The organism is Brevundimonas diminuta (assembly GCF_022654015.1).
In the GTDB taxonomy this organism is placed as follows: Bacteria; Pseudomonadota; Alphaproteobacteria; order Caulobacterales; family Caulobacteraceae; genus Brevundimonas; species Brevundimonas diminuta_C.
The window spans coordinates 2,628,500-2,682,500 of the sequence record NZ_CP073063.1 but is presented as its reverse complement, the minus strand read 5'-3'; the positions used below and the strand labels follow the sequence as shown (position 1 = coordinate 2,682,500).

Genomic DNA, 54,001 nt, shown 5'->3' with positions numbered 1-54,001 from the left:
TGGGGCTGGAGCAGGTCCCAAGGGTATGGCTGTTCGCCATTTAAAGTGGTACGTGAGCTGGGTTCAGAACGTCGTGAGACAGTTTGGTCCCTATCTGCCGTGGGTGTTCGAAGCTTGAGAGGATCTGTCCCTAGTACGAGAGGACCGGGATGGACATACCTCTGGTGTACCTGTCATGGCGCCAGCTGTGCAGCAGGGTAGCTAAGTATGGAATAGATAACCGCTGAAAGCATCTAAGCGGGAAACTAACCTCAAAACAAGGCTTCGCTGAGGATCGTGGAAGACTACCACGTTGATAGGCCAGGTGTGGAAGTGGGGCGACCCATGAAGCTTACTGGTACTAATAATCCGATCGGTTTGATCGTTTCTCAGCAAAACTCATTCGATGATCGTTCAGACCAGAACGATCGCAGACAATGTCTTCTCATCCTTGTTCAAGCTAACTCGCTTCGCGCTGCTTGAGCTTGGATCTGCAATCCTTCTGTCCCCCTGGTTGACCTGGTGGCTATGTCGGAGGTTCCCCACCCGATCCCATTCCGAACTCGGTCGTTAAGCCCTCCAGAGCCAATGGTACTTCGTCTCAAGGCGCGGGAGAGTAGGTCGCCGCCGGGTCTACCAGGCGGACAGAATGATTGCGCAGCCCTAGCGGGCTCTTCTCGAACCGTTCTTCCTTCACGATACACTACCGTTTGCCGCGGGATGGAGCAGCCCGGTAGCTCGTCAGGCTCATAACCTGAAGGTCGTAGGTTCAAATCCTACTCCCGCACCCAACTTCGTAGTATTTTCGCTGTCTTGGTTCACCAGGGCGGCGATTTTGCCTTGTACGGTCAAGGCAGATTTTGCTCGCGCTTCCAGCGGCGTAACCACGACTGTTTCAATCAACTTGCGTACTAAGTCCCGGGCCTTGGCCGCAGCCTCGCTGTCGCTGCGAGCCAAGGCGCGCTCCAGCGAGTCCACGACGGTCCGGTAATGCTCGGCCACGCGAGGATGCAGGGCGACGACCGACGCCGCCGGCGCTTGGGCCAGATCTGATTCAATCTGGCTTCGCCGCGCTTCCAGCGCCTCCGACGATCCTTGATTGCAGCGCCTGTAAGGACGCCATCGGCGATCTGGTCGATCAAGCGTTCGGCGCGGCGCTTCACCTCTGCAAGCTCACTGTCGAGTTTTGATCGAGCCTGGGTGATCCTACGCGCGTCATTCTCTGCTGCGAGCCTCGCCTCTTCTACGGCGAGCGCCACGCGTTCCGGCGCTAGAAGTCGGTTCTTGATCGCGGCCAGAACGCGCGCTTCAATCTCGGCGATCTTGATCCCTCGGCCGTTCGTGCATGCCAGTTTTCCGCGGTCTCGCCGCCATGAGCACATAAAGCGTCGGTCGGCTCCGCTTCGGGTCATCTGGCCGCCACAGACCCCGCACGTCAGTTTTCCGCTCAGAAAGTGCCGGGGCCGCACGGCTATGTGCGGGGAAGGGCACCCGTGGTGATAGGGCGTTGTCCGCATAGCGATCGCGAACCTTTGCCCATAACTCCTCGGAGATGATCCGGAGGTGTGGCACCTCGGTTCGAAGGATTTCATGGGCATCCGCCGTTCGCGCCTGGCGCTTTCCCGTGCCCCTGTCCTTCACCCAGGTTTGACGACCAAAAACCAGGACGCCGCGATACAACTAGTTATGAATCACGCCATTGCCACGCTCGGCATTGCCTTTGATCGTCGATGCGTTCCAGCTTCCGCCTCGCGGGCTGGGAATGCCGCGCGTATTCAGGTCGCTAACGATTGCGCGAGGCGATTGGCCGGCGGCGTAGCGCCGAAAAATTTCGCTGACGACTTCTGCCTCATCAGGATCGATATCGCGAAAGCTTCGGATCGGTTCGCCGATGGCATCGACTTCTCGCCTGATCTTGTAGCCGTAGACGCGCCCGCCGGTATGCGACCGGACCGGACGACGCCTTGGAGGCCGCGCCTTGTCTTTCGACCTGTCTCGCGCAGTTGAAGGGCGTTCATGGTGCCCATCAGCCCGATCTGAAGCTCGGATATGTCGCCTTCGGAGATCGTGCGGATTTTGACGCCGTGGAACCGTAGGTCCTCTAAGAGTGCCGCGACATCGGCCCGGGACCGAGAAAGGCGATCTAACGCTTCACAACGCACGACTTCGAACTCGCCGTTCTTCGCGCCGCGCATCAGGCTATGCAATCCGGGCCGGTTTGCTGCGGACCCTCCAGAGATGGCTGCCTCCTCAAACGTCGCGACGATCTTGGTCGCGTCCTTCGCTGCAAAGGAACGGCATGTCGCAAACTGATCCGCGATCGAAGAGACGTTTTGAAGGTCGGTCGAGTAACGTGCATATAGAGATGCACGCATCAGCTTAGGCTCCGGGCGATGGAAGATCGCCACGGTGCATATCGAGCGTCATATGCGCAAGGATGCGAGCCAACTCGTCGAGAAGGGACTCGGCGACTGCAACGCGGCTGCTCGGCCATATCGCATCGCATACGCTGATCGCGCGAGCGGTGTTGAGTATGACCTCAGTGGATTTGACTGCACAATCCTGCGGGGGGTTTAAGGCCGTAGCCTCGTCGTAGGAGTGGCGATGGCATACTGTTGGAGTGGTTGGGGTAAACCTCTCCAAACAGGTAGTGGTGGTGGCTTCTGTTGAAGCCTCTATTGATTCATTCATTATCCTAAACTCTCGGTTAAATTAAACGATGGTTCAGGATCGGTCTTACGGCTCGATCAGATTTCTAAGCCGTCGGTTAAGGGAAGGTTAAGGCGGCGGTGCGGTCTGATTGAACAATTCAGACGGCCCACAGCCCAGGCCGGCTGCTAGAGCGTAGACCGCCTTGATGCCAACGTTGCGTTCGCCGCGCTCAATGCCGCCGATATAATTTCGGTGGAGCCCGGCTCTGTCCGCCAGCTCCTCTTGGCTGAGGCCGAGCGCAATGCGTCGCGTCCTGACGGCGCGGCCAAAACTCAGCAGTTCAGCGTCAACTTCCACACAACCGCACTTGCGGCTGCCGCCCGATCTTCACTACACACTATCAGTGTGATTTCTGCGAGAGGTGTGATGGCTGATTTTATCGATATTTCCGAGATGAGCTCCGAACTGCAGCTCATGATCGGAACAGGGTCGCATCTGGAGCCAGCAGAGCTCGACCCGTTGATCATGCTTGCATCGCTTAGGGTTATGCAGAACGCCGCCCGTGAAGGCTTGAACGGCGACGCGCTCACGATCCTTTCGCTATTGCTGATGGTGTGGGTTCGACAGCTACGGGACAATCCCGACAATGGGGGGTTGGTGAAGATGACCGCCGAGGATCTGGCCGACCTTTCAGGATGGCTGGTGGACAGGGTGCTAGCGTCCTTGCAGGCGCTAGGTCCGCATATCCTGATCGATGACCTCGCCCTGTTTGCTGAAGGGGATCTGGAGATTGGCTTGGCGCCTCTGCTCCATCATGGCGGCGCTGACTGCGGCGATATGCTGATCCGGTATTGGACGGCTCACTATATGATGAGAATGGGGCCCAAGCTTGAGGCTGCCGAGGAGACCGTCGCGGAGGGGGTGACGCGAGCGAGGGATCTTGTTGGCGCCGAGGAGCGCGTGGCGAGGCTCAAGGCTCGCTGGGACGCCTATCGTCGCTCGCCGTCGTTCTCCTAGCCAGTTGGGCAGCCAAATCTTCCATCTCGAGCGCCATCTAAAACACAGCCTAAAGACCGCTAGCCCGTGCTCTAAACGATGGAACCAGACCACAAAAAACGTCTAACCAGAGTGGGAGCCATTAGGAATATCATCCTGTGAAGGATGATGCACACCTTACGCACACCTGCGGTAGGATTAGGTTATTTTAAAACAACAAGAAAACTCGGGCGCAAAATGGGTTACGGGTAAACCAGAAATCTGCAGGGCTGATTTATCGCAAGAAAACAGAAGGGTTGTATGGGTTGCGCGTAACCCATTTAAAGACACGTATCTGTTCGCCAGCTTAGCTTCGCCTAATCATGGCGGCACGGGTCCTGATCATGAAGTGGCGATTTCGCGATAGCGATCCTGACAAGCCCTTAGGTCGCCCGTGGCGACTATCGGAAATCGCGCGTCTTCGGCTTGATCGTGTCGAGATGGAGATCGGGAATGTAGATGTCCCGGACCTTGATCGCGCGAGGGGGCGCGTCGCGCGCATCCGGCGACCCGCCGCGATGGAATTCGTCGCCGCGTCCGTGGGGCAGGGGAAAGGCCTCGCCGCGGTCGCCGACTGAGGCGAGCAGAGCCGATGCGTCGTGAAGTCTGGTCGCGACAATGTGGACGACGTCGCCCTCACGCTGAACCTTGCCGTCGACGACCAGCATGGAGGCCGACAGCACGATGCGGCGCTGCTGTTCGTAGAGGCTGGGCCAGATGACCAGATTGGCCACGCCGGTCTCGTCCTCAATGGTGATGAACATGACCCCCTTGGCGCTGCCGGGCTTCTGACGGACCAGCACGAGGCCCGCCACGCGTGTCAGCCGACCGTCGCGCATGGCGGTCCCATCGGCGCAGGTCATGACGTGGCGTGACTGCAGATCGCCGCGCAGGAAGCTCAGCGGATGATCACGCAGCGTCAAGCCGATGTGGCTGTAGTCCTCGACTACTTCCCGTCCAGGCGTCATCGGCTTGAGGCCCGGATCGGGCTCGAAGATTTCCGGCTTCTGGTCGTCGGCATCGGCGGCGGCGAACAGGGGAAGGGGGTCGTCTCGCAGCCCCTTGATGGCCCACAGCGCGTCGCGGCGGTCCAGATTCATATCCGGTCTGAAGGCGTCCGCCTCCGCCAGACGGACAAGGCTGGCGACCTGGGCGCCGGCGCGTCGCCAGAGGTCGTCGACGGAGCGGAAGGCGCCATCCGTCCGCGCCGCCAGGAGGCGGGCGGCGTCGCCGTTCACTAAGCCGCGCACCAGGCGAAGGCCAAGGCGGACGGCGAACCGGCCATCCTCGCCCGCCGGCTCAAGGGTGCAGTCCCAGCGGCTGGCGTTGACGCAGACGGGCCGGATCTCGACGCCGTGCTGCTGGGCGTCACGGACGATCTGCGCCGGGGCGTAGAAGCCCATGGGCTGGGCGTTCAGCAGCGCGGCGCAGAAGACATCAGGATGATGGCATTTAAGCCAGGAGGAGGCATAGGCGATCAGAGCGAAGGAGGCCGCATGGCTTTCCGGAAAGCCGTAGGAGCCGAAGCCCTCAAGCTGGCTGAAGGTCTTCTCGGCGAAGGCGGCGTCATAGCCGCGCTCGACCATGCCGCTGATCAGCTTGTCCTTGAAATGGCTGACCCCGCCGGTGAACTTGAAGGTCGCCATGGCGCGGCGGAGCTGGTCGGCCTCCGAAGCGGTGAAGCCGGCGCATTCGATCGCGACCCGCATGGCCTGTTCCTGGAACAGGGGCACGCCCAGGGTCTTGCCCAACACCTTTTCCAGTTCGGGCTTGGGATAGACGACGTCCTCCTTGCCCTCTCTGCGGCGCAGATAGGGGTGGACCATGTCGCCTTGGATCGGGCCGGGGCGGACGATGGCGACCTCGATGACCAGGTCGTAGAAGGTGCGAGGCTTGATGCGGGGGAGCATGGCCATCTGGGCCCGGCTCTCGATCTGGAAGACCCCGAGCGTGTCGGCCTTGCGGATCATCGCATAGGTCCGGGGGTCCTCGGCCGGAATGGTGGCGAGGTCGAGCGCAATCCCCTTGTGCTTGGCCAGGAGGTCGAAGCCGCGCTTCATGCAGCTGAGCATGCCGAGCGCCAGCACATCGACCTTCATGAACTTCAGGACGTCGATGTCGTCCTTGTCCCATTCAATGACCTGGCGATCCTTCATCGCCGCCGGCTCGATCGGGACCAGGTCGTCCAGACGGTCGTGCGTCAGGACGAAGCCGCCCGGGTGCTGGCTGAGGTGGCGCGGGGCGCCGATCAGCTGGCGTGACAGCTCCAGCGCCAGGCGAAGCCGCCGGTCCTCCAGATTGAGGTTGAGATCCGCGACATGCTTGTCCTCTACACCCTCGCTGGAATAGCTCCAGACCTGGGACGACAGGGTCTTGATCAGGTCCTCGCTGAGCCCCAGCGCCTTGCCGACGTCGCGCAGGGCGCCGCGCGAGCGATAGCGGGTGACGACCGAGCAGAGGGCCGCATGGTTGCGGCCGTAGGTCTCGAAGATCCACTGCATAACGACCTCGCGTCGCTCGTGCTCGAAATCGACATCGATGTCCGGCGGCTCACGGCGCTCCTGACTGACGAAGCGCTCGAACAGCAGATCATTGCGGCCCGGATCGATCGAGGTGATGCCCAGCACGTAGCAGACGGCGGAGTTGGCGGCCGAGCCGCGACCCTGGCACAGGATGTCCTGGCTGCGGGCGAAGCGCACGATCGAATGGACCGTCAGAAAATAGGGGGCGTAGTCGAGCTGGCCGATCAGATCGAGTTCGTGCCGAAGCGTCTTGCGCACCCTGTCCGGCAGCCCTTCCGGATAGCGCTCGGCGGCTCCGGCCCAAGTCAGCTGTTCCAGCGTCTGCTGCGGCGTCATGCCCGGCGTCGAGACCTCGTCGGGGTACTGATACGCCAGCTCATCCAGCGAGAACCGGCAGCGGTCGGCGATCTCGACCGAGCGGGCCAAGGCCTCCGGATAGGCCTTGAACAGGCGGTGCATCTCGTGGGGCGGCTTCAGATAGCGATCCGCATGGCGTTCGCGCCGGAAGCCCAGCTCGTCGATCGTGCAGCCGTGCCGGACGCATGTCACCACGTCCTGCAGCAGGCGTTGGTCCGGATGATGAAAGAGGACATCGTTGGTCACGACGGTCGGCACACCCGCCTGGGCGGCGAGGTTTGACAGGTCGTGCAGTCGCAGCGCATCGCCGGGGCGCCGCCGCAGCGTCAGGGCGAGATAGGCGCCCGCAGGAAAGGTCGCCTTCAGCCGTCGCAGATTGGCGGCGCAGGCCTCGTCCGCCTCGTCCGGTACCAGGATGGCGATCAGGCCCTCCGACCAGTCTTTCAGGTCCGACCAGTCGAGGTGGCATTTGGCCTTGCCGGCGCGGCGCTTGCCCAGGGAGAGCAGGCGCGTAAGTCGGGAATAGGCCGGCCGATCAGTCGGATAGACGAGCACCCCCGTCCCATCGATCAGATCAAGCCGGCAGCCGACGATCAGCCGTACGCCGCAGGCCTTGGCCGCATCATGGGCGCGCACGATCCCCGCTAGCGAGTTGCGATCGACGATGGCCAGGGCCCCAAGCCCGCACAGCCGCGCCTGTTCGAACAGCAGCTCGCAACTGCTGGCGCCGCGCAGGAAGGAGAAGTGCGAAGTGGCTTGAAGCTCGACGTAGGACATAAGGGTTAGCGGCTGTTTGATCTCCCCGACAGCACTTCGGCGAGCCGAATGGCAAGCGTCGCCTTGGACAAATGTTTTCTTTTTGTTCTCCTCTTGATATGCACGCTGCATGTCCGGCGTCGCCACCCGCAAGATCGTCCATGTGGACATGGACGCCTTCTTCGCCTCGGTCGAGCAGAGGGACGATCCCGCCCTGCGCGGTCGGCCCGTAGCGGTCGGTCATGCGGCGGCGCGCGGCGTGGTCGCCGCCGCCAGCTATGAGGCGCGGCGGTTCGGGGTGCGTTCGGCCATGCCCTCGACAACCGCCCAGCGGAAATGTCCGGACCTCGTTTTCGTCCCGCCGCGCTTCGAGGTCTATCGCGCGGTCTCGGCGCAGATCCATGCGATCTTTTCGGACTACACCGATCTGATCGAACCTCTGTCTCTAGACGAGGCTTATCTCGATGTGACGGCCGATCGGCGAGGCCTGGGGACCGCCTCGGCGACGGCGGAGGAGATCCGGCGGCGGATCCTCGAGGAGACCGGCCTGACGGCCTCGGCGGGCATTTCGTACAACAAGTTTCTGGCCAAGCTGGCGTCGGACCAGAATAAGCCGAACGGTCAGTTCGTCGTGGCGCCCGGGCGAGGCGAAGCCTTCGTCGAGGATTTGCCGGTCCGGCGCTTCTACGGCGTGGGACCGGTAACGGCCGCCAAGATGGAAGGGCTAGGAATCCGCACCGGCGCGGATCTGCGCCGTCAGTCCTTGGCCTTTCTCCAGCATCATTTCGGCAAGTCCGGGCCCTGGTACCACGCCATCGCCCGCGGGCGGGACGACCGTGCGGTCAATCCGGACCGTACGCGTAAATCGAGCGGGTCGGAAACCACTTTCGCCTCCGACCTGACTGATCCGGACGCGATCGAGGCCGGGGTGGCGGCCATGGCCGACGATGTCTGGGCCTGGTGCGAGAAGACCGGAAGCCGCGGACGGACGGTAACCGTCAAGGTCAAATGGGCGGACTTCCGGCAGTCGACGCGAAGCCGGTCTCTGTCCGAGCCCGTGGCTTCCTGCGAAGCCCTGCACGAGGTCAGTCGGCTGTTGGTTCGGTCCCTCTACCCGCCAAGCCGGGGCGTGCGCCTGGTAGGTGTGAGCCTGTCCAATCTGGAGACGACCGGCGCCGCGGCGAACCAACTGGTCCTGGCGTGACCGAACTATCGCAGATCGACCTGTTCGACGATGCACCCGCGCGCACGCCCGTGGTGGCGGGCTTTGACTATTGGGCCGGCGTCCTGTCGGCTCCTGAACAGGCCGCGCTTGTCGCCGCGCTCCAGACGCTGGCGTTCAAACCCTATGAACATCTGGGCTACCTGGGTCATCGCCGGATCGCCGCCTTCGACCGCGGGGGCGATGGCGCGGGGTGGCCGGCGTTTCTCTCGACCTTAATGGCGCGCTTGGCGGGCCGCCTCGATCGGGATGGCGCGGCCTTTGTCCAGGTCCTGGTCAATGAATATGCGCCGGGCGCCGGCATCGGCTGGCATCGCGACCGCCCCGTCTACGGCGAAATCCTGGGCCTGTCCCTCCTCGCGCCCTGCGTGATGCGGCTGCGCCGTCGTCAGGAGGCGGGCTTTCTGCGCCGAAATGCGGCGCTGGCGAGCGGCTCGGTCTATCGCCTGTCGGGAGAGGCGCGCGCCGCCTGGGAGCATTCGATCACGCCGATGACGGCCTTGCGCTATTCCATCACCTTCCGGACCCTGGCCGCCTGACGATTGCTGGGTCGACCGACGTCCCGCAGTCCGGATTGGTTGGGTCAGGCAAGCTCGATCCAGACCGGCGCGTGGTCGCTCGCGCCCTCGGCGCCGCGCACCGCGCGGTCGACCCCGGCGTCGGTCAGTCGTTCCGCCCCAAAGCCGTTGAGCAGCACATGGTCGATCCTCAGCCCGGCGTCGCGGGGCCAGGCCTCGCGGAAATAGGACCAGAATGTCCAGGGCGGCGGATCGTGCGGGAAGCGCTCGCGCAGGGCGTCGGTCCAGCCCTGGTCGAGCAGGCGCTTGAAGGCGGCGCGGCTCTCGGGCTGAAGCAGGGCGTCGGCCTTCCACGACCGGGTGTTGTAGATATCGGCGTCGGTCGGAACGACATTGTAGTCGCCGGCGAGCACGACCGGCGCTGCAGTGGCGTAGAGGGTCCCCGCATGGGCGATCAGCCGGTCGGCCCAGGCGAGCTTGTAGTCGAACTTGGGCCCGGGCCGGGGATTGCCGTTGGGCAGATAGAGGCAGCCGACCAGCACGCCATTGACCGCCGCCTCGATATAGCGGGCCTGGGGGTCTTCAGCGTCACCCGGCAGTCGGCGTCTTGTTACGACCGGCTCGCCGATCCGGCTCAGGATTGCGACGCCGTTCCAGCGCTGTTCGCCAACCCAGGCCGCATCGTAGCCGGCCGCCTTGATCTCGGTGTTCGGAAACTGGCTGTCGGTCGCCTTCAGCTCCTGCAGGCAGACCACGTCCGGCTGAGCCTGTTCAAGCCAGGCCAGGAGACTGGGCAGGCGACGATTAACGCCATTGATGTTGAAGGTGGCCAGACGCATCCCGTCACCGTGTCCGCAAGGCCGCCAAGGCGGCGCGTACTGGGGGCGCGAGGGCGTCGGCCATCTTCGCGACGCCAGCGGCGTTGGGATGGATCCGGTCCGGTAAAACATAGGCAGGGTGCAACGCCACACCCTCCATCAGGAACGGCATCAGGGGCACGTTCGCCGTTCGAGCGACCTCCGGATAGACGGCGTCGAACGCCCAGGCGTAGGCGCCGAAGAAGGGCGGCGCCCGCATGCCGCTCAGCAGAACGGCGACGCCGCGCCATCGAAGTTCGGCAATGATCGACAGAAGATTGTCCCTCACGTGGTCGGCAGGGACCAGCTGCATCATGTCGTTGGCGCCCAGGGCGACGACGCAAAGATCAGTCTGCGCCGGCACGTCCCGATCGAGCCGTCGCAAGCCGTCCGCTGTCGTGTCGCCGGACACGCCGGCGCCGATGACGCGAACCGGAGGCGTTTCGCATGCCAATCGCGCCGACAGTTGGCGTGGCAAGCTTTCGGCCGGCCTGAGGCCATAGCCGGCTGCGAGCGAGTCGCCGAGAAGCGTTACGACCTGCTCAGCGTCGATCACGAACTGCTCTCCCGTCGCGGGATGAAGGGGTGGGCAGGCCAAGACCGGATTCTAAGCAATCGGCGAGCAGCGGGTTCAGCGTCATGGCCTAACCCAAAGGCTTGCTGAACCCGTCCTGTTCCTGCCAGGCCTCCTGACACAATCCCCGACTTCGCCGTGGTGCGATCGGACGTCTGGCTGTCCGTCTTGTGCAGGGCGGTAGGTCTCGAACGACGGCCGCCGATCAGCCATGCGGCTTCAGCACGACCTTCGTCCATTCGTTCGGATTGTCATGGAAGTTCTTGTAAGCCTCCGGCGCCTGCTCAAGCGGGAGCCGGTGGCTGATCAGATCCGTCGTGTCGATCTTGCCCTCCATGACCAGCTCAAGGAGTTGCGGCAGATATTTCTGCACATGGGTCTGGCCGGTCTTGATCGTCAGACCCTTCTGCATGAGCGCGCCGATCGGCAGCTTGTCGCCGATCCCGCCATACACGCCGGGGATCGAAACGCGGCCGCCCTTGCGACACGCCATGATCGTCTCGCGCAGGACATGCTGGCGATCCGTGCCCAGCTTGGTCTCCTGCTTCACCGCATCGATTATGTTGTCCGGAGAGAAGCCATGCGCCTCCATGCCCACGGCGTCGATGCAGGCGTCCGGCCCGATGCCAGCGGTCATCTCCATCAGGGCTTCTCGAACCTTGACCTCGTGATAGTTGAGGACTTCCGCGCCGTTCGCCTTGGCGAGCTCCAGTCGGCGTGGATGATGGTCGATGGCGATGATGCGTCCGGCGCCCATCAATCTGGCGCTCTTGATCGCGAACAGGCCGACCGGCCCGCAGCCCCAGATCGCCACCGTGTCGCCGGCCTCGATCTCGGCGTTCTCGGCCGCCATCCAACCCGTGGGGAAGATGTCGGAAAGGAACAGGACCCGCTCATCCTCGATCCCATCGGGCACCACGATCGGTCCGACGTCGGAATAGGGGACGCGGACATATTCCGCCTGGCCGCCCGCATAGCCGCCGGTCAGGTGTGAATAGCCGAACAGGCCGGCGGCCGGATAACCGTAGGCCATTTCAGACGCGTCGGACTTGTCGGCGGGATTGGAGTTGTCGCAGGCCGAGAACTGCTGCTTGCCGCAATGGAAGCAGGAGCCGCAGGCGATCACGAAGGGGACGACGACCTTCTGGCCGACCTGAAGGCTCGTGTTGCCACGGCCGATCTCGACGACCTCGCCCATGAACTCATGGCCGAGGATGTCGCCATTGGACATGCCGGGAATGACGCTGTCGTAGAGATGCAGGTCTGACCCGCAGATGGCGGTCGCCGTAATCTTGATGATCGCATCGCGAGGATTAACAATCTGGGGATCGGGGACCGTGTCCACCTGAACATTGTGTTTGCCGTGCCAAGTCAGGGCGCGCATGGGAATTCCTTCCGGGATCAGAAATGACGGTCGGCGCGCGGCGCCGCGGCGGGAGCCTTGGACGTCGAGATTTCGCCCGTCTCCATCAGCTGTTTGAAACGTCGCAGCTCGCGCCGGGCCTGCACCCGGGGCTCGCGCTGCATCACCTTGGCGACCAGTTTGCCGACAGCGCCCGCCGGCGGGTCGTAGCTGATCACGACACGCACCTCGGTTCCGCGGCCGAAGGCGTTGTCGCGAAACTCGATCCAGCCCTCGTGATCGACATCGCTGTCTTCGGTCGACCGCCAGGCGATGTATTCGCCGGGACGATCTTCGGTGATCTCGCTGACAAGCTCGATCTCCGCACCGGCCGGGCCGGCGACGCTCCAGCTCGATCGGAGGTCGTCCAGAAGATCCACCGACCTCACATTCTCCATGAAACTGGGCAGGTTTCGGAAGTCGCGCCAGTAGTCATAAAGCCGTTGACGAGGCCGGTTGATCATAACGGCGCGGACGCTGGTGGAGTCGTAGGCGCCTTCCACATAGTCGTCGTCATGGAAGGCTGGTGACTGGACGTCGGCGTCTGTCGAAAGGGGGGCGGACATTGTGGATGCCTCCTTGATGTTGGACGGTAGGGATCAGGCGGCTTGAGATTGAGGCGCGCCCGCGTAGCGTTCGAATTCTTCGGCGTAACGCGAGGCCAGACGGAGCTGGTGATCGCCCTTGGCCTTCAGCGTCAGGAACCACTCGCTTTCTTCCTCGAACATATGAGTAAGAACGGCGCCTTCGATGTGGGCCCACTTGTCCAGCCAGGCGGGGTTTGAGGGCGCGATGTTTTCAAGCTCCGCCATCTGAGCCTTCGTGGTCGTCTGCTCGAGGTAGGCGTGGGCCGCGTGCATCTTTTCGCCAGCCTGACCGAGGGCGGGATAGAGGACCAGCTCCTCGGCCAGCGCATGGCCGTTGAGCACGACCGCGAGCGCATCGCGAGCGGCGATTCTTTCTGCGGCGGTCCTGGCATTCCGGCCGCAGGCGAAGGCGGCGCGAATGGCGTCGTGATGATCGAGCACCAGCGAAAGCCAATCCCCAGCCTGGGAGGCGGACCGGGCCTTTTCCGTCGCCGCCTTGCGCGTCTCGTCGTCAGGCTGCGGGGTGACGGCGGCGAGCGCCTTGCCGATGAGGGACATCAAACCTCCCGTGAAAGAAGGTTCAAGACCCGCTCGGAGTTGTCCGTTCCGACTGTCCAATACCGGGCACAACACATGTCCGGCTCGACAGTAGAACGATGCAAGGTTCGAAAACCGACCTTCGGAACAGCACTCGGAATGGCCCGGTTAGCTCGGCTTCAACCCCAAGGAGCCAACCATGTTCATGCACAACAAGCGCCTGATGTATACGGTCAGGGTATCCGAACCAAACCCGGGTCTCGCCACTCTAATGCTTGAGCAATTCGGAGGGCCGCAGGGCGAGCTCGCCGCCGCCATGCGCTACTTCACACAGGCTTTGGCGGATGAAGATCCGGGCCGCAAAGACATGCTGCTCGACATCGCCACGGAAGAGTTAAGCCACCTCGAGGTCATCGGCTCGATCGTGTCCATGCTGAACCGGGGCGTGAAAGGCCAGATGGCTGAAGCCGCGATGGAGGAGGCGGATTTGTACGCCTCGCTGAACAGCGGCGGTGAAAGTCATACGACGTCCATTCTCTATGGCGGCGCGCCGGCCCTCATCAACTCCGCCGGTGTCCCGTGGACCGCCGCCTACATCGACTCGATCGGCGATCCCGCCTGCGACCTACGCTCCAACATCGCCGCCGAGTCCCGAGCCAAAATCGTCTATGAACGCCTGATCAACTGCACGGACGATCCCGGCGTGAAGGACGCCTTGAACTTCCTGATGACGCGCGAAGTGGCGCATCAGAAGTCCTTCGAGAAGGCCCTCTACGCCATGGAGCCGAACTTCCCGGCGGGCAAGCTGGTCGGCCTGCCCGCCTTCGCTGACAAATACTACGACATGTCCCAGGGGGAGGGCGATGTCCGCGGTCCCTGGAATGAGGGGGAGCAATGGGAGTTTATCGACGACCGTGAACAGCAGGGCGCTGTGGACGGCGGCGACGGCTCCGCCAGCGTCACGCTGGGCGAACTCGACACCGCCGCTGTCCAGGCCTTTGCCGCCCGAACAGTCTCGGACCCCGACAGCAATCCTGTGACCGGCGCTGATCTCGGGGCGGGACCTGGTGCGGGGACCACGACAGAGCTGATCGAGGACGCAGGCGTCGGTTAACCCATGTAAGTGCGCGACGCCCGGAAAGTCGCAGGATGCACCTATGCTCGATCCTGCGACACCGTCCGGCGAGACCTCGCCATGTCTAGAGCCGCGCGAGGAAATTGTTTCGTTGTGGCGGGCGTTTAATACGCTTTCCTTCGACAGTCGCAGTCGCGCGCTGCGCCTTGGAGAGATTTCTCCCGTTGTGTCGGGCGCACCCTATCGTCCGGAAGGCGAGATCGCTGTCGTTCTCGAGGGCTGTCTTCTTCTCGATGACGGGAAGCGGGGGACCCATTGCGGCGTCGCTGCGGCGGGCGATCTGATCGACATCGCAGGGGGAAGCCAAGGGCTGTGGCTGACGGACGGGTCGTTGTACCGGGCGCCCGTGGCGGCCTTCTGCCGGGAAGCGGGCGAGGATGGCGTTCAGTTTCTGCTGGCTGGCGGCCTCAAGCGATTGAAGTCGATGGAGGCGCGGTTGAGGTGCGCCATGGCGCATGGGTCGATCTCCCGCGTCGCCAGCTTTCTTCTGGATATTCATCGCGCCACCGGTCGCTCCGAGATCGCTCTGTCGCAATCGAACATTGGAGATTTGCTGAGCCTACGGCGGTCCAGCATCAATCAGGCGTGTCAGAGCCTGCGCGCCGCCGGCGCCCTACGCACCGTACGGGGGCGGATTCTTCTGAAGGATGAGGCCATTCTCGCGAGCGTGGCCTGCTGTCACCATCGCCCGCGGTTTCCAGCGTTAGCCGAGGCGATCGCGGCCGAGGCAGCCTAGATCGGCCCACTACCGGTCTCGGAACCTTGCGCCGAACACATAGATGCCGGCATGGACGAGCTTTGCGATCAAGTCTGACGAGAGGGGCGATGGGGCTGCATCGACATCGGCGACCCACCGACCATCGCGCCACAGGGCGACAGCCTGCCCCATCGCTTTCGCGCGCTGGGAAGCCTGCGTCATGGCGTCAGCCATGTCGTTTGCAATCAAGGTTTCCGGCTCTCCGCCATCGCGGTAGCGCAGCTGATAGCGCAGAACGGGAGGATGGATGGTCATGCGACCCAGGCCTCCAACACCTCTCGACATTCGGCAGTTTCGACCTGCAAGCTGAAGCGGTCGCTGTAGAGCGCCAGAAGGTGATCGTGAGGCTGATCAGCCGAACTGCAGACCCCATCGCTGACCACCACAATGCGATAGCCGAGATCGATGGCTCCAAGCACGGTTGAGAGGACGCAGACGTCAGTTTCCGCCCCCGTCACGATAAGCGTATGGACACCCCGATCCCTAAGCGCCGCGTGGAGATGTGTGCCTGACCAGGCTGAATAGACCGTCTTGTCGATGATTTGCGCGGGCGGGACGAACCGCTGAAGCGGAAGCGCCAGATCCAACAGCGCCGGATCGAGCGCGTTCTTCGTCATGGTCGACCAACGCCGCCAGTAGTCGCGCCAGGCGCCCGATGCGTCGTCGGGCGTCGCGGCGGGGATGAATCGGGTGAACCACAGCTTTTCAGGCCTTGCAGCGCATAGCGTCTCGATGGCCGGAAGCGTTTTGGCTGCCCAGGGCGTATGCCACTCGGTCCCTTCCACGAACATGCGCTGCATGTCGATGCAAAGGTGCGCCGCTGTTTCCGGAATGCGCGTCTTCAGTCCGTGTGTCACGGCCTGAGCCCCGGCGTCTCTTCGCCCCGGTGGTGTTCGGTCTCGCCTTGCTCAACTTCGGTGCGGGAGAAGACCTCCTCCTGTCCCGCGTCGACTATTTCGTCCTCGGGGCCGCCCAGACCGCCCTGCGCCAAGCCGCGCGTATGATCAATCTCATTCCTGGGTGGCGTGTGTCGGGTCATGTCGCCTTCTCGCCGGATCAAAAGACAACCAATTCTGGTTCGTTCGCTGAGTTTCATAGGTGCGATTTTGGACAGGCTCCCAGCCCATCAACCGCCCGCTCGACGGGGCGTCGGACAGCCCTTTACATGGGTTAGTGCAGGCATGCCGAGTTTGGGGGAACGCGGGGCATGGATGAGGACCTGCCGCCCCCAATCGATTCGTTATCCGATGCGCCGGGCCGGTTGGGAGAATTCGCCTCCCTGTCGTCTCGCGAGCGCTCGGCGCTGGCCGGGCTTCTCGAGCCGGTCCAGCATTGGCCTCGCCACCACGTGTTGCGTCATGAGGCGGCTGAACCTTCGCATCTCTATCTGCTGACCCACGGCTGGGTGGCATCGTCCATCGCGCTCGCATCGGGCAAGCAGCAGATCGTGAAGGTCCATCTTCCGGGCGATCTCTTGGGAGCGCCGAGCCTGTGCCTGACGACAACGGTCGACTGCCTGACCGCCATGACGCCCATCGCTGTGCACGCGATATCGAGGTCGAGGCTGATAGCGACATTTGAGGCCTATCCGCGGATTGCGCTTTCGCTTTTTCTGAGCGCGCAGAAAGAGCGTGTCGCGTTGATGGAAAGTCTGGCGGTGGTTGGTCAGGCGCCCGCACACGTTCGCATCGCCGCCACGCTGACCAATCTGTTCGATCGATTGTCCGATCGCGGCGATGCGCCGGGCGGCATGTTCCATATGCCTTTGACCCAGCGCGATCTCGGCGACCTGATCGGGATCACGCCGGTGCATGTGAACAGAACCCTTCGCGAGATGGATCGCCTGAATCTGATCAAACGGTCCGACCAGACGATTTCCCTGGTCGATGTTGATCGGCTTCGCCGTATCGCTGGGTTGCCCGTCAGGCGCTATGTGTCCGGTCCCAACCGGATCGCGAGCGTTTGACGCCGCAGGCGCGGAGATGGAGGCGCAGCGGCCGCGTTCTAGTGAGCTTTGGATAGATTTAGGCCGTCCGCCGTCTCGCGATCGGCGCGCCGCTTGAGGACCTAGACAGCTTCAGATCGAGATAGGACGCGTCGAAGGCGACGCGCTCGGTCAGCGCCGTCCAGTCATCGATCGACACCCGACCATTCCGCCATCGCACCAAGCCTGTGTCGCGAAGGACTTTGAGCGAGCGGTTCACATGAACGCTCGACATGCCCAATATATCCGCCAGGTCCGATTGGGTCAGGGGGCATTCGAAGGTGTGGTCTTGGGCGAGGGCGACGGCTTCCAAACGAAGGTAGAGTTCACAAATCAGCTGACCCAGCCGCGTCACTCCGTCCCTGCGCCCCAGCGCCACCAGCCACTGTCGGTGGATGGCCGCATCAATCAGCGTTTCAAGCCAAAGCGCTCGCGCAAGACGAGGGGCGTGTTCGGTTACACGCTTCAAGTCGGCGTGCTGGAAAACCGCGACGGTGACGTCAGACAAGGCAACAAGGCTGTGATCCATCGTCTTGAGAAGAAAACCATGCAGATCGATGAAGTCCCCAGGTAGGTTTATCGCTGTGATCTGACGACCGCCGTCCGCCAAGGTCGAAACTCGGCCGACAAATCCCGAGAGCAGCAGCGTACTGAATGTTGGTCGACTGCCCTCTTCCACCAAGGCCTCGCCTGCTGCGGCGCGACGGCGTCCAGCCAGGAGTCCTGCAAGTCGTCCGCGATCGTCGTTCGAGAGGTCGCCGAGGCGGTGAAGTTTGACGTCGATGAGCGCTTCCACGGACGTCATCCTTGCGAACAGGGTCGCCGGGACGCTTCAGCCCTCGTCATAGGATCAAAGCGACGCAGCCGATGGCCGGCTCGCATGTGGGTCATCCGTCCTTGGCGCCGAATTCGACGAATGCGGCGCGTATCGCCTGTTCCTCGTCATCGGTTTCTGCAGACACGACGACTTTGACACGCCCGGCGACCGGCACGTCCGACCGAGAGCCGACGCTGGGGCTGCCGCCTTCGACGTCTCCGCCCGAAGGCCTGTCTCCAACCGTGTTCACCTCGCCTTCAGGGGCGACCTGAATTGCTTCTCGTTCCATGCCATGGGTTTGGACGAGCCGTTCGACCACGAGCTCGGCGTCTCTACGTGTTGCAAATGTGGAGGCGACAAGGTTGGTCATGGTTGGGTCCTTTCAGCTAGTCCACTGAACGCGCTGCGTAGTTTATCGCTCCAAGGCTGACCGCTCTCCGCAGCACTCGCGCGATTGCATCGGATCATCTCAACCAAATGCGCTTGGTTCTGCTGGCTCCAAAGGCCGAACGCCTCCCATCTGCCTGAGACCATTTTCGCACACAGGAACGAATAACCGCGGCGTAGCTTTGCTCTACAGGCGTTACGCCATGGACCGATCCGAGGGGGATCGGGTTGTCGATCACGGCGGTACGGATGCGCATCGGCGTCATCGCACATCTCAAATATCCGATCGCAGAACCCTTCGCCGGCGGGCTGGAGATGCATACGCATCTGCTCTGTCGCCAACTGCGGCTGAAGGGCCATGACGTCACTCTTTTTGCCGCGACCCTCTCCGACCCCGAGTTAGGCCTGGAGGCGATCTGCGACCAGACGGAAATCGCCAAGGTCGGAACTGCGGAGGCGGGCGACGTCGCCTTCTTCCGAGAGCATCACGCCTATCTGTCATTGATGAGCCGGCTTCGTCGCAGTTCGTTCGACGTCATCCACAACAACAGCCTGCACTATCTGCCGGTGTCGATGGCCGAGACCTTGCCCATGCCGATGGTCACCACCCTCCACACGCCGCCGTTTTGCTGGCTGGAAAGCGGTATCCGCGAAGCGAGCGCGCCGTCCGCACGGTTCGTCGGCGTGTCGGAGGCGATGCGTGAACAATGGAGTCGGGTGCGGCCGATCGATCAGGTGATTCTGAACGGAATCGATCTGGAGCGCTTTCCGTGGCGTGCGCGTCACGACGACCCTAGGCATTTGATCTGGTATGGGCGGATCGTGCCCGAAAAGGGTCTGCATCTGGCGCTGGACGCGGCGACATTGGCGAGTATCGCCCTGCGGTTCGCGGGCCCGATCCTCGATCAAGCCTATTTCGATGCCGAGATCGCTCCGAGATTGACGCGCGAAACCACCTATCTTGGTCATCTCGACCACGAAACGCTGTCGAAGGAGATCGGGCAGGCGGCCGCCTTCGTCTGCACGCCGCGCTGGGACGAACCCTATGGACTGGTGGTGGCCGAAGCGCTGGCTTGCGGAACGCCAGTCGCCGCCTTCGCGCGGGGCGCCATTCCCGAGATTCTGACACCCGACTGCGGCGCCCTGGCGCGCCCGGACGATGTGCCGGATCTGGCGCGCGCAATCGCCCGGGCGGTCGGCCTGTCTCGGTCGGCCAGCCGCGCCCGCGCCGAGGCGGCCTGCGATGTGCGCCGGATGATCACCGCCTATGAAGAACTCTATGGCGAGATGATCCAAGCGGCTGCGGCGGGACAGATGCAGGCCAATGACGCGCTGGAAGATCGGCTGATCGCATGACGGGCGAACCTGCCTTCTGCGTTTGCGTGCCCGTGCGGAATGAGGAACGGCGTCTTCCTGTGCTTCTGGCCGCCCTGGCCGCGCAGGATCTTCCAGGCAGGATTTCGGTCGCGCTCTGCATCAATAACTCCACGGACGGTTCGCTCCCCCAGGCGCAGGCAGCGGCCGATCGGTGGAAGGATCGACTGGACATCGTCGTCGATTTGCAGACCTTCCCAGACCATCGCGCGCATGCCGGCGCGGCGCGGCGTGCGGCCATGTCCATCGGTCTCGAGCATCTCGGAGATCGATCCAATGGCGTTTTGATCTCAACGGACGCCGACACGCGACCGCCGCCGAACTGGCTGTCCGCCAATCTTGCAGCCATCGCGTCGGGAGCGGATTTGGTGGGTGGACGGCTGGTGCTCGATGAGGCGGAATCGATCTCATCGGATGTCGCGGTTCTGCGTCGACTATGGGACGCGTACTGGCATGAAGTTCGCGCGATCGAGGACGAGATCGACCCTTCGCCGCATGATCCGGCACCTCGGCATGGCGATCACACAGGAGCCAGCCTCGCCATCACCGCGGTGGCCTATCTGTCAGCCGGCGGCGTGCCGGAACAGCCGGCTGGCGAGGATCTGGCGCTTGTGATCGCCGCTCAAGCGCAGGGGGCCAGGCTTGTTCATCCTTTGGCGGTTTGGACCCGAGTGTCGGCACGCACCACGGGCCGCGCCGTCGGGGGGATGGCGGAGGATATGATCCGCTTGTTCGATCAAGCGCGGAACGGCGGTCCAATCATGGCGCCGGACTTTTCGCATTGGCGACAGCGGGCGAGTTGGCGTCGGGATCAGCGTCACGACGCGGCGAGCGCAAGACGTCTGCCGGCTTTGGAAACCCGGCTGCCCGCCATGCCGCTCGACATGGATTTGCGAAGTTGGGCCGACGGCATTGCGAGAGCCGCGGCGTGAGGGCTCCGATTGGATACTATGTCCATCACCAGGGCGACGGCCACCGCCAGCGCGCACTGGAAATCGCCGCCGCCGCGCCCGAGCGCTTTGTCCTGCTCGGAACGGGACTGAAGGGGCGAACAGGAGACATCGCCTGCGTGGATCTGGAGGATGACAGGCCCGATAAGGGAGACCGCTTCTCCGGCCAGGATGAAGCGCCTGTCCGGCCTCAGGCGCTGCATTACGCCCCCTATCACCATGCGGGTGTCCAGGCGCGGACCGCTCGGTTCGCCCAATGGATCAGCAACGCCAAGCCGGCCCTGATGGTGATCGATGTGTCGGTCGAGATGGCGATGCTGGCCCGGCTGTGTGCGACGCCTGTCGTCTATGTCCGCCTCGCGGGCGATCGATCGGATCCGGCGCATCTGGAAGCCTTCCGGGGCGCGGAAGCCTTGCTTGCGCCGTTTCATGAGCGGCTCGATGGAATGGGGGCCAGAGAGGTGCGCGACAAGACGCATTACTTCGCCCCCCGGCGCTATTCGGGACCGAAGCGTGGATCAGGCGTCCTGGTCGTTCATGGGCGAGGCGGCGAATCGCTGGATGGCGCTACGTTGGCGTTAGCTGCAGAGGCAACGCCCGATCGCTTGTGGACCGGTGTTGGGCCGATCGAACCTCCACCGGTCATGCCGCCGAACCTAAAGCTGGCGGGCTGGATCGACACCATCGGCGACGAGATCGAAATGGCCGAGATCATCGTCGGAGGCGCGGGAGACGGCCTGCTGAATGCGGTGGTTTCGGCCGACAAGCCCTTCGTCTGTCTCCCCGAGCCTCGCGCCTATAATGAGCAGATCGCGAAGGCCGAACGGTTGGCGGATTTGGGCTCCGCCGTCGTTCTTGCGCAGTGGCCGCACGCTCACGAATGGCCGGGCATCCTTCAGTCAGCACTCGCACTGTCGCCCGCTGATCGGCAGCAGATCAGCGGGCAGGGACTCGGCGCCGCCGGACCCTGGCTTGTCGATCTCGCATCAGAGCTTGAGGCACGCCGATGACAGCTCTGGCAACGCCGACCGCGTCATCGCCTCTGGAACTTGAGGTCAGGTTGGCGGCGCTGGGTGCGCGCTACGACGCCGCGCCGCGATATCCCGCCGAGAGTATGACGCTGCTCGCCTCGGAGGGTTGGGGTCAACGGTTCGCTCCGGTCCAAAGCGGCGGAACGGCCTATGACGATCCACTCCACAAGGCCTTGGCCTTGATGAACGCTCTACGCAGCGTGGGACGGTCGGATCTGAGCGTCGGCCGACTGTTCGAAGGACATGTCAACGCGTTGGCGCTGTTCGGCTGGTACGCGGACCCGGCCCAGAAGGCTTGGTTGGGGAAGGTTCTGGCGCAGGGCGGCTGGTTCGGCGTCTGGGCGACGGAACCGCCGCCCGGCGTTCGTCTGGTCGGCGATCGGCTGCAGGGGGCCAAGATGTTCGCGACCGGCGCGGGCGGATTGGAGTATGCAATCATCACCGCCCAGCCGGAACAGGGCGAACGCCAGTTGATCGTCGTGCCGGCGAACGAACCCGACAGGGCCGATCTAAGCGGATGGCGCGTCCGCGGCATGCGCGCGACGACCAGCGGGCGCTATGAGGTGACCGGGTTGACGGTCGATAACGATCAGCGGCTGGGACGTCCCGGAGACTATGATCGTGAACCGCGTTTCACGGCCGGGGCGTGGCGGTTCACGGCGGTGCAGTTGGGCGGCGTCGAAGGCCTGGTCATGGCGATGCGTGACGCGCTGTCCGACGCCGCGCGCGCCGATCCCATCCACCGCGCGCGCTTTGCCGATGCGGTCGTTGCGACGCGGACGGCCTGGCTCTGGGTCCGCGAAGCCGCGATCCGCGCGGCGTCCGAAGCGCCGGACGCCGGGGATTTCGCCCGCGCCACGCGCGGCGTCGTCGAACGCAGCGCCCTCGATGTCATGGAACTGGCGGCGCGGTCGGTCGGGACGCGCAGCGCCTTCGACGGCGAGCGCATCGACAAGATCACCCGTGATCTCAGCCTCTATCTTCGGCAGGCCGGACCCGACTATGCGAAGGACCATGCGGCCAAGACTTGGCTGGATCGCGATCTTTGGGGCGAGGGCGACGCCCTATGGTGAGCGAGAAAACCGGCCGGCTGGCGACCCTGGCGCTGGAGCGTTCGCCCTGGCGATCCGCGCGGTGGCTGGTCATCGCCCCGCATGCCGATGACGAGACGCTGGGCGCCGGAGCCTTGATCCATCAGGCGGCCGAGGCCAAGCGGTTGGCGGGCGTCGTGATCCTCACCGACGGTGCGGGTTCGCACGACCATCCGGATGTGGCGTCCCGTGCGAGGCTTATCCGGTCCCGACGCCTGGAGGCGGGACGCGCCGTTCGACGGTTGGCGGGGGCCGCAGCGGTGCCGCCCGTGTTTCTGGATTGGCCCGATGCTCAGCCCGCTTCTCCTGGCAACACGATGTTTGAGACGACCGCGCGTCGTCTGGCCGCCCTTTGCTGTGAGCGGCGCGTCGATGCGATCGCCGTTACTGGACCAGACGATCCCCATTGCGATCATCAGGCGGCGGCCCAGCTGGCGCGCCGCGCGGCCCGTATAGCACGCCGGCCGGTCTCCGTGTTCGATTATGTCGTGTGGGGGACGGCTCCGTCCAAGGCGAAACTGCGGATCACGACGCGACCTCTTAGGGCCGGCCTCAGAGCGTACGCCTTATCGAGCCATCAAAGTCAGTTGACGCCGATATTCGGCCAAGGCTTCCGGCTTGAGAAGGAGAGGGGGCTGCGGGCGGCCTCGGACACCCTGTATCGGCGCGACGCCTATGGCTGAACGCTCGCTTCCCGCCGCCTATTTCGAAAGCATCTTCGCCGGGGACGCCGATCCATGGGATCTGGCCACCAGCCCCTATGAGGCCGCCAAGTTCGATCGCACCATCGCCGCCCTGTCGACGCGGCGAGCGGCTTTTGCGCTCGAGGTCGGTTGTGCGGGCGGCGTCCTGACCGAGCAGCTGAGCGCAGTCTGCGATCATCTGTTGGCGATCGACGTCAGCCCGACTGCCCTGGAGCGAGCGCGCCAGCGTCTGTCGGGGCGGCCGAACGTCCGGTTCGAGGCCGCGGCCTTCCCCCGGGACTGTCCGGCTCTGGACGGGCTGGATCTCGTCGTCCTGTCCGAAGTGGCTTATTACTGGAGCCACGCCGATCTTGACCTTGCGACGCAACGCATCGCCGATGGCCTGGTCGAGGGCGGACGCGTCCTTCTGGTGCACTGGACGGGCGAGACCGACTATCCCCAGACCGCCGACGACGCCGTGGAACGCCTCTGGCTTGGATTGTCGGCTGTCATGAAAGTGGATCTCGCCGAGCGGCATCCGAACTATCGGCTAGATTTGTGGAGCCGCCGATGACCACCCTGTCCGCGCTCACGCTGGTTCGTAACCGGCAAGCCCATCTGGACCGATTGGTCGAGGGATTGTCCCTCAGCGCCACGCCGCCCGACGAACTGGTCGTCATCGACATGAGCGATGCACCGGTGACGCTGCCGCCACTGAGCTTTCCCGTTCGCATCGAACGTCTGGCGGGCGACGCCTTGCCTCTGGCCGCCGCCCGAAACCTGGCGGCCGCCTTGGCCTCAGGCGATAACCTGCTGTTTCTCGACGTGGACTGCATCGTGTCGTCGTCAGTTTGCGGCCGTATGCAGGCCCTGCTCGCCGAGTTTGACGCCGTCGTCTGTCCAGAGGTGTTCTATCTACCCGCCGGAGCCGTCCCGCCGGGCCCTCTGTCGGAAACCGATCTGAGAGCGGCCGGCCGGCCCCATCCCGTGCGCCCCTTTCCGCAGGAAGGCGAAAGCCTGGAGCGCAATCCCGGCCTGTTTTGGTCTCTGGCTTTTGCGCTACGTCGCTCGACCTTCCATCGCATCGGCGGGTTCGACGAGACCTATGTCGGCTACGGCGCCGAAGACACGGACCTGGGTTTTCGCATCGCGCGAGAGGGCCTGCCGCTCCTCTTCGCCGGCGGCGCACCGGTCTTCCACCAGCACCATGAGGGCTATGATCCGCCCCTGCAGCACTTCCGCGCCCTGATCGCCAACGCCAACCGCTTCCACGCAGCCTGGTCGATCTGGCCGATGGACGGTTGGCTGCGAGCGATGGCGGATCTCGGACTAGTCGATTTGTCGTCGGAGGGATTGACGATCCACCGCGACCCTACGCCGACCGAAATCGCCGCCGCGCGAAAAGATCCTGCAAATCCCTTTTAGGACTACCGTCTTTTAAAGCGCAGGCTCGCCGTACTTATGAAACTCAACTAGCCGACGCAGTTCGGTGTCCGACTTCTCTAGAGGAAAAGCGATCTTGTTCATGCGGCGGCCACGCAGTGGAGCCGTTATTGCGAAGGTGGCTAGGTCGTTGAGCTCGTGGCTTTGACCGAAACGTGCGCTTCAACGCCATCAGTCTTGCCGCTCAGACCCGGTACCTCATCCAGCTGCCGAAGGCTGGTGAAACGACCTCTTTCCTCACGATAGCGAACGATCTCAAACCCATGGCCGCGCAACATCTGAATTCCGTCTAACGTGTCGGCGCTGGCTGTGTTGAGGTCGATCATCTCTCGTCTTCGTTAGCTGTGCCGGCCGGCCGGTGTCCGAGGGCGAAGTCGATGGCTTCGATATCCACCTTCAACTTCACCAGATCACGGATGCGCTCGTGGTCGCCGGATGTCGCGGCGGCCACTGCGGTCGACCACACTTCGGTCGTCAGCTGCTCGCGGATGGCCAAAAGCCGGGCGGCGACAGCATCATTGTCCTCGATCACCGACACTATTTCAGGTCTGCGATCGCTTCGCCGGCCTCTTCTTCCTCGAGGAGAGCGGCATTGTCGGCGTTTGCGGACAGGCGCACCTGATTGCCCTCGACCTCGGCGACAAGGCCGCCAGAAAGGTAATGATGGTGATCGCTGTGCGATCCGCTGTCGGCCTTGGTGAGCTTGATGCGATCGCCTTCAACCTTATCGACGGTGCCGAGATGGACGCCGTCAGCGCCGATCACTTCCATATGCTCTTTGATGTTCGAGAGGTCGGTCATGGTAGGTCTCCGTTTACCTACGCCATCAACGAGGCACGACGCGTGGCGTTCCAGAGACCAAAGTGGCGTAGCGGGTGATGCGGCTGCAGCACGTGCGGCTGCGCTGGGCGCTGAGCATTGACGAGAGGCTCACCGATAAGACCGGCGGCTAGCCCGCACCATTTCCTCGACCCAGTTCATGAGCAGAGTGGCGTAAAGCCGCTGATGGGCGGGATCGCGCATCGCATGGGTCGCTTCGGCGATGATCCTGTGGCTGAACGAGTTCGCGTCCTTGAAGGCGGCCTGATACGAGGCGATGACTTCTGGTGGAATGCGATCGTCCTTGCCCGACTGTACGATGAGGACGTCGCCCTCGAACGCGGCGCAGGCCGAGAGCGCTTTGTCTTCCTGCGGCGTTCGCAGCTGTTGTCGATAGGCGCGCACCGCGTCCTTATCGAGCTTGGCCTTGGGGACCTCCCAGTGCTCGTCCGGATAGAGGGCCGGAACACGCAGCGCCAACCAACGCACGTCTCGGATGCTCGTCAACAGAGCCGACAAATAGCCTCCATAGCTAGTGCCGATCACGCCGATCGCACTGGGATCGATCAGCTGCTGGGACGCCAAATAGTCATAGGCCGCGGTGACGTCATCCAACCCGTTCTGCCGGGTGACCTCGTCTCGATTTGCATCGCTTTCGGCATGGCCTCGAAGGTCGAAGGTGAAACAGATGCACCCCAGTCGAGCGAGATCTTCAGCCAGGCCCAGGTCCTCTTCCTGATCTCCGCCCCAGCCGTGGACAAACAGAAAACCCGGCACGGGGGCTTCCGGCGTCAGAAGCGTGCCGGTCAACTTTTGTCCGTCGACAGACAGTCGCACCCGCCCTTCCTCGACGTCGTCAGGTTCAATCACGCCGTCCTCGTCACATATTTCGTCATCGGCCCGACCTTGGGGTCCTCACCCCGGAAATAGACGACATCCTCCAGTCCGACATCGGCGAGGCCGTACACTTCGACTGTGGCGGTTTCGACGGAGGTCAGCGCCGGCGAGGCGGCAAACGCCTCGAGGGCGGCGATCTCCGCGCCCGTCGCCCCGCCGACCCGCCACGACTGCTCCAGCACGCCTACACGCCTTCGCCCTCGCGCATCCTTGCCGGCGAGGACATCGTAGTTCCGGCGGGTCAGGACCAAGTCGGGATAGGCGCGCTGAGCGGCGTCGTCGAACACGGCGGCGCAACGCACCGCTTCAACCGCCTCGGGGGTCAAGCCGAGGTGGGTCAGTCGATCGAGATCGCCCCTGACGCACCTCAGTCTTGAACCGCCGTATACCTCGCGTCCCCTATGGTCCGTCGTTTCCCGTTGATCGCCAACGTAGCTGATGCGCAGTCCGCCGACCGACAGGGTTCCAACGCTGTAGGTTTCGACGCCGAGCAGGTTTTCTTCAAGGACGACGCCGAAGGCGGCGATCTGCGCCTCGTCTTGATCGGCGATGACAGCGACGAGCGCCCCGGGCGTTTCGACGACCGTCTGGCCCAGACCTGCCTTGGCCAGGACATCCTTGACGCGGACAGGCCCGGTCTTGAGAAGGCGTCGACCAGCTTCGATTGCGTCGTCTACAGAGAAGGCGGTGTAGCCTTCCAGAGCCGCATCCCCCAGACGTTCGGCCATGGTGTTGGACCAGCCGGCCGGGCAGGTCGCGGACCGATCGATCAGGCCGTGGGTGATCGCCTTGGTGGCGATGAAACGGTGTGGCACGCGGCCGCCCAACAGATTGCTTGAGGTGAAGACCGTGCGCGAGATCATGTCTTCACCGACCAAGGTGTCGCGAGGCACCAGCAAGACGTCGGGTCCGACGTCTTCCGCATCTTCAACGACATCAACGACCGGGAGGCGCAGAAGGCGCGCTAGGCGAGAAACAAGCATCTCTCTGGAGGCCTGATCATGCAGATTGCCTGGATTGTGTCCGTCTGGATCGAAAAGCGCGATGCCGGCGAGCGCGGCCGCATTGGTGAATGAAGGCATCGGGGCGACGCCCGATGGATTGACGATGGTCATGGCGGTCAGCGCTCCCTGCCAAGGGTCAACCCAAAGAGCGATCAACGGTTCAGCACGCCAACTTTTCTTTTTGCGCGATCCGGCGCGTCGTCATTGGGACGGCAGGCCGATGCCGCGACGTGGCACTATACCCGCGCGGCCTCGCCACTGAAGAGGTGCGTTTTCGCACATAGGAACGGTGACCCAGAGGGCGTCGTTGCCCACCCATGAGCGATCTGACAGCCAATATCGTGGGTACAGCGGCTGCGGTCTGCTCGATCACGAGCTTTGCGCCCCAAGCCCTCAAGATTTGGAAAGAGCGCGATGCGTCTTCGATCAGTCTCAAGACCTATTCGCTCACTGTCACCTGTTTCATCCTCTGGGTGGTCTATGGGGTCATCACCCGAGCCTGGCCGGTGACTGTGTCGAACAGTTTTGCCCTGGTCATGGCGGCCTGCGTCCTGATCATGAAGTGGCGATTTCGCAATGGCGATCCTGAAAAGCATTAGGTCGCATCGACTGGCTACCGCGTATCCTTCGCCTTGCTCGTGCTTATTAGACGTGGCCTAGTCAAACCGGTGTTGCTGAGGAGAGCCATGCAGACGTGCTAGTTGTCCGGTCAACAAGCGGCAGCCATGGACGCTCGGTCAGCAATTCCGAGACAGCGCGGACCGCTCGAGATTGACATTGACCCCGGTCGAAAGGCGTCACCCGAAGAGCCCATGCAGCCACCAGCTGAGATCGCCGGTCTGAGACTGTTCGCCATCGCCGCGTCGAAAGACCCAGAAGCGGTGACCAGCCTCGTCCTCCAGCTGGAAATAGTCGCGCACCGCATAGCGTTCGCCGTCGCGCCGCCACCATTCACCAAAGATCCGCTCAGGGCCGTCAGCGCGCCTGACGCGATGACGAACGCCGCGCCAGCTGAAGGCGACCGGCGGCTGGTCGGGCAGGAGCGCCACGGCCTCGATGGCTTCGGGTTGTGCGAGCAGCCTTGAGGGGCGCGGCCAGCGACGGGTCCAGGTTTCCGGCACCGGCGGCGCGGTCGGCGAGAGTTTGCGGATCGAGCGTTCGGGCACGTCGCTCTGCGCCGGGGCCAGTCGATACAGGTTCTGCGGGCCGAGACGATTGGCGAGCAGGTCGACGAGATCGCCGATGTCCGGCGTCGAGGGGCCGCCCAGATCACCGGCGCTCGGCGACCAGTCCAGCGGCAGGACGACCGGCGCCGCCAGGACCATGGCCTCCACGCCGAGGCCAGGATCGACGGTTTCGATTTTGTCGCAGAGCAGGCGTGTGAGCCGCGCGACATCGCGGACGGGGCGCGCAAGGCCGACACGGATGGCTTCAGTCCGGTTGTCGATCCGTTCAAACCGCAGGTCGAGCCGGGACGCGCCAAGCCCTTGAGCCTCGAGCGCCTCGCTCAGGGCTTCGACCAGTTTGAGCGTGTAGCGGGCCAGGGTCTCGGGCGCGCCGATCGGCTCGGCGAAGACCCGTCGGACCTGGATCAACTCCGGGGCGTCGATCGGGTTGATCGGCTCATGGGCGCGGCCGTGGGCCTGATCCAGGCGACGGATCAGCTCCGGTCCGAAGCGCAGGGCCAATGGGGCGCGAGGCTTGGCTTCCAGCTCGCCAATGGTGTCGATCCCCAGACGCCCCAAGCCATCGACCATGTCGGCGGGCAGGCGCAAGGCTCGCAAGGGCAGGTGACGGACGGCAGGCCCCCCGCGTGCGACGATGATCGTCGGTTCGGCGAGGTTGCGGGCCAAGGCATGCGCGGCGCCCCAGGTGTCAGCGAGGGCGGCTCGGGCGTCCAGACCAACAGCGGCGGTCTGGGCGATCAGATCCTCGAGCAGGCCCTCATCGCCGCCATAGCGGTGACCGGCCCCGGTGACGTCGAGCACCAGGCCGTCCGGCGGGTCGGCGGCGACGATCGGCGCATAGCGGCGCAGCGCCCAGAGGGCGAGCTGGTCCAGGGCGGCCGCATCCCCGGCGGGGTCGAAGGGATGAACGACGAGATCGGCGACCAGGGCCCGAGCCTGGGTCGCGGCCATGCCGGGATGCAGACGATGGGCGCGGGCGGTGGGGTCGGCGGCCAGCACCACGCGTTTGCGGCCCTGGCGCCCGACCAGGACCACCGGCGTGTCAGGCGACGGCGCGTCGGGTCCAAGCCGGCGTCGCAGCCGGTCGGTCGGCCAGGTGGGGAGGTAGAGCGAGACGACCCGTCTCATCGCAGGCTTCCAGTTCGAAATCCGCGCAGGCTCCGGCGCGGCAGCGGATCAGTTCGACAAACCAGCGCGGGCGGCCGACGCCGGGCACGGGCAGGGGGGCGGAGGGCAGGGCGGTGACCCGCCAGCGGGTGGCGGCGGCGGTGGGCTGGCCGAAGTCCGCCGCCTCGGCCTGACGACGCCATCGTCGCACGGCTAGACCAAGAGAGCCGGTGTCCTCGGCGACCAGCTGCAGCCGCCGGGACGCCGTCATGGACAGGCGGGCCACTTCGCCGACGACCGCGCCGAAGCCGCCGTGACGCAGGCCGTCCTCGAAGGCGGCCAGCAATCCGGCCTCGTCGCCGGCCTCCACATAGATGACTCGGTTCGAAGACAGCCCCGCCTGCTCCAGCGCCGGCGCGAACAGGTCCGGGCGGGTCACACACCAGAGCACCGGCCCGTGGGTGCGCGCTGCCACACCGGCCGCAAACAAGGCGGCAACGGCCCCGTGAATGGCCCCGTCGCCGCCGCCAGCCACCTCATGCAGCGCGCCGAGCGCCAAGCCGCCGGCGGGCAGCCGGCGATCTAGCGCGGCCAGGCCAAACGGCAGCACGCCGCCAGGCGGACGTCGACCCGCCTCAATGTGTGCGATCTCCGCGCGGAGCGCCTGGAAGGATGGGGAGGCGGCGGACATGTTCTCCTGAAACCGAATGCGAGCTGGATGTTCCGCATTTGTTCTTATTCGAGCGTGTGAGAGTCAAGGCGGATCGCAGCGGCGTTGTGGATCGCCCTGTGGGCGGCGCCATCCCGGTTCGCTGTGCGTTGTCCCGACGATGACGCAGCCCCTCCGATATCCCACGACCCCCGACGGCCGGTATTTCGTGGTGCGAGGCCGGCTGTGGCGGTGCTCCAATCCTGCTCTGTCGGCGGAGGCGAGGGACGAGTTGGTACATGATCTGATGTCGGCGCGCCGGGCGGTGCGGACGGCCCTGGCGGCTGAGGATGCGGACGCTTTGGCCGCGGCGCGGCGCAGCGTCGACAGGGCCAAGGTGGGACTGGGCGAGCGGGGCCCGGTGTGGTGGACCGACGGTTCGCAGGATCTCAATCGACACATGGCGCGAAACACTCCTTATGCAGACTGGTTCGCCAGTCTGGGCGAGACGCGCGAATGACAACAGCACTCGACCGTTTCGTCGTGGCTCAAGATCCTGTGTTCGAGACGGCGATGGCCGAGCTGGCGGCGGGTCGCAAGACAAGCCACTGGATGTGGTTCGTCTTCCCCCAGGCCCGGTCGCTGGGACGGTCTTCGACAGCCGCCTTCTATGGGATCGGATCGCTCGCGGAGGCGCACGCCTATCTGCTGCATCCCGTTTTAGGGGCGCGTCTCATCCGCGCCGCCCAGAGCGCGACCACGGCGCCGGCAACCTCATTGCATCAGCTGTTCGGATCGCCCGACGATCTCAAATTCCGATCATCGATGACGCTATTCGCCGCCGTGGCGGCCGATCCGAGCGTGTTCGACGCGGCGCTCGCACGCTGGGGCCTTTCGCCTGATCCGTTGACCGCAGAACTTGTGGCGAGCGCGATGAAGGGACCGGACCGTCTTTAGACAAACTATCGGAGGCTTTACGCGGTTCAGGAGTCGATAACTGACAGAGCGCCGTCGGGCAGCGGTCGCTGAAGCGCCTTGGCCGTTTCCCACGGTGCTGTCATCCAGGCCTCGATCTCGTCGGACTGCGTCAGGATCACCGGCATGGCCTTGGGGTGAACCGCGCCGACCTCGGCGTTAGGCTCGGTCGTCAGAAAGGCGAAGACATCGATCGTCTCCATGCCGGTCTTGATCCTGCGGACGCTCATGTGGGCTTGGAGGTGGATGCCGGCGAAGAAGGCGAGTGGCTTGGGTTCGTCTCCCGCAAGCTTGAACCAGACGGGTTGGTATTTTCCGGCCGCGTCACGGCCCGGTTCGCTGAAGGCTGTGAAAGGCACCAGGCATCGAGATGCCGGCGACAGATGTGGGCGCCAATGGCCGGAACTGGTGTTGCGGACGTTGGTCGTGCCGCTGTCGGGTTCGAACTCGAGAATCTTCTGAAAATCGACCTCGCCGCCTTTTGCGCGCAGCTTGTCGGCGCGCTTCGTTGCATTGTCAAAGATCATCTTCTGGGATGACGGCATGCCCCAGCGCGCCGAAGCCAGAATGCGCTCTGCGCCCTCCCAGCGCACGATCGGCGCGGGATAGTCGGGATAGACGTCGCCTGGCGCGAGGTTTCCGACGGTCGACCGCATGGCATTAGCCGCGTCCAGTATGGCCTGGGGGCCGGAGCGCTGGCGGTACAGGTTGCACATCAGGCTTTGGCCTTTTTCAGAGCCGCAGCCAGGGATTTGCGCTCCGCCTCATAGGTCACCTCTGCCTCTTGGCGCGCCTGATTCAGCGTGGCCTGTTGTTCTTCGAAATCAGTCCTTACCGCCTGATGGCGTTCATCCAGATCGGCCAGCGCCGCCTGCAGCTTTTCAATTTTGGCGGCCTTCGCCTTGGATGGTCCCCGAGGTTTGGCGGGTTTCGCCTTGCCGATCTTGCCGACATCGATCGCAAGCCCGCGCTCGACGACCTCGCCAGGAGAGGCCAGGGCGGCCTCGTAATCCGGTCCGCCGGAAAGCTGGCTGGCCAGGCCCGTAGCGAAAAGATCCTGCTTGGAGCCCCAGGCTTCCAAAGCCTTGGGTCGCGAGCTTGTGGCGACGGTGAAGGCATGGAAGCCGTCGGACCAAGTGAAGACCTTCAGCTTGGCCGCCATGTCAGTCGATCAGTCCGCGACGCTGCATGTCCATGATGATGGGATCAGTCAGCGAAGCGATGACCTCCATGTCAAAGGCGTCCTCCGCTTCCGTCTCATCGGCAAATGAGCGTGGTTGGTTCTGGCGTAGGGTTGAAAGCCGCCAGGACGACTGGACTATCTGCTGCCGAGCCGAATGCTCGATGCGTTGAAGGCGAACGCCAGCGCGCGATCTGATGAGGGTCTTGCGTGTCGCCATCAGTCGGTCCTCCCAGCCGAAACCTGACACGCAGGCCGACGAATGTGGAGTCGCGAACGCGCAAAGACCGCGTTCGAGCGCCATCGCCAACAAGGTCAGGCGTGAGCGCTCCAGCTACGCCTGGCCTTGACTCGTTGGGGACTTTGAGAAAGGCCGGTTTGCGGCAAGGGCCTACCCGATCGCAGCGGGCCGAGGACTAGCACCCATCTGATCGATGCCGGCAGATCAGGAGGTCTGTCTCGCATCAGCAACTTGTCGCTGTTCCTCTTTGAGTGACGCAAATGCTGAAGCACTCTCAACTAGCCCGTCGAATTAGACCGCTTCGCTCGTGCTTAAGGAGTGCTAGACAGGGAGCATGTTGAAAGTTCGCGCGCTTCCGACGCCCTGTGCCGACCGGCCCACCAGTTCGGTCTGCTCAGGCTGTGGCGCGCGCGCGTTCAGCGTCTGCGACGCGTTGTCGGAGGTCGATCTTGGGCGATTGGATTCAATCGCAGAACGCGTGACGCTGGCGGGCGGCGACGTCCTGGCCAATGAGGCCGAACCGGTCGTGAACGTTTTCAACATCACATCGGGCGCGGTCCGGATTTACAAGCTGCTGAACGATGGTCGCCGCCAGATCACCGGTTTCCTGTTCGCCGGGGATTTCATTGGACTGACGGCGGGGACGACCTACGCCTTCTCTGCTGAGGCGATTGAGGACACGACCGTCTGTCGCTTCCGGGCCTCGGAATATCGCGCCCTGGCGCGAGAGCGGCCCAGTCTGGAAGCGGCCCTGCTGAGCCGGGCGATGTATGAGCTGACGGTGGCGCAGGATCAAATGCTGCTGCTTGGTCGCAAGACCGCGCGTGAACGCGTGGCCAGCTTTCTGGTGACCATGCTTTCGCGCGATCCCTTACGCCCCGCTGGCGACAACGCCGTGCGACTGCCGATGACCCGATCCGAGATCGCGGACTATCTCGGACTGACGATCGAGACCGTCAGTCGCGAGCTGACCAAGTTGAAGACCAGCGGCGTCATCCATGCCGTCTCTCTGCACGACTTGCGGATCGAGCGCCCTGACCGCCTGAAAGACATGGCGAACGGCGCATCCTAGGCGGCCAAATCATCCGGAAGGCAGGTCAGACGAAGATGTCCGTCGCTGCCCAGCCCTTCGACCCGGATGGAGCGGTCGCAGAGCGCCATCGGCGACGCCCGGTGGCTGACCAAGATCAGGCCTTGCCCCCGCGCGACCAGGCGGTTCTGAAGGCGGCCCAGGATTTCGGCCTCCGTCGCGGCGTCCAGGCCTTCCGTCGGTTCGTCAAGCACCAGCCAGGGTGCATCGCGCAGATAGGCGCGCGCCAGGCCGAGACGCCGTCGTTCTCCGCCGGATAGCCGCTCTCCGTTCGGTCCGACGGGGGCGTCCAGACCCAGCGGTTCGGCGCGGAGCCGTTCGCCCAGCGCGGCGTCGTCCAGCGCCGCCCAGAGGGCCGCATCGTCGGCAGGTCCTGCAAGCAACAGGTTCTGGCGCACGGATCCGTTCAGCAGACGGACATCCTGCGCCGCATAGGCGAACAGCCGGCGCCGATCCTGCGGTGCGATGTCGAGGGCGTCTATTCCGCCGAGCCGCATCTCGCCGGCCTGGGGCGTCCGCAGCCCGATCAGGCGTTCGATCAGCGTCGTCTTGCCCGCGCCGGAGGGACCGAAGACGCCGAGGCGGCAGGGCGGCGTCAGCTCGGAACCGACGCCTGAGAGGTCAGGCGTCATGCCGCTGGCCGATTGGCCGTCACGGGCGGGCGCCGTGGGCATGGCGGCGTCCAGGCGAGACAGGGCCTGGGCGGCGGCGCCGTTCTGGTGCAGGGCCACGACCAGCCCGCCGACGGATTCGACGCCCATCACCGCCGCCAGGGCTGCGAGCGCGATCAGCGGCAGGTCGGCGGAAGATGCGGCGGGAATGACGACGCCGACCGCGAGGGCGCTGGCCGCCGCCTGCCACACGGCCATCCAGCCGCCCGAGCGGGTCAGGGCGATCTGCGCGGTGTCGTGATCGGCGGCGACCTGCGCGACCTGCGCGCACGCCCAGTCATCCAGACCGTAGGCCTTGAGCTCCGGCGAGGCGGCCTCCAGCGCGGCGAAGCGATCCTTCAGCGCGCCGGCGCCAGTCTGCACCGCTCGGCCGGCAGGATCGGCGAGGCGGCGAGCGATCAGAACGCCGCCACCGACGGCTGCGACCATGGCGCCGAGCAGGGCCGCGCCGGCGAAAGGGGAGGCGAGGCTGGCCAGCAGAATGGCGGACACGGCGCCGGCGCCCAGGCTCCAGGGCGCCGAGCGGCGCACGAAGAGGGTCTGAACCGCATCCACGTCCTGAACCAAGCGGGCGGAGACCTCGCCGGACGAAAGGTTCAAGGCGCGCTCGGCCGGGCCTGTGGCGATGGCGTCGAACACCTGCGGGCGCAGGCGGGCGAGCGCCTTCAAGGCGGCCTCGTGGCCCGCGACGCGCTCGACATAGCGCCCGCCAGTGCGAAGGATGGCCAGCAGGCGGATAATGGCGCTGGGCATCATATAGTTGAAGCTCTGGGCGGCCGCCGCGCCCGCCAGGCCCGCAAAGGCCCCGCCCGTGATGAACCAGCCCGATAGCCCCAATAGGCAGACGGCCGCCACCGAGACGACAGCGCCCGCCGCCTCCGCGAGCCGCAGGCGGGCGCGCTGGGCCTGAGTTTGCGCGGCGATCAGGCCGGTGATGCGCGACGGGACGCTCATAGCGTCACCACGCGATCGGCCAGCGCGGCGACGGCTGGGGCGTGGGTGGCGATCAGGGTGGTGCGCCCTCGCGCGGCCTGACGGATGACGTCGAGCATGGCGCGTTCGGAGACCGGGTCCAGATTGGCGGTCGGTTCGTCCAGCACCAAAAGCGGCGCCCGCTTCAAGATGGCGCGGGCCAGGCCCAGTCGACGGCGCTCGCCGCCCGACAGTCCGCCGCCGCGCTCGTCGATGAGGCGATCCAGATCGCCGGACAGGCCCGCCGTGCGCGCCGCCAGGGCGATGCGACCGGGGCAGGCCGTGCGATCCGCGAGGGCGATGTTCTCGGCCAGGGTTCCAGGCGTCACGATCGGGTGTTGGCTGGCCCAGGCGACGCGTCCGGCGATGTCGCCGCATTGGCTGAGCCGCGCGCCGCCCACCTCGACCTCACCTCGCGTCAGGGGCGCGAGGCCGAGCAGGAGATGCAGAAGACTGGACTTGCCCGCGCCGCTGGCACCCGTCACCGCCACGATCTGACCCGCCGAAATGTCGAGGTCAAACCCATCGATGATCGGCGCCGAGCCTTCATAGGCGATGGCGACGTTGCGGAAATGGATGGCGGGCGCAAGGTCGCCGAGAGGGGCGTGCTGGGCCGGGCGCCGGTCTGGCGTGATCAGGGATGGCGCTGCGGCCTCAGCGGCCTGGCGATCATGATAGGCGGCCGCCAGACGGCGCAGCGGCGCATAGACTTCGGGCGCCAGGGCTAGAACGAAGAAGGCGCGCGACAGGTCCATGGTCTCGGGAACCGGGAAGGGCAGCAGCCGCAACAGGTTGAAGCCGCAATAGACGGCGATCAGCGCGACCGACAGGGCCGAGAAGAACTCCAGCACGCCCGACGACAGGAAAGCGATGCGCATGACGCGGGCGGTGCGGCGCTCCAGCTCGTCCGAGACCTGGGCGATCTGGACGGTGGTGCGGCCCACGGCGTCGAAGGCGAGAATGGCGGGCAGGGTGCGGATACGGTCGATGAACAGGCCGGACAGCCGCTCAAGCGCCTGAAACTGACGACGGCTTTCGCCCGCCGCAGCCGTGCCCGCCAGGGCCATGCCGACGATGAAGGGGAAGAGGGTGAACAGCAGGATGCCCGCCGACACCGGGCTGGCGATCGCGGCGGCGGCTATGACCAGCAGCGGCGAAACGCCTGCGGCGAGGCGCAAAGGTGCAAATCGCGAATAGTAGCCGTCCAGCGCGCCGACCCCTTCGACCAAGGCCGTCATCTGCACGCTGGATCGCCGTCCTCGCCCGAACAGGTCTGACAGCAGGCGGCCTCGGACGTCGGTCTTTACCGCCCGACCCAGCTTCGCGCCGACGATCACGGCGGCCTGGCCGATCAGGCCGCGCGCGATCAGACTGAACACAGCCAGGGCCAGCCACGACGCGGCGGCGGCCGGAGATACGGTCAGGCTTGAGATCGTCAAAGCCAGCCCCGCCGCGAAGCCGATCGCAGGCGCGACGTCTGCAATGGTCAGGACGCCGGTCAGCAGAGCCAGTCGCCTCCATGGACGACCGATCTGATTTAGCCAGGCGGCCGCAGAGACAGGGACGATTGGCACGGCGCTCATCAGCGGACTCCAGCGCTCGGCGCAGGCCGCGCGCCACTGAGCGAAACGTCGTTGGACGAAATGTCCAAGGACCAAGCGTCCAATAGGGCCGGGCGTTCGCCGCCGCTTTGATCGAGATCAAGGCGGGCGTCCCGCGCACCGCCTACGGCCGACGAAACGTCGGTCCAGCAGACCGATTCCTCGGAGCAACGCCATGATCGACCTCGCGGTCGTCGACCTGTCCCGGCTGCAGTTTGCGCTGACGGCCCTTTACCACTTCCTGTTCGTGCCCCTGACGCTGGGGCTGTCGTTCATGCTGGTCATCATGGAGTCGATCTATGTGATGACCCGCCGACCCATCTGGCGGACGATCACTCGGTTCTGGGGCGTCTGCTTCGGCATCAACTTCGTGCTGGGCGTCGCGACCGGCATCACCATGGAGTTCCAGTTCGGCATGAACTGGAGCTACTACAGCCACTATGTCGGCGACATCTTCGGCGCGCCGCTGGCCATCGAAGGGCTGATGGCCTTCTTCCTGGAGGCGACCTTCGTCGGACTGATGTTTTTCGGCTGGAACAAGCTGAAGCCGCACGCCCATCTGTTCGTCACCTTCATGGTCGCGCTGGGCACCAATCTGTCGGCTCTGTGGATCCTGATCGCCAACGGCTGGATGCAGAACCCGGTCGGCGCCGCCTTCAATCCCGACACCATGCGGATGGAGGTCACGGACTTCATGGCCGTGGTGTTCAACCCGGTGGCCCAGGCCAAGTTCGTCCACACCGTTTCGGCCGGCTATGTCTGCGCCTCGGTCTTCGTGCTGGGCGTCTCGGCCTTCTATCTGCTGCGCGGCAAGCACGTCGGCTTCGCCAAGCGATCGATGACGGTGGCGGCGGCCTTCGGCCTGGCCTCGTCCTTGTCGGTCGTCGTGCTGGGGGACCAGTCCGGCTACGCCCTGACCGATAACCAGAAAATGAAGCTGGCCGCGCTGGAGGCCATGTGGCGCACCGAACCCGCGCCGGCGGGTCTGACCCTGATCGGCATTCCGTCGATGAAGGATCGCGAGACCCATTACGGCGTCCACGTGCCGTGGATCATGGGGCTGATCGCCACCCGCACCATCGACAAGCCGGTCGAAGGCATCTTCGAACTGGTCGCCACGGCCGAGGACCGCATCGAATCCGGTGTCATCGCCTATGACGCGCTTGAGAAGGTCAAGGCGAACCCAGCCGATCCTGTCGCGCGGGGCGTGTTCGAGACCCATCGCCGCGACCTCGGTTATGGCCTGCTGCTGAAGCGCCACGTCGCCGATCCGCGCCTGGCCTCGCCCGAACTGATCAAGCAGACGGCGTGGGAGACGGTGCCGAACGTGCCGGCCCTGTTCTGGAGTTTCCGCATCATGGCGGGCGTCGGGATGTTCATGATCGCCATGTTCGGCACGGCCTTCGTGCTGTGCACTCTGCGCAAGCATCAGACGAAGTGGTTCCTGCGCCTGGCCGTCCTGGCTATTCCGCTGCCGTGGATCGCCATCGAGTTCGGGTGGATCCTGGCCGAGTTCGGTCGCCAGCCCTGGGCGGTGGAGGGCGTGCTGCCCACCTTCCTGGGCGCCTCGTCCCTGACCGTGCCGCAGCTGTGGGCCACGATCGTCGGCTTCACCCTGCTGTATGGCGCCTTGGCGGTGGTCGAGGTGCGACTGATGCTGTTCGCCATCAAGAAGGGGCCGTTCCACGAACAGGAGACGTTCGGCGAACCCAGCCCCGAAGCGCCGACCGAGCGCGTTCCCGCGCCCGCCGTGGCCTGACCCAAGACCTTAGGACATCCGACCATGGATCTTCCCCTCGACTTCGCCACGCTTCGCATGATCTGGTGGGGGCTGCTGGGCGTGCTTCTGATCGCCTTCGCCCTGACCGACGGTTTCGACCTGGGCGTCGGCGCCCTTCTGCCCTTCGTCGCCAAGACCGACGAGGAGCGCCGCATGGTGATCAACACCGTCGGCGCCACCTGGGAAGGCAACCAGGTGTGGTTCATCCTGGGCGGCGGCGCCATCTTCGCCGCCTGGCCGTTCGTCTACGCCGTCAGCTTCTCGGGCTTCTACCTGGCCATGTTCCTGGTGCTGTCCGCGCTGATTCTGCGGCCGGTGTCGTTCAAATATCGCTCGAAGCGGGCGTCGCCGCGTTGGAGGTCGTTCTGGGACTGGTGCCTGTTCATCGGCGGCTTCGTCCCGGCCCTGGTGTTCGGGGTGGCGGTGGGCAACGTCCTGTTGGGCGCGCCCTTCCATCTGGATGGCGACCTGCGGTCCTTCTACGACGGCACGCTGCTCGGCCTGTTCACCCCTTTCAGCCTGATCGCCGGCCTGTTGTCGGCAGCCATGCTGGTGCTGCACGGCGCGGCCTGGCTGTCGGTCAAGGCCGAGGCCGGCCCTGTTATGGAGCGGGCGCGATTGTTCGGCACGGTCGCCGCTGTTCTGGCCCTGATCCTGTTCGCGGTCGGCGGACTGTACGTCGCTTACGGCGGCCTAGGCTACCGGATCACCGGCGCCCTGGACGTCAACGGCTTCTCCAATCCGCTGCGCACGACGGTCCAGGCCGCGCCCGGCGCCTGGCTGGACAACTACGGCCGCTATCCGTGGATGCTGATCGCACCCGTCCTTGGCTTTGTGGGCGCGCTGGTCGGCCTGATCGGGATGTGGCGGCGGTCCGCGCCTCTGGCGTTCGGAGGATCGTCACTGTCGGCGGTGGGCATCATCTCCACCGTTGGCTTGTCGATGTTCCCGTTCATCCTGCCCAGTTCGGTCAATCCGCAGTCCAGCCTGACAGTTTGGAACGCGTCATCCAGCCATCTGACCCTATTCATCATGCTGATTTGCACGCTGATCTTCCTGCCTCTGGTGCTGCTCTACACCGCCTGGGTCTATCGCGTGCTTTGGGGCCGGACCTCGACCGCCGCCCTTAAGACCAATCCCGAGCTGTACTGACCCTTAGGAGCACAGAATCATGTGGTATTTTTCCTGGATCTTGGGGCTTGGCCTGGCCGTCGGGTTCGGCGTGCTGAACGGCCTGTGGCACGAGTTCCATCTCTTTGACGAAGGCGACGCCGGCCTGTCCACGCCCGACGCATCGAAAGAGGGCGATGTCCCCCTCTAGCCCCTCGCGCGCGGCCGTTCGCGACCTGATCGCGCGCTATGACGCCCATGCGCCGCGCTATACCTCCTATCCGACAGCGGCCCAGTTCACGCCCGCCGTCGGACCCGGCGAATGGGCCGACTGGCTGGAGCGCCTGCCCTCCGATCGGCCGGTCTCGCTGTATCTTCACCTGCCGTTCTGCAAGCGGCTGTGCTGGTACTGCGGCTGCAACACCCGGGCGGTGAACCGGGCGGGCGTCATTTCCAGCTATGTCGATCTGCTGTTGCGTGAGGCGGATTTGGTCCTGGCCCGGATCGGCCGGCCGGTCCGTGTCGGCTCGATCCATCTGGGCGGCGGCACCCCGAACATGCTGTCGCCGGACGATCTGGAGCGACTGTTCGCCGGTCTGTCCGCGAGGTTCGACCTGGGCGACTGTTTCGAGATCGCCGCCGAGTTGGACCCCGAAGTCCTGACGCAGGAGTGGGTCGAGGCGGCGGGCCACATCGGCCTGAGCCGCGCCAGTCTGGGGGTGCAAGACCTGTCGCCGCGCGTGCAGGCGGCGGTCAACCGGCCCGAACGTTTCGAGACCATCCGCTGGGCGGCCGAAGCCTTGCGGGCGCAGGGCGTGACCTCCCTCAACCTGGATCTGATGTACGGCCTGCCGCTTCAAGCCGTCGAGAACGTCATCACCACCCTCGGCCAGGTCACGACGCTGAGGCCGGAACGGATCGCCCTGTTCGGCTATGCCCACGTGCCGTGGATGAAGCCGCATCAGCGGTTGATCAACGACGCCGATCTGCCGGACGCGGAAGCGCGCTTCGCCCAGAGCCAGGCGGCGGGGCGCTATCTGGTCGGCAAGGGATGGCAGGCGATCGGACTGGATCATTTCGCCCTGCCGCATGACGGGCTGGCCGCAGCGGACCGGGCTGGACGGCTGTATCGCAACTTCCAGGGCTACACCACTGACGCCGCAAAGGTGCTGATCGGCCTGGGCGCCTCGTCGATCAGCCGCACGCCCAGGGGCTATGTTCAGAACCACGCGCAGGAACGCGACTGGCGCCGCGCTGTCGAGGCCGGCGACCTGCCGGTCGCCCGAGGTGTCACCCTGACCGAACGCGACATGTTCGTCAGCCAGATTATCGAGCGGCTGATGTGCGATTTCGTCGTCGATCTTGCACCCATCGTTCGACGTCGCGGTCGAGACCTGTCGGACGTCGCCGGCGCCTGGTCCCTGTTGGAGCGCTTCGTCGACGACGGTCTGGTGCGGATCGACGGGACGGTGGTGGCGGTGACCGACCTGGGCCGCCCCTTCGTCAGGGCGGTTTGCGCCGCCTTCGATCCCAATGCGGCGGCTCTTCAGCAAAGGCATGCGCGGGTGGTGTGAGTGGACAGATTGTCCACCCGCTGAACGATTTGCGCTGGATCAAGGCTGAGGCGTCCACCGGGGCGCACACCCCGCTCAGACGCCTGACAAAGGCCGCACGACGCGGCCATGGCGTCGGGGATCAGAAGATGAAGACCAAGACCCTGCTGCTCGCCGCTGCCGCCTTCACCGCCTGCGCGGCGCCGGCCTTCGCTCAGACCTCCGTCGCCTGGGAGACGCCCAAGAAGGGCGACTTCTTAGTGAGCGGGCGCGTCACCGACGTCTCCTCCCAGGCCGATGACGCCATCACCACGGCGGCGGGCGCGGACACCGGCCTGAAGGTGGATGTGGGCGACAGCGTCATGCCGACCCTGGGCTTCACCTACTTCCTGACCGATCACTTCGCGGTCGAGGCGATCCTGGGCACGACCCGGCACGAAATCCGCGCGCAGGGCGGCGCGACGGACGTGGCCGTGCATGAGACCTGGGTCCTGCCGCCGGTGGTGACCCTGCAGTACCGCCCGCTGAGCCAGGGCCGCATCAGCTCCTATGTCGGGGCGGGCGTGAACGCCATGCTGTTCTACAGCGGCAAGGGCAAGAACGGCTTCACCGTCGATCTGGACGACGGTTTCGGCTACGCGCTTCAAGCGGGCGCGGACGTCGGGATTCAGGGGCCCTGGAGCCTGAACCTTGACGTCAAGAAGATCTGGTTCGAAACCGACGCCAAGATCAACGACGGCGCCCTGAAGTCCAGCGTGAACCTCGATCCATGGGTCGTGTCTCTGGGCGTCAGCCGCAAGTTCTAGCCGAAGCCTCCACGGGTCAGCGACCTTTGTCCCATTGACTGGAGCGCCGATGCGGCGCTTTTTTTCCGAAAGAGCGCCAGGGAAAATCAATGGTCGCGCAAACGGGAAACGGCCACGGCAAGCTGATCAAACAGGCGCTGGACGCCGCCGGCGGTGAGGCGCGTTCGGCCCTGGCGGCGTCATGGCGACGATCGATGTCGCTTTATGGGCTCGATCCCGAGGATGAAGGCCGGCCGAACACCCTGACAGACCAGGAGTTGCGCGAAGCCCGTGACGCCCTAGAGCCGATGACAAGGGCGGCTCAGGACTCGCTTGACCGCCTGTTCCTGGCCGTCGGCGATACCGGATGCTGTGTTCTTCTCACCAACGCTGAAGGGGTGACCTTGGAACGGCGAGGCGCAGCGGCGGATGATGAGATCTTTCGCCGCTGGGGCTTGTGGCCCGGCGCGGTCTGGTCTGAGGCGGTTGAGGGTACAAACGGCATCGGCACGGCTTTGGCCGAGCGTCGGCCGCTGACCATCCATCGCGATCAGCATTTTCACACCCGTAACACGGCGCTGAGTTGCACCAGCCATCCCATCTACGGACCGACAGGGCGGCTGGCGGGCTTGTTGGATGTCTCGTCGTGCCGGGCCGATGCGACGCAGGGCGTATTGGGCTTGATCGCGGCGGCGGTGGCGGACGCTGCGAGAGCGATCGAGGCGCAAACCTTCCGGCACGCTTTTCCACACGCGCGCATCGTGCTGACCGACGATGCGGCCGGACGAAACACGGCGGCCCTGCTGGCGGTGGATCAGGACGATCTGGTGGTCGGAGCGACGCGCGCCGCACGCCTCGCGCTCGCGATCACCGACGACCGGATCGCGAACCAGCTGGCGGCGTCGGAGGTTCTGGGCGTTGGCGCAGTAGAAGCCGGTCTTCTGAACGCCGAACGCGGCGCGGTGCGTCGCGCGCTAGCCTTGAGCGGCGGCAATGTCTCGGCGGCCGCGCGCGCTCTCGGGGTCAGCCGCGCGACCCTGCACCGCAAGCTGCACAGGCTCGGCCTCTCTAACGCACCTTAGCAAGCCATCTGTCGCAGTTCTGCGACAGGTGTGCGCCGCAGCATGGCAGCGTCGTCTGGCGTCATGCTCTCTGCCGGACGACCTTCTGCTCCAACGACGTCGACAATCGACGCCAGAGGACAACGCAGGAGGCCTTCATGACCAAGCCCGAATTCATTCGCGCCGCGACCCCCAAATTCAAGGCGCGCTACGACAACTTCATCGGCGGACAGTGGGTCCCGCCCGTTAACGGCCGCTATTTCGAGAACACCTCGCCGGTGAATGGTCGGGTCCTGTGCGAGGTCGCACGATCGGACGCGGCCGACGTCGAACTGGCCCTGGACGCCGCCCACGCCGCCAAGGAAGCCTGGGGGCGAACTAGCGTCGCCGAACGCGCCGTCATCCTGAACAAGATCGCCGACCGGATCGAGGCCAATCTACAAGCCGTCGCAGAGGCGGAGACTTGGGACAACGGCAAGCCAGTGCGCGAGACCACGGCCGCCGACATCCCCCTGGCGATCGACCATTTCCGCTATTTCGCAGGCTGCATCCGGGCCCAGGAAGGCGGGATCTCGGAATTGGACCACGATACGGTCGCCTATCATTTCCATGAGCCGCTTGGCGTGGTGGGGCAGATCATCCCTTGGAACTTCCCGATTCTGATGGCGGCCTGGAAAATCGCCCCGGCCCTGGCGGCGGGCAACTGCATCGTGCTGAAGCCGGCGGAGCAGACCCCGGCGTCTATCCTCGTGGTGATCGAACTGATCCAGGATTTGCTGCCGGCCGGCGTACTGAACATCGTTTCGGGCACGGGTGGCGAGGTGGGCGAGCCGTTGGCCACCAATCCTCGCATCGCGAAGATCGCCTTCACCGGCTCGACCGCCGTCGGTCAGAAGATCATGGGCTATGCGACCCAGAACCTGATCCCGGTGACGCTGGAGCTCGGCGGGAAGTCGCCGAACATCTTCTTCAAGGACGTGATGGATCACGACGACGCCTATCTGGACAAGGCGCTGGAAGGCTTCGCCATGTTCGCGCTCAATCAGGGCGAGGTCTGCACGTGCCCCAGTCGGGCTCTGATCCATGAGGACATCTATGAGACCTTCATCGAGAAGGCGATCGCCCGGGTGGAGTCCATCGTCCAAGGCGACCCTCTGGACCCCGCGACCATGGTGGGGGCGCAGGCCTCGACCCAGCAGCTCGACAAGATTCTGGGCTATCTGAAGCTCGGCAAGGAGGAGGGCGCCGAGGTTCTGACCGGCGGCGATCAGGCCGCGCTCAAGGACGATTTGGCTGGCGGCTATTACATCAAGCCCACCGTGTTCAAAGGCGCCAACCACATGAGGATCTTCCAAGAGGAAATCTTCGGTCCGGTCTTGGCGGTCACGACCTTCAAGACCTTCGAAGAGGCCATGGCAATCGCCAATGACACGGACTACGGCCTGGGCGCCGGGGTCTGGTCACGCGACATGAACACTGCCTACCGCGCCGGTCGCGCCATCCAGGCAGGCCGCGTCTGGACCAACTGCTACCACCAATACCCGGCCCATGCGGCCTTCGGCGGCTACAAGAAGTCGGGCATCGGTCGGGAAAACCACCGCATGATGCTGGACCACTATCAGCAGACCAAAAACCTTCTTGTCAGCTACAGCCCCGACAAGTTGGGCTTCTTCTGAGCTGGGCGCAGGATGGCCGATCTAGGATTGGCCATCCTGCTTACGGTTCCTATCATTAGCCGCTCAGCTGGACGGGCCTGCAACTGATCAAGGTGGCGCTGCTGCGAGCAGCCTGCAGAGGGGACGGTTTTGAGCCGCTGGACGTCAGCTTTTGAGCTTTAAGGCGATGACCGCTCTTGGCGCGAGGCCGATATTTGGCGTCCTACCTGAGACGTTTGGGGAAACTGCCGTCAGACGCTCGACACATCGGAGCCGGATCAGAAAATGTCTGTCGCCATCGGCAGGCCTTCGCCCTAGCCTGACGACGCTGCAATCGAAGGCGGATCAGCCGCCGGGTCAGCAAGAGGAAACACATCATGCGTATGCTGTATATCGCCGCCGCGGCCGCCTTGGCCTTGTCGGCTTGCTCCGAGCGGACCGAGCAAAACGCCGCCGCTACGGCGGAAAACGCCGGCGACACGGTCGCCTCGGCGGCCAGTGACACAGCCGCGAATGCGGACGCCGCCGCCGACGCAACCACCGATGCAGCCAAGGAAGCGGCAGCTAACGCCGATGCCGCCGCCGATACCGCAGCGCGCAAGACCGATGCGGCCGCTGACGCTGCGGCCCGGACCCAGTAAGAGAAGCGCCGCGACGCTCCGGATGCCTGTCGGGGGCGTCGCGACATCTTCAATATGATGTAAGCAGTGCGACCGGCTCACCGGGCGATTTTGGTCGGGAGAAACGGACATGCTGGAAGTCGGAACCACCTGCTGGCGTGCCGAAGTCGCGCCCCGCGCCGCGCTGTTGGTGGACATGGAGCCCTATCTGGCGGCCGCAAAGGCGGCGATGAGCCAGGCGAGTCGGACCATCCACTTCCTGAACTGGGCCTTTGATCCCGACACCGTCCTTGATCACAAGCCAGCGGACGGCTCTGGTCCGCAAACAATCGGCCGCTTCCTCAAAGAGCTGTCGCAAGCCCAGCCAGATTTGGAAATCCGGATCCTGTGCTGGAAGTCGCCCCTAGCCGTTGCGGCCACGCAGCGCTTCTTTCCCTGGCGCAGCCGTCGCTTCTTCGCCGACACGCGCGTCGATTTCCGTCTGGACGGAACCTTGCCGCCAGGCGCTTCCCACCACCAGAAGGTCATCATCGTGGATGACGCCGTGGCCTTCTGCGGCAGTTGCGACATCGGTCCCGACCGATGGGATAGCCCCGAACATCTCCACCCCGACCCGCGTCGGGGGAAGACCGAGAAGGGAACGCCCTGCTACGATTGCCGCCATGAGGTCATGGCGATGGTCGATGGTCCTGCGGCGGCCACTCTGGGTGACCTTTTCCGCGAACGATGGGCGAGAGCGACGGGAGAGCTGCTTGCCGCCTGGGCTGAAACCGTTTGCGACGTCTGGCCGGACGCTGTGAAGCCCGATCTGGAAAACGTTGAGATTGGCGTGTCTCGAAGTCAGGCCCCGTGGAAAGATTTTCCGGAGTTGAGGCAGGGCGAGGCGGCCACATTGGCCGCGATCGCTGCGGCCAAGACGACCCTCTACATTGAGAACCAGTATTTCACCTCGCCCATCGTTGCAGAGGCTATCGCTCAGCGGCTTGATGAAGCCGACGGCCCGGAGGTGATCTTGGTGTCGACCCAGCATTCGCCGAGCTGGTTCGATCAAATGACCATGGACAAGACGCGCTCGGCCTTTCTCAAACGGCTAGAAGACGCCGATCGGCATGGGCGGTTCAGCGCCTACAGCCCTGTCACGCGCAATGGCCGGATCATCATCGTCCACGCCAAGCTTGCCGTCATCGACAACCGTTTCGTGCGTATCGGGTCCAGCAACGTCAACAACCGGTCGCAGGGCTTCGATAGTGAATGCGACCTGACCCTGGATGCGGGATCGGACCCCGAAGCGGCGGGAGGGGCCTGCGTCGGCGTATTTCGTAATCGGCTGATTGCGCACTGGCTGGGGTGCGAGGAGATGCGTGTTAGCCAGGCCGTCACGACATATGGCGGCGTCAGCGCGGCCATCGAACATCTGCGCGACGAAGGATTGGACCGTCTGCGTCCGCTCCGATCACGCCATCACGGCGCCTTCTCCCGGTTCGTCGCCGAACACCACCTGGGCGATCCAATCTCGGCTGCCGACAGCCTACGACCGTGGCGCCGACCGGCGCAGATGCGACACAAACTTGCGGCGGCGGCGCATCGGCTGGTCCGCGCAGACATTCCGGCCCCGGAAGTGCCGCTGGGCGGTCCCATCGAACCGGGCAACGGTCAGGACTAACCCTCCGCGCTGACGATTGCTTAGTCTTCAAGCCAATCGAGTAGAGGGCGAACCTGTCTCCGTTGTCACTTGGTTGAGCGTGGTGAAGCTTTCTATAAAGGTGGGCGTCCCAACCGAGAACTTCAGATGAATATGCCGCGTCGCCAACTGCTTGCCACGTCGTTAGCGACAGTGGCGCTTATGCCGGCAGGCCAATCCGTTGCAATGGATACGGGGGCTATCGAAGTGGTTGCTGACGGCTTTGCCCAGACACAGAACTTCAACGGCGTGATCGCGGTTGCGATCGCCGGTCGATCGATCATGTCAAAGGCCTACGGCGTGTCCGACGTTCGCAATCATTCCCCGGCCAGCACTGCCTCAACCTACGCCATTGGCTCCATCTCCAAATGGTTCACGGCTGCCATGGTTCTTCGGCTGGCGGAGATCGGATTGCTGCGCCTGGACACGCCTCTATCTACGCTTCTTCCAGATTTCCCTACGAGCAGCGGAGCGACCGTTACCTTGGCGCACCTGCTGTCCAACACGAGCGGGCTTCCTGATCTTTTGATGCCGGCCGCCAAAGCAAATTCCGATCTGCGAACGTCAAATGCTTCTGCGGGAGAAATGGTCACCCGCTTCGCGCCGACGGAAACGAAGTTCGTTCCTGGTTCGGACTTCGATTACGCCTTCATGAATTGGGTGATCGTTCGCGCAGTCATTGAAGCTCAAAACGGCGCACGTTTTGAGGATTTGGCGGAGAGTTTACTGCTCAAGCCAATGGGCTTGGCGAACACAGGGATCGCCAGCCGAGGATTCGAAGGCGTTCCCGGCTTAGTCCCTGCCTTCGATGGTCAGACCGTCGCCGCGCAGTTGGATATGAGCACATGTTATAGCTACGGAGCAGCCTCTGGAACCTTCTATTCAGATGCTGCTGACTTGCTGACATTCGCAGATCGGCTCCTGAGCGGGTCTCTTTTGACCCCGCAATCGAAGTCAGAGCTTTTGAAGGTCCGATACTTGCGGGAAGGCTACGCTCTGGGCGGGAGGGTGCGCGTAGGGTCTGCTGGACCTGTCGCTTGGGAGACCGGATCCGTGGGGGGATACAAATCCCTTCTCACCTACCGACCGTCGGATCGCCGATCGGTAGTGGTTCTGAACAATACCGATATGTCGCAAACTACGATTAACGACTTCGCCGCGAGCATTTTCGATCTGCCTTCGATCTAGATTGAGAAGGTCTCTGGAACCGACTCTTCAAACCAAGGGGACATCCGTATCTGTGCGGCCGCTTAGAGTCCGCGTCATATCGAAAGCGAAGCCTGCGACGAAGTACGCGGTTTGCGTGCGCGGTCGGGCGTATCTCCCATCCGGTTTGATCCTATCGAGGTTCGGCTTGCATCAAAGCGTCAAGCTCACCCCGCGCGTCCGATCATCATGTCGGCACCCACAATCACGCTTACTGTGAGGCTAGCCACGAGATAAGCTAAAGCATTAAAGCGCCATGACGCCCCAAGGCGTCGCGAAGCCCAGATCGTGCAAGCGACCAAGGCCGCGGCGGTGACGAAAGGCAAGGTCCAGAAGCCGATGCCGAGCCAATCGCTGACGCGCGCCTCGTCATTGGGCAGGATGAAACTCAATCCCTGCGCGACCACGCGCATGAAAGCCGCAGCATAGAGGATCGCAAACGCGGCCACACTTTGTCTGGTGCGCACCAGGTAGAGCGCGGTCAGGGCCTGTAGGATCGTGACAAGAGGACCGGCGATCGAGACCAAGGCGTGGTCGCCCGCCGATGTCGCGGCTGAGGGAACTGAGCCATTCAAGCCGTAGGACATCTGGTGCCCGAGTATCGTGCCTGCACCCCAGTGCGCGCCCTCGTGGATCACGAAGGTGCCCAGGATCACCAGCGCCAAGAGTCCCGCATAGCCAGCGGTGAACCTAGGCCGAACAGCCCGGTCGGAAGATGTGCCGCTTATCATCGCTTTGCCCTCCAAGCGATGGCTGGCGCCGTCATGACGCTACGCCCTCCGCGTTTAAGTCCGATATAAAGTTGCGGAACATCCATCTTTAAGTCAAGATTAAAGATCGGACATATGCAGGAGCTGCCGTGAGACCGTCGAACCTATCTCGATTTCGTCGTATGTGTGCTCGATTCCGCTGGCTGGCGGTGTTTATGACGCTGAGCGTCGGCTTGCTGGTGTCGTGGGCCGGGGTCATTGTGCCCTCCATCGCTTTGCTGTCTGGAAGGATGGATGCGAGCAGCCTTGTGACACCGATGGTGTGGACAATCTCACCTTTTTGCTACCTGTTCGGGGTCTGGTCGATCGGCCAGGCGATGGGTGATTTGGCCCGCGGCAGCATGTTTACCGCGACAGTAGCCAACGCCTTGAGGCGGGTCGGTCTGGCGCTTGGGCTTGGCGGCGTCTTCAGCGTATTCGTCGCGACCAACCTGCTGCGTTTCTTGGAGCAGATGCGCGGTGGATACCTGCATTTCGACGTTGCGGGTATGACGCTGGGCATGATCGGCGGAGCCCTTTTCCTTCTGGGCCGTGTTCTGGATCAGGCTGAGGCTGTCCAGGCCGAGCTGGACGAGATGATCTGATGCCGGTCCGGGTCACACTCGACAGGCTAATCAACGCTAAGGGCTTGAAGGCTCGTGACTTGGCTCAGCAGGTCGGATTGAGCGAGACACAGCTATCTCTCTTTCGATCAGGCAAGGTCAAAGGCATCCGGTTCCGCACGCTTTCCCGACTGTGCGCTGCATTGGACTGCAAACCAGGCGATTTGCTGGACTATCTGTATGAGCCATCTGACCAAACGATCGGTCCTGACGAGGAAAATTAGTCTCTCACTATCCGAGCCAGCCCGATATCGGCAGCGGTTGGGCAGCACGCACGAGCACTGAGATACGAAACTAGCAAGCCCATGTTTCCCTGACCAAGTTGCTGGAAGTCTGGTTTTCGACCAGCTCTCGATGTCCGCTTGTGGCGCATTGTGACTGTCGAAATGGCAGCGCGTGGCGACTTCCGGTCAAGGCGGAATATCGATCACCCCGAATATACTATTGTGGCCAGTGCGTGCTCCCGCACCCAAGATACCATAAAGCCCCACCGCTAAAAGCCGTGGGGCTTTCTGACGTCTGACGGTCAGATGCCGAGCAGCACGGCCAAACTGCCGTGGACTTGAACACCGAACCTGCCCAGGCATTCCAACAGATAGAAATCCATGCGGTCGATAAGCTTGCGGCTCTGCGCGCCGACCTCTTCGCCATCTTTCCCTTCAAGGCTTCGTGAAAACGTCCGGCCGTAGGCCGTAGGCGCTTGCGGCAAAGGTATGCCGCTGCGTGGTTCTACAGCATCTCAACCTCTTCTAAACTCCGCCCGGCTTTGATTGTCTTCGGCTTGCCCGCGTCATCGACGGCGACCATTACGAACTCGGCCGTGGTCGAACGCCGCCGTTCTCCGGTCAGGAGCGTTTCGGCCAAGAGCTGCACCTCGACCGAAAGCGAGCTCCGCCCGACCATCTTCACTCGTGAGACCAGTTCGACCATGTCACCGCCGTCGATCGGGGCCTTGAAGGCGATGCGGTTGGTCGCGGCCATGACCATGACTTCGCGCGCATGGCGGGTCGCCGTGACGAGGGCGGCCTTGCCCATGAGCTTGAGCGCGTCGCCCCCGAACAGGGTGCCATAGTGGTTGGTCGTGCCGGGAAAGACCATCTCTGCGGTTCTCAGCCAGCCGTCGTCCGCCTCGCCTGCCTCATCGAGAGGCGCCAAGGGATGGTCATCGCCCGCCGGCCTCAAGGCGACCATGTTGAAGGCACCGCGCGTGCACAAACGGCGCTCGCCGCTCAGCAGGCTTTCGGCGTGCAGTTCGACTTCGACGCCCAGTGAGGACTGCCCGATCCGAACGACGCGGCCGACCGCCTCGACCATCTCGCCGATCCGGGCCGGCGCGGCGAAATCGATCCGCTCGCATCCCGCCGTGACGACGGCCCGCCGCGCATGACGGCTGGCGGCCAGAAAGGCGACCTTGTCGAGATGGGCCAGACCGACCCCGCCGAACAGGGTGCCATGGTGGTTGGCGTCGCCGGGGACACCATGTCGGTCAGGCGAACCCTCACGACTTGGCCCTTTCCGCGCCGTAATAGAGGTCGCGGGACAGTTCCTCGCGCACGATCTCGGCCCCGGCGTTCAAGGCGCGCAGCTTGCCGTTGGCGACGTGGCGCGACAGGGGCGCCATACCGCAGTTGGTGGCCGGATAGAGTTTGTCGGCGTCCACGACCTGAAGCGCATTGCGCAGGGTATCGGCGACCTGTTCGGGCGTTTCGATCGTGTCGGTCGCCACGTCGATGGCGCCGACCATCACCTTCTTGCCCCGGATCAGTTCGATCAGATTCATCGGCACGCGCGAGTTCTGGGCTTCCAGCGAGATGATATCGATGCTGGAGCTCCGCAGCTTGGGAAAGACCTCTTCGTACTGCCGCCATTCTGAGCCGAGGGTCTTCTTCCAATCGGTGTTGGCCTTGATGCCGTAGCCGTAACAGATGTGGACCGCCGTCTCGCACTTCAGCCCCTCGGCCGCCTTCTCCAGGGTCGCCACGCCCCAGTCGTTCACCTCGTCGAAGAAGACGTTGAAAGCGGGCTCGTCGAACTGGACGATATCGACGCCGGCGGCTTCCAGCTCGCGCGCCTCCTCGTTGAGGATTTTGGCGAACTCCCAGGCCAGTTTTTCGCGGCTGCCGTAATGGTCGTCATACAGGGTGTCGATCATCGTCATCGGCCCGGGCAAGGCCCATTTGATGGGCTGGTCGGTCTGGGCGCGCAGGAACCTGGCGTCATCGACGAAGACCGATTTCGGCCGGCTGACGGCGCCCACGACGACCGGCACGCTGGCGTCGTAGCGATTGCGGATTCGCATGGTCTTGCGGTTCTCGAAATCCACGCCGTCGAGGTGTTCGATGAAGGTCGTGACGAAATGCTGGCGGGTCTGTTCGCCGTCGCTGACGATGTCGATGCCAGCCCGGCGCTGATCGTCCAGCGACAGGCGAAGGGCGTCCTGCTTGGCCTCGATCAGTTCATCGCCTTGCAGCTTCCAGGGCGACCAGAGGGTCTCGGGCTCGGCCAGCCAGACGGGTTTGGGCAGGCTGCCGGCGGTCGAGGTCGGGAGGAGGGTGTTCATGAGGGGAGGCTCTCGATTCTGAGACGGATCAGGCGGCGGCGAAGGCGGCCGACCATTGGTCGAGACGGGCGCGGTGCGGCTTGATGAACCGCTCCTCGACGAAACGGCCCTGTTCGACGGCCAGCCGGCTGCGCTCGTCGCGGTCGTAGACGATGCGGGTCAGCGAATAGTCCTGCGCCTTCAGGCTGGGCTGGTACTGCTCTGTCGCCGGGGAGTTGGCGTTGTAGATCTCGGGCCGATAGATCTTCTGGAAGGTTTCCATCGTGGCGATGGTGCTGGCCAGTTCGAGGTCGGCGTAGTCGCCGGTCAGGTCGCCGATATGGTACAGGGCGAACGGCGCCACGCTGCCCGGTGGCATGAAGTAGCGGACCTTCATCCCCATCTTCGCGAAATACCGGTCGGTTGGCGAGAAGGCGTCGTTGTCGTATTCTAGGCCCAGCACCGGATGTTCGGCGCCGGTGCGGTGATAGGTCTTGTTGCTGGAGACGCTGAGGCAGATGACCGGCGGCTTGGCGAAGTTGTCGCGGTAGGCGCGCGACGCCAGAAAGTGCCGGAACAGCTTGCCGTGCAGATCGCCGAAATCGTCCGGTACGCCGCCGTGCGGATGCGCCTTCAGGTGTTCGGGCAAAACCACGCTGAAGTCGTAGTCACGGACATAGGAGGAGAAGTTGTTGCCCACGATCCCATCGATCCGCCGGCCAGTCTCCCGATCAATGATTGTGGTCTGCAGGATTTCGATCAGCGGAAAGGCGTCGTCGCGCTCCGAGCAAAGGCTCATCTCGACCGAGACGATCTGAAGCTCCAGCGCATAGCGATCGCCCCTCGGATTGTCGTGGTGCGCCAGCGAGTTGAAGCGGTTGTCGATCATCCGCAGGGTGTTGCGCAGATTGTCTCGGCGGCTCTCGCCTCGCGCCAGGTTGGCAAAATTGGTGGTGATCCGCGTCGTTTCGGCGGGACGATAGTCTTCGTCGAGCGCGGTCCGCTTGATCCTGAAGGTGAAGTCGCTGCTCGCCATGGTCTCTGCCGTTGATGCTGTGGCGAGACAGCGGACAGGGACGCGCGACCGCTCGCGCGCAGTCATCCCGTCACGGCGTTCATGCGACCTGACCGGACACCCCGCCGGAGGACGTTATCTGTCGGGGCAGGTCTCCTGGCTCACGGGTCACGGCTTCGGGTCCGGCCTTCCCAACGTCCGAAGGCGTCAGTGACACGAAATGGACCTTCGGCTCGCCGCTCACAGTTGCGGGGGCAGCGCCGGCATCACACCGGCTTCCCTCTTAGCTCCGCATCGCCCGGAGGCGACGCGCAGAACCTCGACCTATTCATGAGACCCGCACCCGACGCCGAAGTCAAGAAACACATAAGGATATCCTTATGGCTTCTGGCGGCTTCTACCATCGCTCCTGCTGTTCAGCTTTCCGAGGTCATGGCTCCACGAGCCCATCAAAGATTGAACAGCATCTCTTTGGATCCCGGTCTGCCACAGACGCCGCCGGGAAGTTCGTCGTCCGACAATCCTGAGGCCGCGCGAAGGCACGGGCGAAGCGCTCGAGTTGCTAGCTTATGCGCTGATAA

At 64.2% G+C, this 54,001-nt stretch carries 60 protein-coding genes, 1 tRNA gene, 2 rRNA genes, 1 pseudogene and 1 riboswitch (1 of these 65 only partly in view); of the genes and pseudogenes, 32 read left to right on the top strand and 32 right to left on the bottom strand.

Going from position 1 to position 54,001, the window contains the following annotated elements; translation table 11 throughout:
- The 3 genes from KAK88_RS13405 to KAK88_RS13395 all read left to right on the top strand — a co-directional run.
- Positions 1-365 (top strand): 23S ribosomal RNA (locus KAK88_RS13405) (it extends 2,414 nt beyond the left edge of the window).
- A 132-nt stretch (positions 366-497) separates the two neighbouring features.
- A 5S ribosomal RNA gene (gene rrf / locus KAK88_RS13400) occupies positions 498-612 on the top strand.
- Positions 613-693: 81 nt separating this feature from the next.
- Positions 694-770, top strand: a tRNA-Met gene (locus KAK88_RS13395).
- 120 nt (positions 771-890) lie between these two features.
- Here the strand turns inward: KAK88_RS13395 and KAK88_RS16175 are convergent.
- From KAK88_RS16175 to KAK88_RS13385, 4 genes and pseudogenes are all read right to left on the bottom strand, one after another.
- Positions 891-1,391 carry a hypothetical protein gene (locus KAK88_RS16175; RefSeq protein ID WP_431307191.1) on the bottom strand — a complete coding sequence of 167 codons (501 nt, stop codon included), beginning with the start codon at positions 1,389-1,391 and terminating at the stop codon, positions 891-893.
- Positions 1,288-1,809, bottom strand: a pseudogene (locus tag KAK88_RS16170) (recombinase family protein). Before KAK88_RS16170 ends, KAK88_RS16175 begins: the two are co-directional and overlap by 104 nt.
- Positions 1,755-2,387: a recombinase family protein gene (locus KAK88_RS13390; RefSeq protein WP_242076998.1), complete on the bottom strand. Its 633-nt coding sequence runs from the start codon at positions 2,385-2,387 to the stop codon at positions 1,755-1,757. Before KAK88_RS13390 ends, KAK88_RS16170 begins: the two are co-directional and overlap by 55 nt.
- A 370-nt stretch (positions 2,388-2,757) precedes the next feature.
- The gene (locus tag KAK88_RS13385; protein ID WP_242076997.1) at positions 2,758-2,988 is read right to left on the bottom strand and encodes a helix-turn-helix domain-containing protein; all 231 of its coding nucleotides are present in this window, start codon (positions 2,986-2,988) and stop codon (positions 2,758-2,760) included.
- Positions 2,989-3,057: 69 nt separating this feature from the next.
- On the opposite strand from KAK88_RS13385, the gene KAK88_RS13380 reads away from it, so the two are divergent.
- Positions 3,058-3,648 carry a hypothetical protein gene (locus KAK88_RS13380; protein WP_242076996.1) on the top strand — a complete coding sequence of 197 codons (591 nt, stop codon included), beginning with the start codon at positions 3,058-3,060 and terminating at the stop codon, positions 3,646-3,648.
- Positions 3,649-4,067: 419 nt separating this feature from the next.
- Here KAK88_RS13380 and KAK88_RS13375 read toward each other — a convergent pair whose 3' ends face one another.
- Entirely contained in the window at positions 4,068-7,322 is a 3,255-nt protein-coding gene (locus tag KAK88_RS13375) for an error-prone DNA polymerase (protein WP_242076995.1), read from the bottom strand.
- A 109-nt stretch (positions 7,323-7,431) separates the two neighbouring features.
- Between KAK88_RS13375 and dinB the strand changes: the two genes are divergently transcribed.
- Together dinB and KAK88_RS13365 are read left to right on the top strand one after the other, a co-directional pair.
- Entirely contained in the window at positions 7,432-8,505 is a 1,074-nt protein-coding gene (gene dinB, locus KAK88_RS13370) for a DNA polymerase IV (protein WP_242076994.1), read from the top strand.
- Positions 8,502-9,062 (top strand): alpha-ketoglutarate-dependent dioxygenase AlkB, encoded by a 561-nt coding sequence (locus KAK88_RS13365; RefSeq protein WP_242076993.1) that lies wholly within the window; start codon positions 8,502-8,504, stop codon positions 9,060-9,062. Before dinB ends, KAK88_RS13365 begins: the two co-directional genes overlap by 4 nt.
- A gap of 44 nt (positions 9,063-9,106) precedes the next feature.
- On the opposite strand, the gene KAK88_RS13360 is transcribed toward KAK88_RS13365, so the two are convergent.
- The 5 genes from KAK88_RS13360 to KAK88_RS13340 all read right to left on the bottom strand — a co-directional run bounded on the left by KAK88_RS13360 (position 9,107) and on the right by KAK88_RS13340 (position 13,019).
- Positions 9,107-9,880: an exodeoxyribonuclease III gene (locus tag KAK88_RS13360; RefSeq protein WP_242076992.1), complete on the bottom strand. Its 774-nt coding sequence runs from the start codon at positions 9,878-9,880 to the stop codon at positions 9,107-9,109.
- A 4-nt stretch (positions 9,881-9,884) separates the two neighbouring features.
- Entirely contained in the window at positions 9,885-10,454 is a 570-nt protein-coding gene (locus KAK88_RS13355; protein WP_242076991.1) for an arylesterase, read from the bottom strand.
- Positions 10,455-10,677: 223 nt separating this feature from the next.
- The gene (locus tag KAK88_RS13350) at positions 10,678-11,856 is read right to left on the bottom strand and encodes a zinc-dependent alcohol dehydrogenase (RefSeq protein ID WP_242076990.1); all 1,179 of its coding nucleotides are present in this window, start codon (positions 11,854-11,856) and stop codon (positions 10,678-10,680) included.
- A gap of 17 nt (positions 11,857-11,873) precedes the next feature.
- Entirely contained in the window at positions 11,874-12,440 is a 567-nt protein-coding gene (locus tag KAK88_RS13345; RefSeq protein WP_242076989.1) for an SRPBCC family protein, read from the bottom strand.
- Between the two features lie 33 nt (positions 12,441-12,473).
- Positions 12,474-13,019, bottom strand: coding sequence for a hemerythrin domain-containing protein (locus KAK88_RS13340; RefSeq protein ID WP_242076988.1), 546 nt, complete (start codon positions 13,017-13,019; stop codon positions 12,474-12,476).
- A gap of 178 nt (positions 13,020-13,197) precedes the next feature.
- Between KAK88_RS13340 and KAK88_RS13335 the strand changes: the two genes are divergently transcribed.
- Entirely contained in the window at positions 13,198-14,112 is a 915-nt protein-coding gene (locus tag KAK88_RS13335; protein WP_242076987.1) for a manganese catalase family protein, read from the top strand.
- Positions 14,113-14,155: 43 nt separating this feature from the next.
- Positions 14,156-14,869: a Crp/Fnr family transcriptional regulator gene (locus KAK88_RS13330; protein WP_242076986.1), complete on the top strand. Its 714-nt coding sequence runs from the start codon at positions 14,156-14,158 to the stop codon at positions 14,867-14,869.
- Between the two features lie 9 nt (positions 14,870-14,878).
- On the opposite strand, the gene KAK88_RS13325 is transcribed toward KAK88_RS13330, so the two are convergent.
- The 3 genes from KAK88_RS13325 to KAK88_RS13315 are packed head-to-tail and all read right to left on the bottom strand — an operon-like array spanning position 14,879 to position 15,986.
- Entirely contained in the window at positions 14,879-15,145 is a 267-nt protein-coding gene (locus tag KAK88_RS13325; RefSeq protein WP_242076985.1) for a hypothetical protein, read from the bottom strand.
- The gene (locus tag KAK88_RS13320; protein ID WP_242076984.1) at positions 15,142-15,747 is read right to left on the bottom strand and encodes a cysteine hydrolase family protein; all 606 of its coding nucleotides are present in this window, start codon (positions 15,745-15,747) and stop codon (positions 15,142-15,144) included. The genes KAK88_RS13325 and KAK88_RS13320 overlap by 4 nt, the downstream gene beginning before the upstream one ends.
- Entirely contained in the window at positions 15,744-15,986 is a 243-nt protein-coding gene (locus tag KAK88_RS13315; protein WP_242076983.1) for a hypothetical protein, read from the bottom strand. Before KAK88_RS13315 ends, KAK88_RS13320 begins: the two co-directional genes overlap by 4 nt.
- A gap of 111 nt (positions 15,987-16,097) precedes the next feature.
- Between KAK88_RS13315 and KAK88_RS13310 the strand changes: the two genes are divergently transcribed.
- Complete coding sequence (locus KAK88_RS13310; RefSeq protein ID WP_242076982.1) at positions 16,098-16,856, top strand: Crp/Fnr family transcriptional regulator; 759 nt, start codon at positions 16,098-16,100, stop codon at positions 16,854-16,856.
- A 58-nt stretch (positions 16,857-16,914) separates the two neighbouring features.
- Here KAK88_RS13310 and KAK88_RS13305 read toward each other — a convergent pair whose 3' ends face one another.
- Together KAK88_RS13305 and KAK88_RS13300 are read right to left on the bottom strand one after the other, a co-directional pair.
- The gene (locus KAK88_RS13305) at positions 16,915-17,679 is read right to left on the bottom strand and encodes a Crp/Fnr family transcriptional regulator (protein ID WP_431307190.1); all 765 of its coding nucleotides are present in this window, start codon (positions 17,677-17,679) and stop codon (positions 16,915-16,917) included.
- An 82-nt stretch (positions 17,680-17,761) separates the two neighbouring features.
- Positions 17,762-18,061: a hypothetical protein gene (locus tag KAK88_RS13300; protein WP_242076980.1), complete on the bottom strand. Its 300-nt coding sequence runs from the start codon at positions 18,059-18,061 to the stop codon at positions 17,762-17,764.
- Positions 18,062-18,306: 245 nt separating this feature from the next.
- On the opposite strand from KAK88_RS13300, the gene KAK88_RS13295 reads away from it, so the two are divergent.
- The 7 genes from KAK88_RS13295 to KAK88_RS13265 are packed head-to-tail and all read left to right on the top strand — an operon-like array spanning position 18,307 to position 24,632.
- A complete protein-coding gene (locus tag KAK88_RS13295) occupies positions 18,307-19,434 on the top strand; it encodes a glycosyltransferase (protein WP_242076979.1) in 1,128 nt (375 codons plus the stop codon).
- Positions 19,435-19,493: 59 nt separating this feature from the next.
- Positions 19,494-20,384, top strand: a complete 891-nt coding sequence (locus KAK88_RS13290) for a glycosyltransferase family 2 protein (RefSeq protein ID WP_242076978.1) — start codon at positions 19,494-19,496, stop codon at positions 20,382-20,384.
- A complete protein-coding gene (locus tag KAK88_RS13285) occupies positions 20,381-21,412 on the top strand; it encodes a glycosyltransferase (protein WP_242076977.1) in 1,032 nt (343 codons plus the stop codon). Before KAK88_RS13290 ends, KAK88_RS13285 begins: the two co-directional genes overlap by 4 nt.
- Positions 21,409-22,506 (top strand): acyl-CoA dehydrogenase family protein, encoded by a 1,098-nt coding sequence (locus tag KAK88_RS13280; RefSeq protein ID WP_242076976.1) that lies wholly within the window; start codon positions 21,409-21,411, stop codon positions 22,504-22,506. The genes KAK88_RS13285 and KAK88_RS13280 overlap by 4 nt, the downstream gene beginning before the upstream one ends.
- Positions 22,500-23,207, top strand: coding sequence for a PIG-L deacetylase family protein (locus tag KAK88_RS13275; protein WP_242076975.1), 708 nt, complete (start codon positions 22,500-22,502; stop codon positions 23,205-23,207). The genes KAK88_RS13280 and KAK88_RS13275 overlap by 7 nt, the downstream gene beginning before the upstream one ends.
- Positions 23,200-23,781 carry a class I SAM-dependent DNA methyltransferase gene (locus KAK88_RS13270; protein ID WP_242076974.1) on the top strand — a complete coding sequence of 194 codons (582 nt, stop codon included), beginning with the start codon at positions 23,200-23,202 and terminating at the stop codon, positions 23,779-23,781. Before KAK88_RS13275 ends, KAK88_RS13270 begins: the two co-directional genes overlap by 8 nt.
- Positions 23,778-24,632 (top strand): glycosyltransferase family 2 protein, encoded by an 855-nt coding sequence (locus tag KAK88_RS13265; RefSeq protein ID WP_242076973.1) that lies wholly within the window; start codon positions 23,778-23,780, stop codon positions 24,630-24,632. Before KAK88_RS13270 ends, KAK88_RS13265 begins: the two co-directional genes overlap by 4 nt.
- Positions 24,633-24,772: 140 nt before the next feature.
- On the opposite strand, the gene KAK88_RS13260 is transcribed toward KAK88_RS13265, so the two are convergent.
- The 5 genes from KAK88_RS13260 to KAK88_RS13240 all read right to left on the bottom strand — a co-directional run bounded on the left by KAK88_RS13260 (position 24,773) and on the right by KAK88_RS13240 (position 27,481).
- Positions 24,773-24,976, bottom strand: coding sequence for a helix-hairpin-helix domain-containing protein (locus KAK88_RS13260; protein WP_242076972.1), 204 nt, complete (start codon positions 24,974-24,976; stop codon positions 24,773-24,775).
- Positions 24,973-25,182, bottom strand: coding sequence for a hypothetical protein (locus KAK88_RS13255; protein WP_242076971.1), 210 nt, complete (start codon positions 25,180-25,182; stop codon positions 24,973-24,975). Before KAK88_RS13255 ends, KAK88_RS13260 begins: the two co-directional genes overlap by 4 nt.
- Positions 25,183-25,187: 5 nt before the next feature.
- The gene (locus KAK88_RS13250; RefSeq protein WP_091752197.1) at positions 25,188-25,451 is read right to left on the bottom strand and encodes a DUF2171 domain-containing protein; all 264 of its coding nucleotides are present in this window, start codon (positions 25,449-25,451) and stop codon (positions 25,188-25,190) included.
- 129 nt (positions 25,452-25,580) lie between these two features.
- On the bottom strand, positions 25,581-26,339 hold the full coding sequence (locus KAK88_RS13245; protein WP_242076970.1) for an alpha/beta hydrolase family protein: 759 nt from the start codon (positions 26,337-26,339) through the stop codon (positions 25,581-25,583).
- Positions 26,336-27,481 (bottom strand): DUF3182 family protein, encoded by a 1,146-nt coding sequence (locus KAK88_RS13240; protein ID WP_242076969.1) that lies wholly within the window; start codon positions 27,479-27,481, stop codon positions 26,336-26,338. The genes KAK88_RS13245 and KAK88_RS13240 overlap by 4 nt, the downstream gene beginning before the upstream one ends.
- Positions 27,482-27,687: 206 nt before the next feature.
- Here KAK88_RS13240 and KAK88_RS13235 point away from each other — a divergent pair, with 206 nt between their 5' ends.
- Positions 27,688-27,969: a SemiSWEET family sugar transporter gene (locus KAK88_RS13235; protein ID WP_242076968.1), complete on the top strand. Its 282-nt coding sequence runs from the start codon at positions 27,688-27,690 to the stop codon at positions 27,967-27,969.
- Positions 27,970-28,167: 198 nt separating this feature from the next.
- On the opposite strand, the gene KAK88_RS13230 is transcribed toward KAK88_RS13235, so the two are convergent.
- Complete coding sequence (locus tag KAK88_RS13230; RefSeq protein ID WP_242076967.1) at positions 28,168-29,685, bottom strand: DNA polymerase Y family protein; 1,518 nt, start codon at positions 29,683-29,685, stop codon at positions 28,168-28,170.
- Positions 29,600-30,355 (bottom strand): ImuA family protein, encoded by a 756-nt coding sequence (locus KAK88_RS13225; protein ID WP_242076966.1) that lies wholly within the window; start codon positions 30,353-30,355, stop codon positions 29,600-29,602. Before KAK88_RS13225 ends, KAK88_RS13230 begins: the two co-directional genes overlap by 86 nt.
- 139 nt (positions 30,356-30,494) lie before the next feature.
- On the opposite strand from KAK88_RS13225, the gene KAK88_RS13220 reads away from it, so the two are divergent.
- Positions 30,495-30,833, top strand: coding sequence for a hypothetical protein (locus KAK88_RS13220; RefSeq protein ID WP_242076965.1), 339 nt, complete (start codon positions 30,495-30,497; stop codon positions 30,831-30,833).
- Positions 30,830-31,270, top strand: a complete 441-nt coding sequence (locus KAK88_RS13215) for a DUF1810 domain-containing protein (protein WP_242076964.1) — start codon at positions 30,830-30,832, stop codon at positions 31,268-31,270. Before KAK88_RS13220 ends, KAK88_RS13215 begins: the two co-directional genes overlap by 4 nt.
- Before the next feature lie 26 nt (positions 31,271-31,296).
- Here the strand turns inward: KAK88_RS13215 and KAK88_RS13210 are convergent, their stop codons facing one another.
- The 3 genes from KAK88_RS13210 to KAK88_RS13200 are packed head-to-tail and all read right to left on the bottom strand — an operon-like array spanning position 31,297 to position 32,688.
- Entirely contained in the window at positions 31,297-32,004 is a 708-nt protein-coding gene (locus tag KAK88_RS13210) for an SOS response-associated peptidase (protein ID WP_242076963.1), read from the bottom strand.
- Positions 32,004-32,450 (bottom strand): hypothetical protein, encoded by a 447-nt coding sequence (locus KAK88_RS13205; RefSeq protein WP_242076962.1) that lies wholly within the window; start codon positions 32,448-32,450, stop codon positions 32,004-32,006. The genes KAK88_RS13210 and KAK88_RS13205 overlap by 1 nt, the downstream gene beginning before the upstream one ends.
- Before the next feature lies 1 nt (position 32,451).
- Positions 32,452-32,688: a hypothetical protein gene (locus KAK88_RS13200; RefSeq protein WP_242076961.1), complete on the bottom strand. Its 237-nt coding sequence runs from the start codon at positions 32,686-32,688 to the stop codon at positions 32,452-32,454.
- Between the two features lie 478 nt (positions 32,689-33,166).
- Between KAK88_RS13200 and KAK88_RS13195 the strand changes: the two genes are divergently transcribed.
- Entirely contained in the window at positions 33,167-33,781 is a 615-nt protein-coding gene (locus tag KAK88_RS13195; RefSeq protein WP_242076960.1) for a helix-turn-helix domain-containing protein, read from the top strand.
- On the opposite strand, the gene KAK88_RS13190 is transcribed toward KAK88_RS13195, so the two are convergent.
- Complete coding sequence (locus tag KAK88_RS13190; RefSeq protein WP_242076959.1) at positions 33,778-35,424, bottom strand: amino acid ABC transporter ATP-binding/permease protein; 1,647 nt, start codon at positions 35,422-35,424, stop codon at positions 33,778-33,780. The two genes, KAK88_RS13195 and KAK88_RS13190, sit on opposite strands and share 4 nt — an antisense overlap.
- The gene (gene cydD / locus KAK88_RS13185) at positions 35,421-37,025 is read right to left on the bottom strand and encodes a thiol reductant ABC exporter subunit CydD (protein WP_242076958.1); all 1,605 of its coding nucleotides are present in this window, start codon (positions 37,023-37,025) and stop codon (positions 35,421-35,423) included. Before cydD ends, KAK88_RS13190 begins: the two co-directional genes overlap by 4 nt.
- Positions 37,026-37,221: 196 nt before the next feature.
- Here cydD and KAK88_RS13180 point away from each other — a divergent pair, with 196 nt between their 5' ends.
- The 10 genes from KAK88_RS13180 (at position 37,222) to KAK88_RS13135 (ending at position 48,476) form a co-directional block, all read left to right on the top strand.
- The gene (locus KAK88_RS13180) at positions 37,222-38,802 is read left to right on the top strand and encodes a cytochrome ubiquinol oxidase subunit I (RefSeq protein ID WP_242078604.1); all 1,581 of its coding nucleotides are present in this window, start codon (positions 37,222-37,224) and stop codon (positions 38,800-38,802) included.
- Positions 38,803-38,826: 24 nt separating this feature from the next.
- On the top strand, positions 38,827-39,975 hold the full coding sequence (gene cydB / locus KAK88_RS13175) for a cytochrome d ubiquinol oxidase subunit II (protein ID WP_242076957.1): 1,149 nt from the start codon (positions 38,827-38,829) through the stop codon (positions 39,973-39,975).
- A gap of 19 nt (positions 39,976-39,994) precedes the next feature.
- Positions 39,995-40,144: a cytochrome bd-I oxidase subunit CydX gene (gene cydX / locus KAK88_RS13170; protein WP_017504187.1), complete on the top strand. Its 150-nt coding sequence runs from the start codon at positions 39,995-39,997 to the stop codon at positions 40,142-40,144.
- The gene (gene hemN, locus KAK88_RS13165; protein ID WP_242076956.1) at positions 40,131-41,507 is read left to right on the top strand and encodes an oxygen-independent coproporphyrinogen III oxidase; all 1,377 of its coding nucleotides are present in this window, start codon (positions 40,131-40,133) and stop codon (positions 41,505-41,507) included. Before cydX ends, hemN begins: the two co-directional genes overlap by 14 nt.
- A 128-nt stretch (positions 41,508-41,635) precedes the next feature.
- Positions 41,636-42,292, top strand: a complete 657-nt coding sequence (locus KAK88_RS13160; RefSeq protein WP_242078603.1) for an OmpW/AlkL family protein — start codon at positions 41,636-41,638, stop codon at positions 42,290-42,292.
- A gap of 89 nt (positions 42,293-42,381) precedes the next feature.
- Positions 42,382-43,353 carry a helix-turn-helix domain-containing protein gene (locus KAK88_RS13155; RefSeq protein ID WP_242076955.1) on the top strand — a complete coding sequence of 324 codons (972 nt, stop codon included), beginning with the start codon at positions 42,382-42,384 and terminating at the stop codon, positions 43,351-43,353.
- A 137-nt stretch (positions 43,354-43,490) separates the two neighbouring features.
- Positions 43,491-45,008: an acetaldehyde dehydrogenase ExaC gene (exaC, locus tag KAK88_RS13150; RefSeq protein WP_242076954.1), complete on the top strand. Its 1,518-nt coding sequence runs from the start codon at positions 43,491-43,493 to the stop codon at positions 45,006-45,008.
- Between the two features lie 356 nt (positions 45,009-45,364).
- Entirely contained in the window at positions 45,365-45,628 is a 264-nt protein-coding gene (locus KAK88_RS13145) for a hypothetical protein (protein WP_242076953.1), read from the top strand.
- A 109-nt stretch (positions 45,629-45,737) separates the two neighbouring features.
- Positions 45,738-47,270 carry a phospholipase D-like domain-containing protein gene (locus KAK88_RS13140; RefSeq protein ID WP_242076952.1) on the top strand — a complete coding sequence of 511 codons (1,533 nt, stop codon included), beginning with the start codon at positions 45,738-45,740 and terminating at the stop codon, positions 47,268-47,270.
- A 126-nt stretch (positions 47,271-47,396) separates the two neighbouring features.
- Entirely contained in the window at positions 47,397-48,476 is a 1,080-nt protein-coding gene (locus KAK88_RS13135; protein WP_242076951.1) for a serine hydrolase domain-containing protein, read from the top strand.
- Between the two features lie 185 nt (positions 48,477-48,661).
- Here KAK88_RS13135 and KAK88_RS13130 read toward each other — a convergent pair whose 3' ends face one another.
- A complete protein-coding gene (locus KAK88_RS13130; RefSeq protein WP_242076950.1) occupies positions 48,662-49,159 on the bottom strand; it encodes a hypothetical protein in 498 nt (165 codons plus the stop codon).
- 260 nt (positions 49,160-49,419) lie between these two features.
- Here KAK88_RS13130 and KAK88_RS13125 point away from each other — a divergent pair, with 260 nt between their 5' ends.
- Complete coding sequence (locus KAK88_RS13125) at positions 49,420-49,848, top strand: DUF2975 domain-containing protein (RefSeq protein ID WP_242076949.1); 429 nt, start codon at positions 49,420-49,422, stop codon at positions 49,846-49,848.
- Positions 49,848-50,090 (top strand): helix-turn-helix domain-containing protein, encoded by a 243-nt coding sequence (locus tag KAK88_RS13120; protein WP_242076948.1) that lies wholly within the window; start codon positions 49,848-49,850, stop codon positions 50,088-50,090. The genes KAK88_RS13125 and KAK88_RS13120 overlap by 1 nt, the downstream gene beginning before the upstream one ends.
- Positions 50,091-50,392: 302 nt before the next feature.
- Here KAK88_RS13120 and KAK88_RS13115 read toward each other — a convergent pair whose 3' ends face one another.
- The 4 genes from KAK88_RS13115 to KAK88_RS13100 form a co-directional block, all read right to left on the bottom strand.
- Complete coding sequence (locus KAK88_RS13115) at positions 50,393-50,575, bottom strand: hypothetical protein (protein ID WP_242076947.1); 183 nt, start codon at positions 50,573-50,575, stop codon at positions 50,393-50,395.
- Between the two features lie 20 nt (positions 50,576-50,595).
- Complete coding sequence (locus KAK88_RS13110) at positions 50,596-51,267, bottom strand: acyl-CoA thioesterase (protein ID WP_242078602.1); 672 nt, start codon at positions 51,265-51,267, stop codon at positions 50,596-50,598.
- A 97-nt stretch (positions 51,268-51,364) separates the two neighbouring features.
- Positions 51,365-52,426: a methionine synthase gene (locus KAK88_RS13105; RefSeq protein WP_242076946.1), complete on the bottom strand. Its 1,062-nt coding sequence runs from the start codon at positions 52,424-52,426 to the stop codon at positions 51,365-51,367.
- 28 nt (positions 52,427-52,454) lie between these two features.
- The gene (locus tag KAK88_RS13100; RefSeq protein WP_242076945.1) at positions 52,455-53,441 is read right to left on the bottom strand and encodes a DUF1852 domain-containing protein; all 987 of its coding nucleotides are present in this window, start codon (positions 53,439-53,441) and stop codon (positions 52,455-52,457) included.
- A 108-nt stretch (positions 53,442-53,549) separates the two neighbouring features.
- A riboswitch (cobalamin riboswitch) is annotated at positions 53,550-53,757 on the bottom strand.
- Positions 53,758-54,001 lie beyond the last annotated feature (244 nt).

Bases quoted from the DNA above. Each gene is read 5' to 3' on its own strand.
- KAK88_RS16175 (WP_431307191.1), bottom strand. From the start codon at position 1,391: ATGACCCGAAGCGGAGCCGACCGACGCTTTATGTGCTCATGGCGGCGA.
- KAK88_RS13380 (WP_242076996.1), top strand. From the start codon at position 3,058: ATGGCTGATTTTATCGATATTTCCGAGATGAGCTCCGAACTGCAGCTC.
- KAK88_RS13375 (WP_242076995.1), bottom strand. From the start codon at position 7,322: ATGTCCTACGTCGAGCTTCAAGCCACTTCGCACTTCTCCTTCCTGCGC.
- dinB (WP_242076994.1), top strand. From the start codon at position 7,432: ATGTCCGGCGTCGCCACCCGCAAGATCGTCCATGTGGACATGGACGCC.
- KAK88_RS13360 (WP_242076992.1), bottom strand. From the start codon at position 9,880: ATGCGTCTGGCCACCTTCAACATCAATGGCGTTAATCGTCGCCTGCCC.
- KAK88_RS13350 (WP_242076990.1), bottom strand. From the start codon at position 11,856: ATGCGCGCCCTGACTTGGCACGGCAAACACAATGTTCAGGTGGACACG.
- KAK88_RS13345 (WP_242076989.1), bottom strand. From the start codon at position 12,440: ATGTCCGCCCCCCTTTCGACAGACGCCGACGTCCAGTCACCAGCCTTC.
- KAK88_RS13340 (WP_242076988.1), bottom strand. From the start codon at position 13,019: ATGTCCCTCATCGGCAAGGCGCTCGCCGCCGTCACCCCGCAGCCTGAC.
- KAK88_RS13335 (WP_242076987.1), top strand. From the start codon at position 13,198: ATGTTCATGCACAACAAGCGCCTGATGTATACGGTCAGGGTATCCGAA.
- KAK88_RS13330 (WP_242076986.1), top strand. From the start codon at position 14,156: ATGCTCGATCCTGCGACACCGTCCGGCGAGACCTCGCCATGTCTAGAG.
- KAK88_RS13325 (WP_242076985.1), bottom strand. From the start codon at position 15,145: ATGACCATCCATCCTCCCGTTCTGCGCTATCAGCTGCGCTACCGCGAT.
- KAK88_RS13315 (WP_242076983.1), bottom strand. From the start codon at position 15,986: ATGAAACTCAGCGAACGAACCAGAATTGGTTGTCTTTTGATCCGGCGA.
- KAK88_RS13310 (WP_242076982.1), top strand. From the start codon at position 16,098: ATGGATGAGGACCTGCCGCCCCCAATCGATTCGTTATCCGATGCGCCG.
- KAK88_RS13305 (WP_431307190.1), bottom strand. From the start codon at position 17,679: ATGACGTCCGTGGAAGCGCTCATCGACGTCAAACTTCACCGCCTCGGC.
- KAK88_RS13300 (WP_242076980.1), bottom strand. From the start codon at position 18,061: ATGACCAACCTTGTCGCCTCCACATTTGCAACACGTAGAGACGCCGAG.
- KAK88_RS13280 (WP_242076976.1), top strand. From the start codon at position 21,409: ATGACAGCTCTGGCAACGCCGACCGCGTCATCGCCTCTGGAACTTGAG.
- KAK88_RS13275 (WP_242076975.1), top strand. From the start codon at position 22,500: ATGGTGAGCGAGAAAACCGGCCGGCTGGCGACCCTGGCGCTGGAGCGT.
- KAK88_RS13270 (WP_242076974.1), top strand. From the start codon at position 23,200: ATGGCTGAACGCTCGCTTCCCGCCGCCTATTTCGAAAGCATCTTCGCC.
- KAK88_RS13265 (WP_242076973.1), top strand. From the start codon at position 23,778: ATGACCACCCTGTCCGCGCTCACGCTGGTTCGTAACCGGCAAGCCCAT.
- KAK88_RS13260 (WP_242076972.1), bottom strand. From the start codon at position 24,976: ATGATCGACCTCAACACAGCCAGCGCCGACACGTTAGACGGAATTCAG.
- KAK88_RS13250 (WP_091752197.1), bottom strand. From the start codon at position 25,451: ATGACCGACCTCTCGAACATCAAAGAGCATATGGAAGTGATCGGCGCT.
- KAK88_RS13240 (WP_242076969.1), bottom strand. From the start codon at position 27,481: ATGACCATCGTCAATCCATCGGGCGTCGCCCCGATGCCTTCATTCACC.
- KAK88_RS13235 (WP_242076968.1), top strand. From the start codon at position 27,688: ATGAGCGATCTGACAGCCAATATCGTGGGTACAGCGGCTGCGGTCTGC.
- KAK88_RS13230 (WP_242076967.1), bottom strand. From the start codon at position 29,685: ATGAGACGGGTCGTCTCGCTCTACCTCCCCACCTGGCCGACCGACCGG.
- KAK88_RS13225 (WP_242076966.1), bottom strand. From the start codon at position 30,355: ATGTCCGCCGCCTCCCCATCCTTCCAGGCGCTCCGCGCGGAGATCGCA.
- KAK88_RS13220 (WP_242076965.1), top strand. From the start codon at position 30,495: ATGACGCAGCCCCTCCGATATCCCACGACCCCCGACGGCCGGTATTTC.
- KAK88_RS13215 (WP_242076964.1), top strand. From the start codon at position 30,830: ATGACAACAGCACTCGACCGTTTCGTCGTGGCTCAAGATCCTGTGTTC.
- KAK88_RS13210 (WP_242076963.1), bottom strand. From the start codon at position 32,004: ATGTGCAACCTGTACCGCCAGCGCTCCGGCCCCCAGGCCATACTGGAC.
- KAK88_RS13205 (WP_242076962.1), bottom strand. From the start codon at position 32,450: ATGGCGGCCAAGCTGAAGGTCTTCACTTGGTCCGACGGCTTCCATGCC.
- KAK88_RS13200 (WP_242076961.1), bottom strand. From the start codon at position 32,688: ATGGCGACACGCAAGACCCTCATCAGATCGCGCGCTGGCGTTCGCCTT.
- KAK88_RS13190 (WP_242076959.1), bottom strand. From the start codon at position 35,424: ATGAGCGTCCCGTCGCGCATCACCGGCCTGATCGCCGCGCAAACTCAG.
- cydD (WP_242076958.1), bottom strand. From the start codon at position 37,025: ATGAGCGCCGTGCCAATCGTCCCTGTCTCTGCGGCCGCCTGGCTAAAT.
- cydB (WP_242076957.1), top strand. From the start codon at position 38,827: ATGGATCTTCCCCTCGACTTCGCCACGCTTCGCATGATCTGGTGGGGG.
- cydX (WP_017504187.1), top strand. From the start codon at position 39,995: ATGTGGTATTTTTCCTGGATCTTGGGGCTTGGCCTGGCCGTCGGGTTC.
- hemN (WP_242076956.1), top strand. From the start codon at position 40,131: ATGTCCCCCTCTAGCCCCTCGCGCGCGGCCGTTCGCGACCTGATCGCG.
- KAK88_RS13160 (WP_242078603.1), top strand. From the start codon at position 41,636: ATGAAGACCAAGACCCTGCTGCTCGCCGCTGCCGCCTTCACCGCCTGC.
- KAK88_RS13155 (WP_242076955.1), top strand. From the start codon at position 42,382: ATGGTCGCGCAAACGGGAAACGGCCACGGCAAGCTGATCAAACAGGCG.
- exaC (WP_242076954.1), top strand. From the start codon at position 43,491: ATGACCAAGCCCGAATTCATTCGCGCCGCGACCCCCAAATTCAAGGCG.
- KAK88_RS13145 (WP_242076953.1), top strand. From the start codon at position 45,365: ATGCGTATGCTGTATATCGCCGCCGCGGCCGCCTTGGCCTTGTCGGCT.
- KAK88_RS13140 (WP_242076952.1), top strand. From the start codon at position 45,738: ATGCTGGAAGTCGGAACCACCTGCTGGCGTGCCGAAGTCGCGCCCCGC.
- KAK88_RS13135 (WP_242076951.1), top strand. From the start codon at position 47,397: ATGAATATGCCGCGTCGCCAACTGCTTGCCACGTCGTTAGCGACAGTG.
- KAK88_RS13125 (WP_242076949.1), top strand. From the start codon at position 49,420: ATGACGCTGAGCGTCGGCTTGCTGGTGTCGTGGGCCGGGGTCATTGTG.
- KAK88_RS13120 (WP_242076948.1), top strand. From the start codon at position 49,848: ATGCCGGTCCGGGTCACACTCGACAGGCTAATCAACGCTAAGGGCTTG.
- KAK88_RS13105 (WP_242076946.1), bottom strand. From the start codon at position 52,426: ATGAACACCCTCCTCCCGACCTCGACCGCCGGCAGCCTGCCCAAACCC.
- KAK88_RS13100 (WP_242076945.1), bottom strand. From the start codon at position 53,441: ATGGCGAGCAGCGACTTCACCTTCAGGATCAAGCGGACCGCGCTCGAC.